The sequence below is a fragment of the Achromobacter anxifer genome (genome assembly GCF_903652925.1).
Lineage (GTDB): Bacteria > Pseudomonadota > Gammaproteobacteria > Burkholderiales > Burkholderiaceae_B > Achromobacter > Achromobacter anxifer.
Map to the genome: position 1 here is coordinate 1 of NZ_CAHLAR010000014.1, position 57,671 is coordinate 57,671.

The window sequence follows — 57,671 nt, forward strand, 5'->3', positions numbered from 1 at the left end:
CCAGGACGTCGATAAGGGCGACACGCTGACCTACACCGCCTCCGGCCTGCCGCCGGGCCTGACCCTCGATCCGGCCACCGGCCTGATCACCGGCAAGCTCGACTCCTCGGCCTCGCAGGGCGGCAACCATGGCGTCTACGACATCGTCGTCACCGCCACCGACGCCAGCGGCGCCAGCGTCACCCAGTCCTTCACCTGGGACGTGAAGAACCCCGCTCCGGTCGCCAAGGATGACACCGGCACGACCGACGAGGACACGTCGCTCAACGTCGACGCCGCCCATGGCGTGCTCGCCAACGACGCCGATCCCGACGGCGACACCATCCGTGTCTCCGAGGTCAACGGCAACGCGGCCAGCGTGGGCCAGCAGATCGCCGGCACGCACGGCGGCACCTTCACGCTCAATGCCGACGGCTCCTACTCCTTCAACCCGGGTTCGGACTTCAAGTCCCTGGGCAACAAGGACTCCACCACCACGTCGATCACCTACACCGTGACCGACGCCGATGGCGCCAGCACCACCGCGACCTTGACGGTCACCGTCACCGGCACCAATGACCTGCCTATCGTGACCAACGATGCGAAGTCGGTCACCGAGGACGCGGGCGTCGCCGACGGCAAGCTCAGCGTGAACGGCGCAGTCACGATCCATGACGCCGACAGTGGCGAGTCCGTCTTCAACACCGGCAGCCTCAAGTTCACCGGCAGCACCCACACCGGCGGCCAGCTGGGCGCGATCTCGATCAACCCGGACGGCACCTACACCTACAAGGTCGACAACGCTGCAGTGCAGTTCCTGAAGGCCGGCCAGACCATCGTCGAGACCTACACGGTCGCTTCCGCCGATGGCACCGCCACCAGCACCATTACCATCACCATCAATGGCACCAACGACGTGCCGACGGTGACTAATGATGCCAAGTCGGTCACCGAAGACGCGGGCGTCGCCGACGGCAAGCTCAGCGTGAACGGCGCGGTCACGATCCACGACGCCGACAGTGGCGAATCGGTCTTCAACACCGGCAGCCTCAAGTTCACCGGCAGCACCCACACCGGCGGCCAGCTGGGCGCGATCTCGATCAACCCGGACGGCACCTACACCTATAAGGTCGACAACGCCGCCGTGCAGTTCCTGAAGGCAGGCCAGACCATTGTCGAGACCTACACGGTCGCCTCCGCCGACGGCACCGCCACCAGCACCATTACCATCACCATCAATGGCACCAACGACGTGCCGACGGTGACCAATGATGCCAAGTCGGTCACCGAGGACGCGGGCGTCACCAACGGTAAGCTCAGCGTGAACGGCGCGGTCACGATCCACGACGCCGACAGTGGCGAGTCGACGTTCAACACCGGCAGCCTCAAGTTCACTGGCAGCACCCACACTGGCGGCCAGCTGGGCGCGATCTCGATCAACCCGGACGGCACCTACACCTACAAGGTCGACAATGCCGCCGTGCAATTCCTGAAGGCCGGCCAGACCATCGTCGAGACCTACACGGTCGCTTCCGCCGATGGCACCGCCACCAGCACCATCACCATCACCATCAACGGCACCAATGACGCGCCGGTGATCCAGGCCCAGACCAATCAGGGCCTGGAAGACCACACGGTGTCCGGCAACGTACTCGTGGGCGCAAGCGACGCCGACAACGACGCGTTGAGTGTCGCCGAGTTCACAATCAACGGCACGAAGTACGCCGCCGGCGCGACCGCCAACATCGTGGGCGTGGGCTTGCTGATCATCAAGACCGACGGCAGCTATGTCTTCACGCCGAACGCCAATTGGAACGGGGTGGTCCCGCAGGTCACTTACACCGTCACGGACGGCACGGCCAAGGTCTCCTCCACGCTGAATATCGACATCCTGCCCGTCAACGACGCGCCGATCTCCCAGGATGGTTCCGGCCACGTCACGGAAGGCAAGAGCTACACGTTCGGCACGAAGGACTTCGCGTTCTCCGATCCGGTGGAAGGCCATTCGATGAAGTCGGTGATCATCGACTCGCTGCCGTCCGGCGGCACGCTGACCATCAACGGCCAGCAAGTCACGGCGGGCCAGGAAATCAGTGCGGCCGACCTGACGAGCGGCAAGCTGATATACACGCCGAATGCCTCGAACGTGGGCGAAAACGCCGGCGCGTCCTTCCAGTTCCACGTCAAGGACACCGGCGGCACCGCCAACGGCGGCCAGGACTCGTCCAGCCAGCAGACGTTCACGCTGCACGTTGACCAGTTCGCGACCGGCAACAACGGCGACGAAACGGTCAAGGGTGGTTCTGGCGACGACGTGCTGCTGGGCGACCAGGGCGGCATGCTGAAGAACGTGACGCCGGGCGCCAGCTACAACATCGCGCTGGTGCTGGACCTCTCCGGCTCGATGGCCAACAAGTGGGGCTCGGGCTCCAGCCGCGAATCTCGTCTGGATACCGCCAAGAAGGCCCTCAAGGCCTTGCTGGAGAATCAACTGGCGATCCACGACGGCACCATCAACGTGTCGCTCATCACCTTCGAAGGCGACTACGGCAGTCGGCTGCAAAAGGAGATCTCGGGCCTGACGTCCGCCAACGTCGACCAGATGGTCAACATCCTCATGGGTCTGCAGACTGGTGGAGGCACACCCTACGGTGAGGCGTTCCGCGAGGCCACGAACTGGCTCAATGGTCAGCCGACGACCGACGCCAACGGCAACGCATTCAAGAACCTGACCTTCTTCCTGACGGACGGCGAACCCACTACTGAGTGGAATTACAACCGCGACACCGAATTTGGCCGCCTGGCCGACGTGAGCGACGTCCACGGCATCGGCATCGGTTCGGGCGTATCCACCAGCACGCTCAACAAGTACGACAACACCGGCGGCCGCTTCACCAGCGGTGGCCAGACCTACGTGGACTTCAGCGGCAACACGGGTGCGAACAACGTCGCCGACTGGAAGACGGATGGAACCGGTTCCGTGGCGAAGAGCGGCGGTGCAATGCGCATCACCGACTCGACGCCGGACGGCCAGGCGTACACCGTGACCATGAATGCCGCCAACAAGATCGTGGTCACCAATACCGCCGGCGCCTCGTTCGGCTTCGACGCCAGCGTAGGCAACAAGGGTACGGGCGACACTTTCAAGTGGGTTCTGCTGAAGTGGAACGGCACCGAATGGAAGGAAGTCGAATCGGGCAGCGAGGCCAACACCAAGACCGCGGGCATCTACGGACCTGGCGAGTACCTGTACCAGTTCATCGTCAACGACAAGAGCTCGGGCAGCGGCGCGTTCCGCGTGGATATCGACAATATCCGCACGTACACCACCGGCCGCACCGATAACTCGCAGGTCGTGTTGAGCCCGTCTGATCTGGAATCGGCGTTGATCAGCGGCAGCACGACCAACGAGCTGGCGCCGGTTGGCAACGACAAGATCTTCGGCGGCGACGGCAACGACATCCTGTTCGGGGATTCGATCAACACCGACTATCTGCCTTGGGGCGTCAACGGCAACCCCGTCAAGCCCACGGACTATCTGGACGGTTCTGGCCTGGACGGACTGAAGCAGTTCCTGCTGCTGAAGAACGGCGTACAGCCCACGGATGCCGATCTGCACAAGTTCATCTCGGACAACCACGCGATCTTCGACGTGCAGGGCGACACCCGCGGGGGCAATGACGAGCTGCACGGCGGCAACGGCAACGACATCATCTATGGCCAGGGCGGCAACGACACCCTGTACGGCGATGATGGCAATGATACGCTCTACGGCGGCGCCGGCAACGACACCCTGTATGGCGGCAACGGCAACGACACGCTGTACGGTGGGGACGGCAACGATGTCCTGATCGGCGGCAAGGGCAACGACACCCTTGTCGGCGGCGCGGGCAGCGATACGTTCAAGTGGGAACTCAACGACCAGGGCGCCATTGGCACTCCGGCCGTCGACACGATCAAGGACTTCTCGATCCTGAAGCCGGTCGATGGCGGCGACATCCTGGACCTGAAGGAACTGCTGGTGGGCGAGAAGGACAGCACGCTGACGCAGTACCTGAACTTCCGCAAGGAAGGCAACGACACGGTCATCGACGTCAACACCAAGGGCCAGATCGGCCAAGGTGCGGATCAGCAGATCGTGCTCCAGAACGTCGACCTGACGCATGACGCCAACGGCCAGACCCTGAGCAACCAGGCCATCATCAACGACCTGCTGCAAAAGGGTAAGCTGAACGTCGACCACTAAGCAGCAAGCCACGGGAAGGCCGGCGACGGCCTTCCCGGCTGCACGAAGCCTCATCTTGCAGTAACCCGACAGCTGCTTCTTAACCCTATCAATATCGACAGTATCGGGCCGAAGCAGCGCCATCTAGTATCTGGCCATCTTGGACAACCCTCTGAAAGGGGGCCAACATGGCCAGTACTTCTTCCGCAATCGTCAACGAAATCTCCGGTCGCGCATGGCTGCGCAACAGCGACGGATCCCTGACGGAACTCCATCAAGGCAGCAAGGTCCCCGCCGGCAGCGACATCGTCACTGCGTCGGGCGCCACGGTTTCCCTCCAAGTCGGGAATGGCGTGCCGATCGTCATTGGCGAAGGCCGCGAGGTCGCGCTCACCAGCGACGTCACCGGCCCCCTGGCCGATCCGTCCGAGGCCGCGATGGCCCTGCCCTCAGGAACCGACTCTGATCGCTTGCTAGCCGCCTTGAGCGACGGCCGCGACCCCTTCGACGAACTGGATCCTACCGCGGCCGTCACGGCCGGCGGCGGCGATGCCGGCGGCAGCAGCTTTGTCCGGCTGGCCCGCATTCTTGAAGCCACCAATCCGCTGGAACAGTCCTACTCTCCGCTCAACCGCGGGGACGATATCCTGCCCCGCGTGCACAGTGCCGCTGCGGCCGGCTTAGACGACGAGACCTCCACGCCGCCCGTCGTCGGCGGCAACGGCGTCCCCAGTTCGACCGCCATTTCCGGCACGTCAGGGATCGATGCCCAGACCGGCGTGCGCTATGACGTCTCCACCCATTTCTCCGATCCGGACGCCAGCGACAAGCTGACCTACACCGCCACCGGCCTGCCGCCTGGCCTCAGCATCGACCCGGACACCGGCGTCATCAGCGGCAACATCAACCATGCCGCCTCACAGGGCGGCAACAACGGCGTCTACACCGTCACCGTCAGCGCGACCGACCCGCCCGGCGCGACGACTTCCCAAACCTTCACCTGGGACGTCGCCAATCCCGCGCCTGCCGCAGTCGACGACGCCGGCGCCACGGATGAAAAGACCTCCCTCAATGTCGATGCGCGCAATGGCGTGCTGGCCAACGACTCCGACCCGGATGGCGACACGCTGACGGTCACGCAGGTCAACGGCAACCCGGCCTATGTAGGCACGGCAATCGCCGGCAGCAATGGGGGCTTGTTCACGCTGAACGCCGATGGCTCCTACACTTTTGAGCCGGGCTCGGCCTTCCAGCATCTGGCCGCCGGTGACAAGGCCCACAGTTCAGTTACTTACACCGTTTCCGACGGCGAAGGCGGCACCAGCACAGCGACGCTCACGATCGAAATTACCGGCACCAACCAGGCGCCGGTAATCCTGCCCCACATCAACCAGGTCCTGGAAGACCACTCGGCATCCGGCAACGTGCTCGGCGGCGCGACCGATGCCGACAACGATGTGCTGAGCGTTGCCACCTACACCGTCGACGGCGCGAAGTATGTCGCGGGCAACACGGCATACATAGCGGGCGTGGGCTCGATCCTCATCAATGCCAACGGCAGCTATACATTCACGCCGGATGCGGATTGGAACGGCGCGGTGCCGCAGATCAGCTATACCGTGACGGATGGCTCTGTCACGACGTCATCCACCTTGGACATTGGCGTCCTGTCCGTCAACGATGCGCCGCTGTCGAGAGACGGCTCCGCTACTGCAGTGGCTGGCGAGCGCTACGTGTTTAGCCTGGACGACTTCCCCTTCTCCGATCCGGCGGAAGGCCATTCGATGAAGTCGGTAATCATAGATTCGCTCCCCCTATTTGGCACGCTGCTCCTGAACGGCGAGGCGATCACGCCAGGACGCGAAATCAGCCTGGCAGACCTGGCCAACGGCAAACTGACGTTTCAACCCGACGCTGACAACTTCCGCTACATCGATGGTTCGACCTTCGAGTTCCGTGTCAAGGATACCGGCGGCACCGCCAACGGCGGCCAGGACACCTCACATCAGCAGACGTTCAAGCTGAGCACTGGCGAGCTTGTCGTTGGCAGCAACGACCACGGCGACCGCGATAGTACTCTCCACCTTTTGAGGGGCCTCGACGGCAATGACGTGATGCTGGGCGACCAAGGCGGCGTACTGGGGATTCCTCCTCTCCCACCAAACACCGCCGGCGGATGGGTCTATCCAGATCATTCCGAGCGGGAAATCCAGGCTAAAAGCGGCTTAGGCCATGTGCTGGCTCCGCTGGACAGGGACGAGATCTTGGGCAACGGCGGTTCAGACATTCTGTTCGGCGACGCCATCAATACGGACTTCTTGCCCTGGGGCGTCGATGGCAACCCAGCCAGGCCTGAGGGCCTGCTCGACGGGTCTGGCCTATGGGCGCTCAAGGAATTCCTGCTTCTGAAGAATGGCGTGCCACCTACGGATGCCGATCTGCACCGGTTCATCTCGGACAACCACGACATGCTCGACGTGCAGGGCGATACACGTGGCGGGGCGGACTACCTGTATGGAGGTGAAGGCGATGACATCCTTTACGGCCAAGGTGGCAACGACTGGCTCCTAGGCGGCCCAGGCCAAGACATTCTATCGGGCGGCACTGGCGACGACATCCTGAGAGGCAACGGAGGAAACGATGTCCTGATTGGCGGCATGGGCGATGACATCATGAGCGGTGATGGCTATGACCTCTATGACCGGGGCAGTCCGTATAGCGAAGGCAGCGACACGTTCAAGTGGACATTCAACGATCAGGGCACGATCACCGCCCCGGCAGTGGATACGGTCAAGGACTTCTCGATCCTGAAACCTGTCGAAGGCGGCGACATCCTGGATCTGCAGGGATTGCTGGTCGGCGAGAACGACGGCAACCTCACCAAGTATCTGGACTTCCGCAAGGAAGGCAATAACACGGTCATCGACGTGAATACCCAGGGCAAGCTAAGCATCCAGGGTGCGGATCAGAAGATCGTGCTGGAAAACGTCGATCTCACCCACGATGCCAACGGCCAGTTCATGAGCAACCAGGCCATCATCAATGACCTGCTGCAAAAGGGAAAGCTGGTCGTAGACCACGGCTAGGCTGTACCCCGCGGAGGCCGCAGCGGCCCTCCCCGCCTTGCACGGCGCATTTTTTCCAAAGGGCACCTCTAAGATGCCCGGAAAAATGTGAAAATCCGTTTCATGCCATCGACTCGCCGTTTCCGCCGCACGCTGAATCTGTGCCGATTGGTTTTGCTATGCCTGGCTTGCGGCTGGGGCGGAAGCTCCGCCCTGGAAGTGAACGCCGACCGGCTGCAAAGCCTGTCGGCCAGCCGCTATGGCGCCAAGGGCGCCAAGGCGGTGTCCAGTTGGCTGGAGCTGATCCGCAACCCGCCCCCCGCGCAGGAACGTGACAAGCTGACGCTGGCCAACGATTTCTGGAACCGCTCCCTGCTGTCCGGCGAGGACATCAATATATGGAAGCAGGCCGACTATTGGGCCACGCCGCTGGAGTCGCTGGGCAAAGGCGCCGGCGACTGCGAAGACTATGTCATCGGCAAGTACTTCACCTTGTTGGCATTCGGCGTCCCCGCTAATAAACTGCGCTTCATTTATGTGCGCGCCCGCATCGGCGGCGCGGCCAGCAGCAGCCAGGTCGCCCACATGGTGCTGGGCTATTACGAAACCCCGAATGCAGTGCCGCTGGTGCTGGACAGCCTGATCTCAACGATCTTGCCCGCCACGCAGCGCCGTGACCTGACCCCCGTCTTCAGTTTCAACGCCGACGGCGTCTACGTCGATGGCAAACCCGCCGCGCCGGTTGACCGCCTCAGCCGCTGGCGTGATCTTCTTCAACGCATGGAACGGGAAGGCGTACGCCCCTGATGTCCGGAAATAAGACTATGTCCATACTTCGACAGTTGCTGCTCAGCGTTACCCTTGCCATCGGCGTCATCCTGCTGGGCACGCTGGCGCTCAGCGTGAACTCCGCTAGGGAATACCTGTCCGGACAATTGCAGGTGCAAAGCACGGACGCCGCCGTGTCGTTGGCGCTGTCGCTTTCGCAGCCCGCGAACAACGACCCGGTCGTGCAGGAGCTGCTCGTGTCGGCGCTGTACGACGGCGGACACTTCTCGCTGGTACGGCTGTCCGATCCTGAAGGCAAGGTTCTGATCGAGCGCAAATCCACGGCCACCGCAACCTCGGTTCCCGCCTGGTTCCAGGCGCTGGCGCCGCTGACCGCGCAATCCGCCAGCCACGCCGTCAGCGACGGCTGGCGCCAGATCGGCGAAGTGACGCTGGTGGCAAACGACGCCTATGCCTGGGAAGCCCTGTGGCGCAGCAGCCTCAAGATGATTGCGCTGGTGGTGGGCGCAGGCATTCTGTGGGCGGTGTTCGCCTTCATGCTGGTGGGCTGGATCAAGAACCGCCTGCTGCGCGAAATCAGCGACCACGTGCGCGGCATCGGCCAGGAATCTCCGACCGAACAGGTCGAGGCCCGCGTGCCCGAACTGTCCGGAGTGGTGCAGGCCTTGAACCAGACGCGCGAACGTATCCACGCCAGCGTCGAGGAACAGAACGCCAAGATCGAATCGCTGGAACTGGAACTGAACCAGGATCCGGTCACTGGCCTGCCGAACCGCAAGTACTTCGTCAACGAGTTCCGCCGCGCGCTGGAAGCGCCCGCCGTCACTACGGGCCGCGGCATCGACGGCGGCCATATCCTGGTGTTCCGCCAGCGCGACCTTGCGGACCTGAACCGCCACATGCCGCGCGAATTCATCGATCAATGGTTGCGCACGGCATGCGAACGCATCCGTGGCACCCTCAAGAGCATGCACGTTGCCTCGCCCCTGCTGGCCCGCATGAACGGCTCGGATTTCGCGCTGCTGCTGCCAGGCTGCGCGGCGCCCCAGGCCATGATGGTCGCGGAACAGGTACGCGCGGACCTGCACGCTTCGCGCATTCCCGTCGGTGAGGGGCATCTCTGCCGCTGGGCGCAGGCCATGACCGACTATGGCCACGGCAGCCAGGCCGGTCCGGTGCTGGCGCGCCTGGACTTCGGGCTGATGCGCGCGGAAAGCGCGGGCAACGACCAGGTCGTGATCGCGGGCGCGACCGATATGCAGTCTCCGTCGGAATCGGGCGAGCGCGCCTGGAAGGACGCGATCCAGTCCGCTCTGGAAGATCACCGCTTCGAACTGGCCATGGAACCCTTGCAGGCCATCGATGGCAGCACTGTCCGCGTCGAGGCCATGCTGATGCTGCGCACCGCCGCCGACCAGGTGCCGATCCCCGCCACCCTGTTCATCCCGCCGGCCGTGCGCCTGGACCTGGTGGCCGACTGCGATCTGGAAGCGGTGAGCCTGGGGCTGGATTGGCTGGCGGCGAACCCTGGCGAACTCGCCGTCCGGGTGGCACTGCCCTCGTTGCGCGGCCAGAAATTCTTCCGCCAGCTGGCCTTGCTGCTGACGGAACACCGGCCGCTGGCGCGCCGTCTGTACCTGGAAATCGACGCGCACGGTCTGGTGGAGTGCCACGAGCAGATCGCCACGCTGGCCCGCGTGGCGTCGGAGTTCGGCGCGCATATCGGCGTGCGCAGGCTGGCGCAGCAGTTTGGCGCGGTGGCGCAATTGCACACCCTGCCTCTGTCGTATGTGAAGTTGGGCGGCGGCTTCGTCGGCGGCATGTCCCAAAGCCCCGGCAGCCAGCAGCTGACGGCGTCGGTGCTGGAAACTGCTCGCGGCTTGAATATCGCGGTCTATGCCGAGGATGTGCCGGACGCCGAAACGCAGCGCATCCTGGCCAAGCTGGGCATAGGCATCATGCGCGGTCCTGGCGTCAGGACGGCCGCGGCCTGAACCAGCCCGCGGCTGCCCGCAGGGTCGCCTTAGCGGGCGGCCCTGCCCTTGGACTGTTCGTACAGAGGCATCACCTGTTGCGCCGCAGCCTGCAGATCGCTGATGCGCGACTCCGCAGAGGGATGGGTCGACAGGATTTCGGGCGGCGCGTTGCCCTGCTCGGCAGCCCCCATCTTCTGCCACAGCGTCACGGCAGCGCGCGGATCGTAACCCGCCCGGGCCGCCAGCTCCACGCCCATGCGGTCGGCCTCGCTCTCGTGCGTGCGGCTATTGGGCAGCGTGAACATCACGCTCGTGAGTTGCCCGCCCAGGTCCGATGCCGCGGACGACCCGGTGGCAATCGCCAGCACCGACAACCCGAGATTGGTGGCCATCTGCTGCGAGACGCGCTCGCGCGCATGCTCGCGCAAGGCATGGGAGATCTCGTGGCCCAGCACCGCCGCCAGCTCGTCGTCCGTGGGCTTGATCTTGGCGATCAGGCCGGTATAGACGGCGATCTTGCCGCCCGGCATGCACCAGGCGTTGACCTCGTTGCTGGACAGCACATGGACTTCCCATTTCCAGCTGGCCGCATCAGGCCGGAATACCCCCGCCTGCGCGATCAACCGCTGCGAAATGGCGCGGACCCGCGCCAGCTGCTGGGCGTCGCGGTCCAGCAGGCCCTTGGCCTGCGCCTGCTTGAGGATATCGGAGTACTGCTGGGTCGCTTCCTGTTCCAGCGCCTGCGAAGGCACCATGCTGGACATGTACTGGGTCCGGTTGACGCCGATGGCGCCGGACTGGGTGGTGTTCATGCCCGTGCAGCCCGCCATGGCAGCCAGCGCGAGTGCCGCGCCAGCGTTGCGCAGCTGATGACGTTTCCGGTTCATGTCGGCCTCCCTGGCGATTCGAAGAACGACAGCGTATCAGACTACCGGGTCGCCACATTGGCCGCGATGGCGCAAGGCGTGATCGATCAGCACCAGCGCCAGCATCGCTTCGGCGATGGGCGTGGCCCGGATGCCGACGCAAGGATCGTGGCGGCCCAGCGTCTGCACCATGACCGGATCGTTGGCGCGGTTCACGGAACGGCGCTCGACCCGGATGCTGGAGGTAGGCTTGATGGCGAGCGACACCGTGACCGGCTGGCCCGTGGAGATGCCGCCCAATACCCCGCCCGCGTGATTGGTCAGAAAGCCGTCCGGCGTGAGTTCGTCGCCATGTTCCGAACCGCGTTGCGTGATGCTGTCGAAGCCCGCGCCGATGGACACGCCCTTGACGGCATTCAGCCCCATCATCACGTGCGCGATGTCGGCGTCCAGGCGGTCGTAGATCGGCTCGCCCCAGCCCGCAGGCAGGTTTTCAGCCACGACCTCGATGCGGGCGCCGATGGAATCTCCATCGCGACGCAATTGGTCCATATAGGCTTCCAATTCCGGCACGATCTCGGCGTTGGGCGCATAGAAGGGGTTGTTGGGGACCTCTTCCCAGGAAACGAAGGGAATGGCGATGGGGCCCAGCTGGCTCATGTAGCCGCGGACCTTCACCCCGTACTGTTCCGCCAGCCACTTCTTGGCGATGGCGCCAGCGGCGACTGTCGGCGCGGTCAGGCGCGCCGAGGAACGGCCGCCCCCGCGCGGATCGCGCACGCCGAACTTGCGCCAGTAGGCGTAGTCGGCATGACCCGGCCGGAAGGTATCGGCAATGTTGGAGTAGTCCTTGCTGCGCGCATCGGTGTTGCGGATCAGCAGGCCGATAGGCGTACCCGTCGTCACTCCCTCGTATACGCCCGACAGGATTTCCACCTGGTCGGCTTCCTGGCGCTGCGTGACGTGGCGCGACGTGCCAGGGCGGCGGCGATCCAGTTCGAGCTGGATGTCGGAGGCGTCCAGCGACAGCCCCGGAGGACAGCCGTCCACGACGCAACCGATGGCCGGCCCGTGGGATTCGCCGAAATTGGTGACGGTAAAGAGGGTACCTAGGGTATTGCCGGGCATAGGGAGTCAACAGGTCGGGTTTGCAAGCAACCCCGATTATGACACCGCCGAGGCCAAAGCCTGGATTTCGGATGCCGGCGCGGGGCGGCCCAGCAGGAAGCCCTGCATCACGCGGCAGCCCAGGGACTTCAGGATCTCGCGCTGGCCCTCGGTTTCGACGCCTTCCGCCACCACCGGCAGATGCATCGCCTGGCACAACCCGAACAGCGCCGAAACGACCTCGCGGCTGCCGGCATCGGACTCCAGCGCGGAAATGAAGCTGCGGTCGATCTTGACCCAGTCGATGGGCAGGCTGCGCAAGTGGTTGAGGCTGGAATAGCCGCAGCCGAAATCGTCCAGCGCCACGCCTATGCCCTTGGCCCGCAACGTGTTCAGGATCTTCACGTGCCGCTCGTAATGCAGGATGAAGAGGGATTCCGTGATTTCCAGCACCAGCTTGCGCGGCGCCAGACTTGCGGCGGCCAGCGCGTCCGAAACCAGTTCGACCAGACCGTCCTCGTTCATCTGCTTGACCGACAGATTCACGTGCACGCGCCAGGCCGCCGGCCACTGCGCCGCCTGGGTACACGCCCGTTCCAGTATCCATGCTCCGAGCGGCACGATCAGGCCACTGCGTTCGGCCAATTCGATGGTCACCGCGGGCGACACGCTGCCGAGCACCGGATGATGCCAACGCAACAGGGCCTCGCAGCCCTGCACCACGCCCGTGCCGCTGTCGCAGACCGGCTGGTAATACAGCTCGAATTGCTCCATGGCCGGTGTGGTCAGCGCCAGCCGCAAGTCGTTCTCCAGCCCTTGCTGGTCGCGCTGGCGCGCCAGCATGCGGAAGTCGAACAGGTTCCAACCCGGACCGCCACGTTCCTTCAGCGGCAGCAGCGCCACTTGCACGCAACGCTGCAGTTCCTCGACGCTGCGTCCGTGCTCGGGATACAGGGCCGCGCCGACGCGGAACATCGCAATCAGGGGACGGCCTCCCAGCTCGTAGGGCACGCTCAGCGCATCCAACAGCTTGGCCGATACCTGGGCGGCGCCTTCCTCATCCACATCGGGGACACAGAGCGTGAACGCATCCGCCCCCGTGCGCGCCACCATGCCGCCCATGGAGCGGCAGATCAGACCGAGGCGATCGGCCACCTGCACCAGCAAGGCCTGGTCCTCGCCGGCGCGCAGCATGGCGCTGATCTCGGCGTATTGCTCGAAACTCACCAGGAAAAAGGCGCCGCGGCGCGAGCGCCCTTCGGCATCGTTCAGCCAGGCGCGGGCGCGCCGGTGCAATTCCTGCTGGCTCAGGACACCGGTCAATTCATCGCGCGTCAGGCGTTGACGCAACAGGCGTTCCCTGCGCACGAAGATCAAACACATCGCCACAAGTGCGCCCGCGAGCGTCAGGCACAGTGCGAGCAGGTAACTCTCACGCACGGAGCCCCCTATCCATAAGCCCCTGGCGTTGCGGTTCGAATTGGAACCCAAGGGCTGTAACATTTTTTAAAATATGCATTATTTTCGCAAAAAACGCCACACTTCAGAGGCAACGCACCTCTTTTTCCCTGTATTCCTACGGTTTTCTGGTTGCTCACGGCTGGGCGGGCTTGGCCATGGCAACCCTCCGTCAACCCCTATGCGACACGTTTGTCCTACTACTACGACAGCCACACCCGAAAAATTAATACACCGTGTCTCGATAGTTGTCATTGAAAAACGGGCGCCAGTGAAATAATTGCACAGCTTGCCCTGTTCCGGCACGGATTTAGTAATATTCGGTACCTTCTGTGACATGTAGAATTGCTGTACCACTGATGTATTAGTGCTCAGTGTCACGTTTCGTATCCAGGCTTTTTTGCGTCGGGCGCGGCTGCGTTCCAACGCCGGTCTAACCGGGCAGCTGGCAGTCCTCAATTCAGGCCGCCACAATGGTCAGGAAGGGAACCTCCAAATACATGTCCACATTCCGCCGGTTGCTGTTCTTCACCGCCCTCCTCGTCGGGCTCGTTCTGCTTGGCGTGCAGACGGTGGGAATGTTGGCCGCGCACCGCTACCTGACCGCGCAATTGGCGCAGCAAAGCGCCGACGGCGCCGGCGCGCTCGCCTGGACCCTGTCACATGCCGCCGGCGGCGCAGATGGGCGGGAAGCGCTGGCGGACGGGATGTTCGCGCAAGGCGGCTACGCCCTGGTGCGCATCACGGACGACACGGGCGGCCCCGGCATCGAGCGGCACCTGCCCCGGAGCGACGCGCAGACCCGGGAACATGATTGGCGCGACACCTGGCTGAACATGGAGGCGCCCGCCATCTCGCGGCCGTATGCGGCCCCGGACGGCAGCTCGCGCGGCACGGTCACCGTGCAGGCGGATTCGCGGGCGGCGCGCGACACGCTCTGGCAAGGCGGCGTGCGGGTCCTGGGCCTGGTGCTGGCCGCGGGCCTTCTGTGGGTGCTGTTTTCGCTGAATCTGGCGCGGCGGATAGAAGCGCGAACCTCGCGCGACATCTGTGAACGCGTGCGCGCCCTGGCGCCGGGCAACGGCGCGGCTCTGCCCGGCGCTTGCGAATTGGCCGGCGTGGACCAGGCTCTGGTGGACGCGCAACGCCTGGTCGCCGCAACGGTGCAGGAGCAGAATGCCCGGATCGAATCGCTGCAAAGCGAAATCTACCGCGATCCCATCACCCGCCTGCACAACCGCAAATACTTCATCGATCAGTTCATGCAGGCCCTCGCGGACAAGAGCCCCGAGGCGGGCGGCCACCTCCTGATGTTCCGGCAGCGCGATCTGGCGCAGATCAACCGGCATCTTTCCCGCGCCTTCACCGACCAGTGGCTGCGCTCCTCGTCTGACCGGCTCGGCAAGCTGGTCGCCGAATTCGGCGGGCCGGACGCGATGCTAGCCCGCATCAGCGGCTCGGACTTTGCCCTGCTGCTGCCCAGGACCTCGGCGCCGCAAGCCAGCCTGCTGGCCGAGCGCGTGCGGCGCGAACTGCGCTCGCTGCGCGTGCCCATGGACAAGCACGAGTCCTGCCGTTGGGCTCTGGCGCTCGCCGCTTTCGTGCCGGGCGACAACATAAGCGACACGCTGGCGCGGCTGGACCATGCCCTGATGTGCGCCGAAAGCGCCGACGACGACCAGATCGCGCCCGCCAGCCGCGCGCCCGACAGCACCCACATCGGCGAATACAGCTGGCACGACGCCCTGGTCACGGCCCTGGAGCAGCACAGGTTCTCGCTGTCGGTGCAGCCTTTGCACGACCTGTCCGGCGCCCTGCTGCACCAGGAAGCCAGCCTGACGCTGCACGACACCGCCGGCCGCGACCCCGTGCCGGCTTCGATCTTCATGCCGCCTGCCGTGCGCCTCGGCCTGTCCGCCGAATGCGACATACAAGCCATCCGCCTGGGGCTGGACTGGCTGTTCGCGCGTCCGGGCGCACTGGCGGTGCCGATCTCGCTAGCCTCGATCGCGCAACCATCATTCCAGTCCCGGCTGCAGCGCATGCTGGCCGACCGGCCGGCCCTGACGGCGCGTCTGGTCATCGAAGTCGACGCGGCAGGCCTCGCAGTTCAGGGAACGGACATGCACCAGCTTTGCGACATCGTCGTGGCCGCGGGCGCCCGGGTCGGCGTGAGCCGGCTGTCATACCAATTCGGCGCCATCGAGCACCTGCACGAGTATCCCCTGTCCTATCTGAAGCTGTGCGGCGGGTTCATTGCGGGCCTGCTCCACAGCCCCGGCAGCCAGCACCTTGCCGCCACGGTCGTCGCCACCGCTGCTGCGCTGAACATAGCGGTCTACGCTGAAGACGTGCCCGACATCGCGACGCAAAACGTCCTGGCGGGCATGGGCGTCCACGCCATGCGCGGACCTGTCGTAAACTCCGCCCAGGCGCAAGACCTCGCTCCTGATCATCCCTGGGTTTCCAGTTGACGGAAGGCATGCTGCTTCGCATCTGTTGGCTTTTTCGCATCCATTGGCTTTTTCGCCTGCGCCGCGCCGGCGGTTTCCGCGTGGAGCGCCTATCCTTGCTGGCGCGGTCGGGAACCCTGCTGTGCGGCCTGCTTGGCTCCGACGCGGCCCTGGCCTATGGCCTGGACACCTCATATGAAGACCTGCACATGGGTCTGATGGCGGGCGTCGCCACCGCCTGCGGCGTGGCCTGTGCCGTCGCCTGGGCGGCTACCCGCAACGTCATGTACGGCGCGGGGCTGGCCTTCATGCTGCTTGAAGGCGTATTCCGCTCCATGCCGTCGCTACTGCCGCCCGCCGCGCTGCAGGCCGGCTCCTACGCTGCCTTGCTGGCGCTGACCGCGCCTCTCTTGTCGCAATGGTCGGCCGCCAGGCTGGCGGCAGTCTGCCGCTGGGCCAGCATAGCGCTGACGGTTGCGGCCGTGCTGGCGCTGATATTCGCCTACGAGCCGGACAACGATTTTGCTGCGGCCATGATCGCGGGAGCCTGCGCCATCGCCAGCCTGCCGCTGGCGCTCGGGTTGCTGGTCCGCGCAGCAAGCGAAGCGCGGGCGCGCGCCGCTGCGCTGGCCCTGGCCGGCGCCTACGGCGTCTCGGCCTGGTTGCTGGGGCATGACGCCTGGCTACCCGAAGGCGCCGCCAGCGGCGGCACCGCGGCCGAACTGGCCCGGCTGCTGCTGGTATCGACCTCCCTGCTCTTGACGACAATCGGCCAGCAAGGCCGCCCGCAAGCCGCATCCGAACGCGAAGGCCATGAACACAGCGACGCGGAGCATGTCGCGCAGGGCGAGCTGAGGCTGGCCGAACTGGCCGGCGCGCTCGACACGCAACGCCAGATGAATGCGCTGATCTCGCACGAACTGCGCGCTCCGCTGGCCACCGTCAGCGCGGCGGCCCAGTCCCTGGACATGATTCTTGCCGACAGCGGCGAAGCCGTGGGCAACCGCCTGGCGCGGATTCATCGTTCGGTCACCCGCATGACCGAACTCATGGATCAGCTGTTGAATCAGGACAGGCTGGGCGAACAAGCCTGGACGCCGCGCGGCGAACAGACGGACATGGCGGAACTGGCGCGCGACGTCGTCGCCGCGATGCAGCCCGACACCGCGCACGCGCTGGTGCTCCAGGCCGCAGCCTCATTGCCGGTCTACTGCGACCGCCCCCTGACCAGCGTGGTGGTACGCAACCTGATCCATAACGCCATCAAGTATTCGCCCGCCAACGAACCAGTCCGCATCGAAACCGGCCATACCCGCGCGGGTGTCACGCCCATGGCCTGGCTGGCCGTCATCGACCGCGGCCCCGGCATAGGCGACGAGGAACAAGCCAAGATCTTCGAACCGCATTTCCGGCGCTCCGCGCATCGGGAAACGCAAGGCATGGGCATCGGCCTGTACCTGGCCCGGCGCATCTGCCAGAACCAGGGCGGTTCCCTGACCATGGAGAGCAAGGTCGGCGTGGGCACGCGCTTCGTCGTCACCTTGCCGTCCAATCCTCCGGCGGCTTGAACGCCGCCTGGCGTATCAGGCCGCGAACACGTAACCCTGGCCGCGCACGGACAGCACGGGCAACTTCAAACCCGCGCTCTGCGCCTTGGCGCGCAAGCGGCTGACCAGCACGTCGATACGACGCAACTCGAAGCCGCCCGGGCTGTCCGGCAGGAACAGTTCCGCCAGGACTTGACGGCTGACCGCGCTGCCGGCGGCATCCATCAGGGCAATCAGAAAGGTCCGTTCCTGGGCGCTGAGATGCAACGACGCGCCGTCGGGAGCGACCAGGATCCAGCCGCCGTCCTGCAGGGACCAAGAAGTGTCGGAGGAAGCGCGCGTTTCCGCATCCGCGGGACGCGGCGCCTTGGCCAGGCGCATGCGGCGGGCCAGACTGCGGATGACCGAGCTGAGTTCCAGCAGGTCCACGGGCTTGGTCATATAGACGTCGGCGCCGCCTTCCAGGCCGCGCACCCGGTCTTCGAGCGCGCTGCGGCCGGTCAGCATGACGATGCCCACCGGACTTAGCGCGCGCAAGCGAGTCGCCACGGAGAAACCGTCCTCTCCGGGCAAGTGGGCATCAAGAATGACGATATCGCAGGGCTGCTCCTGCAACCGGCGATAAAACGCCGCCGCATTATCACAGGCAAACGCCACTCGGAAACCATAGCCACCCAAGCCTAACGCCAACTCCTCCCGGAAGTCGGCGTCATCCTCAAGCAGACCGATACACAGCAAACCATCTGCGCCAGCCATATTTAGAGTGCTTTATTTTGAAGATTATCGACAAATGCCCCGAGGACGCGGGGTCCCGGGTGTTCCGCTGGCGACAATCTTACGTCTTTTACAATGGAAACGAATGATTGCAATGAAAAAAACTGCGATATTCCTTATCCAAATGGTTATTTTCTTGTAAATCGCGTGTAAACCGCTTTCTTCGATCCCTGGTTTACGCCCGCCGGCGGCCGATATTAAGACGAGCAGCTGACTTCCAGGCTGCCCGCCCAATCCGGCGGCAGTCCCGCATAGCGCTCATGTCCCGGCAGGACCTCGTAGGGATTGCGCAGCAGCTTCATCAGCGTGTCGATCTCGGTGGCGTCGCCCGATTTGGCCGCCCGGATCGCCTCTTCCGCCAGATGATTGCGCAGCACGTAAATCGGATTGACGCGGTTCATCCCTTCAGTCACCTCCCGCGCCGGCCTGTCATCCTGCGCATGCCGCGCCACCAGACGGTCCAACCAGGCGCCCGCAGCCGGACGGTCGATGAACAAGTCTTCGAACATGCCGCGGCGGCCCTCCAGGGCATCGGCCAGGCGCCGCCAGGTCAACGTGAAGTCGGCCTGGTTGGCGTCCATCAGCTTGAGCAGGTCGTCCAGCAGCGCCTCGTCGTCCGGACGCCATGCGGCCAGGCCCAGCTTGGCCGCCATCCGATCGTGGAAGGCCCGCGTGAAGACGGCTTCGAATTCATCCAGTACGGCCCGCAAGCCATCCACGTCCTGCACCAGCGCATGCAAGCTGCCGCCCAATCGGTACAGGTTCCACAGGGCCACGGACGGCTGCCGGTTCCAGGAATAACGCCCTTCCGAATCCGAATGGTTGCAGATGTGGCCCAGGCGGAAACCGTCCATGAAGCCATAGGGACCGTAATCCAGCGTCAGGCCCAGGATGGACATGTTGTCGGTATTCATCACGCCGTGGCAAAAGCCGACCGCCTGCCAGTCGGCCATCAGCAGCGCCGTGCGCCGCGTGACCGCGCGCAGCAGATTTATATAGGGAGCCACGTCGTCGCGGGCCTGTCCCGTTTCCGCGTCCCGGCATTCCGGGTAATAGCGGTCGATGACGTAGTCCGCCAGCGTCTTCAGCAGATCGGGTTGGCGGCGCGACGACCAATGCTCGAACGAACCGAAGCGCACGAAACTGGGCGACATGCGGGTCACGATGGCGGCCGTTTCCACGGTTTCGCGCATGACCGGGTCATCCGATACCACCAAAGCCAGCGCGCGCGTCGTGGGCACACCCAGGCCATGCATGGCCTCGCTGGCCAGATACTCGCGCACCGACGAGCGCAGCACCGCGCGGCCATCGCCCATGCGTGAATATGGCGTCATGCCGGAACCCTTGAGTTGCAGCTCCCAGTTTCCTTGCGGCCCCTCGACCTCGCCCAGCAGATGGGCGCGGCCGTCACCCAATTGGCCGGCCCAGACGCCGAATTGGTGGCCGCTGTAGACCGCCGCCAGGGTATCGCCGCCAGGCAGGGGCTGGGCGCCCGAAAATACGCTCAGGAACTCGGCCGTGGACAGGACGGCAGGGTCCAGGCCGATGAGTTCCGCCGCCTCGGCATTGGCGTGCAGCAGGCGCGGATTATTCAGCGCCTGAGGCGCGAGCCGGGTATAGAACGGCGCGGGCAAGGCGGCGAAGGAATTGACGACGCGCAGGTCGGACAGCTTGTGGGCGCTCATGCGCGTTGCCTCCTGGCCGCCCGCTTGGCGGGCCGCACATAGAAAATGGCGCTAAGGAAGAAGATGGCCGACAGCAGGACCTCGCCCCAGGCCATTGCCACCGACAGCGGCGCCGGATCGGACATGGCACGCACCACGCCCTCCATCAGGTAGAGCAGCGACAGCATGGAGGCCCACTGATAGGTATAGAGATTGCCTCGCACGATGCCGCGCAGCGGAAATGCCAGTGGCAGCGCCTTCAGCAGCATCCAGGACCCGCCCGGCCGCACCGGCGCCACCACGGTTTCCCAGGTGACGCAAAGCACGATCAGGGCGAACAGCGAAACCGAGGCCAGCAGGCGCAAACGGGGGTTGAGTTCAGGGTTCATGCTGCTATTATCGCCTGATGAATCGCCCCGCCGAGCCCGCCGCCGCTACGCCGGCGGCCCCTGAGTCCTCGACTTCGCGCTCTTCATGGGTCGCGAGGGCCGGACGCGTCGCACGCTTCACCGCCGAACGCGCCGGCGAAGAGAAACTGCTGCAGGTGGCGTCCAGCCTCACTTTCACGACCGTTCTGGCCATCGTGCCCATGCTGGCCGTGGTGCTGTCGCTGTTCACCGCCTTTCCGGTGTTCCAGGAATTCCGCGTCGCGCTTGAAGACTTCCTGACCAACAGCCTGATGCCGCCGTCCGTCTCGGACAACATCATGGAGTACCTGAACCAGTTCGCGCGCCAGGCTTCGCGCCTGACCGCCATCGGCGGCGCATTCCTGCTGGTCACCTCGCTCCTGCTGATCATGACGATCGACAAGGCCTTCAACGACATCTGGCACGTCACGCGCCAGCGCCCTCTGCGGCAGCGCGCGCTGGTCTATTGGGCCATCATTACCCTGGGGCCGGTGGTGGCGGGCGCCAGCCTGTGGGCGACGTCGTTCGTGGCCCGCGAATCGCTCGGGCTGGTGCGGGACGTGCCGGAAATCGTCAGCGTCGCGATTTCGTTCATCCCGCTGGTGCTGACCGCCCTGGGCTTCGCCGCGCTGTTCGTCATGGTCCCGAACCGCGAGGTCCTCTGGCGCGACGCGCTGGTCGGCGGCTGCGTGACGGCGATCGTGCTGGAAATCATGAAATCGGGATTCGCCTACTACCTGACCCGGTTCCCGACCTACACCATCATCTACGGCGCCTTCGCCACGCTGCCGATCTTCCTGCTCTGGATCTACCTGTCGTGGCTGGCCGTATTGCTGGGAGCCACCCTGGCGTCCAGCGCGCCGCTGATCCGCCTGGGCCGCTGGGAAATCAACCGCTACCCCGGCGCGCCCTTCGTGGACGCCGTGGACGCCCTGCGCGCCTTGCGCAAGGCGCAGGCCGCCAATCTGCCGGGCTTGCCCGCCAATATCCTGGCCGCGCATTTGCGCCTGCACCAGGACGAACTGAACCAGGTGCTGGAAACCCTGGCCGAAATGGGGCTGGCGACGCGCAGCCCTGAAGGCCTGTGGGTATTGACCTGCGACGCCCGCAACACGTCGATGGGGCCCGTGGTGGACCATTTTCTGCTGGACCGCGGCCAGCCCAGGGTTCGCAATGACCCGGAAATACTGCGGGTCGCCTCGGCCGTGATTTCCCAGCAAAATGCGCCCACGCTGGAAGAACTCTGCGGAGAAGCGCAAAATACCGAAAATGGAATCGCTCCGGTGCTGCAACTGGAAGCGAAAAAGAATTAGCAAATAGCATCAGGGCGTAATCCGCCCAGGAGGAACCGATGTTGAAGGTCAGCGAGATTTTGCGCGTCAAGGGCGATACGCTCTATACGGCGTCGCCCGACATGCCTGTGTCCCAGGCCGTGCAAACAATGAGCGAGCAGGACATAGGCTCGCTGGTGATCATGGAATTCGGGACGCTGACCGGCATGCTCACGTTCCGCGAGATCATCCGCCATATGCATGCGCACGGCGGCGCCGGTGAAACCACCATCCGCTCCATCATGGACGACGCCCCGGTCAGCGTGTCGCCCAACACCAGCGCCGACGAAGTGCAACGCCTGATGCTCGAAAAGCATGCGCGCTACATTCCGGTCATGGACGGCCCCACCCTGATGGGCGTCATTTCGTTCTACGACATGGCCCAGGCCATCGTGGCGGCCCAGCAGTTCGAGAACAACATGCTGAAGGCCTACATCCGCGACTGGCCGACGGAAAGCGCCGAACCGGCCAAGTCCTGAAACACGAAGGCCGGCATCGCCGGCCTTCCGTCACACCCCCGCCGGCGCCGCTTCGATCGCGGCGCCGCGCACATCGGGCGCATGCCGCTGGCTGCGCCAGGCATCGTAGATCAGCTCAGGGTTGTTCGCGGCCAGCAAGGTCGGGTCGGACAACATGCGGCGCCAGCGGCGCGCGCCGGACTGGCCGTTCACCAACCCCAGCATGGGCCGGGTCATCACCCGCAAGGGCACGCCCCGGGCGACCTGCCGCGTGGCGTATTCCATCATGGCGTCCACGACCTGCGCGTCGCTGGGCAGCCGCACCGACGGCCAAAGCTGCATAGACACCTCGGACAGCACCCGCGGCGTATGCCATGCGGCGCGTCCCAGCATGACGCCATCGAAGTCTCCCGCGGCGAGCACGGATTGTTCGGCATCGGCCAGACCTCCATTGAGCACGAAGGTGCAATCCGGGAAATCGCGCTTGAGTTGCCGGACCACGTCGTAGCGCAGGGGTGGAATCTCGCGATTGTCCTTGGGCGTGAGGCCCTTGAGCACCGCGTTGCGGGCGTGGGCGATGAACACGCGACAGCCCGTGTCGTAGACCTTGCCCACGAAATCCCGCACAAAATCATAGGACTCGTCGTAGTCCAGCCCCAGCCGATGCTTGACGGTGACCGGAATATCCACGGCGTCCTGCATGGCCTTCACGCAATCGGCCACCAGGGCGGGCTCAGCCATCAGGCAGGCGCCGAAAGCGCCCTTCTGCACCCGCTCCGACGGACATCCGCAATTCAGGTTGATTTCATCGTAGCCCCATTTCCGGCCCAGCCGGGCAGAGTGCGCCAGCGCGTCGGGCTCGCTGCCGCCCAATTGCAGGGCCACGGGATGCTCGGCCTCGTCAAAGTCCAGGTGGCGCTCGACATTGCCGTGCAGCAAGGCGCCAGTGGTGATCATTTCCGTGTACAGGCGCGCACGCGGCGCCAGCAGCCGGTGGAAATAGCGGCAATGACGGTCAGTCACATCAATCATCGGGGCGACGCATAGCCGCCAGTCGGGGGAGTCCAAGAATCACTCTACAAAACAAGGGGATGCGGTATTTTACGGTGCTTGGCGGCATTATGCCCGGCAGGCGGAACCGTCCGTATTCTCGGACCGCGGGCGAACCCGTCCGCCATGTGGTCTAAAATTGCGCCGCCACAGCCGCTACAGGCATGTCCGAGCGTCCGTTAACCCTTCACTCCCGCATATCAATGGCCGTATTCACCCCTGTATCCGACGACGACGCTCGCGCCCTCCTGGCGCATTTCGATCTCGGCGAGTTCGTCTCGCTCCGGGGAATTACGGCGGGTATCGAAAACACCAACTACTTTCTCTACACGACCCGTGGCGAGTATGTGTTGACGTTGTTCGAGGTGCTGACGCAGGCCCAGCTGCCGTTCTACATCGAACTGATGTACCACCTGGCCGAGCGCGGCATTCCCGTGCCTCGCCCCCAGACTTTGCGCGACGGCACCCGCCTGACGACCCTGCACGGCAAGCCCTGCGCCATCGTTTCGCGCCTGCCCGGCGGCTACGAACCGGCGCCCGGCGCGGCGCATTGCGCCTTGGCCGGCGCCACGCTGGCCCGAGCCCATCTGGCGGCGCGCGATTTCCCGCTGCACCAGCCCAATCTGCGCGGGCTATCGTGGTGGCTGGAAACGGCTCCCAAGGTCATGCCCTTCCTGGAGCCGGCTCAGGCCCAGCTGCTTTCGTCCGAACTGGCCTCGCAACAGGCCGCCGCGGCCACCCCAGCGTGGCAAGCGCTGCAGACGGGCCCGGCCCACTGCGACCTGTTCCGCGACAACGTCCTGTTTGCCGGCACCTTCGAGGATCCGCTCATGGGCGGCATCATCGACTTCTACTTCGCGGGTTGCGACACCTGGCTGTTCGACGTGGCGGTCAGCGTCAACGACTGGTGCATCGAGCGCGACACCGGCGAATTCATACCCGAACTGGTCGAGTCCTGGCTGTCGGCCTACGCGGCCGTGCGCCCCTTCACCGACGCGGAACGCGAGGTCTGGCCGCTGATGCTGCGCGCCGCCGCGCTGCGCTTCTGGATCTCGCGCCTGTACGACTTTTTCCTGCCTCGGCCGGCGCAAACCCTCAAGCCGCACGATCCCCGGCACTTCGAAAGAGTGTTGCAAGCGCGCCACCGCCCCGGTCTGCCCATATTGCCGTAACGGTTGTGCCCCCCATAATGGGCATAGCGCGTCCCTTTTTGAGAGATCCCTCCCCCTTTTAGAGCCATGCAAGCAGCATTCCTACCCGCGACATCCGGCTGGCAATGGGTCCGAGACGGCTTCCGTCTGTTCCGCAAGCAACCTCTGGCCATGTTCACCTGGGCCATGGCCATCAGCCTCCTGGTCATCTTCGCCACCGCGACGCCGCCGATCGGACCTATTCTGGTCGTGGCGCTGATGCCCATCATCACTCTGATGACACTATCGGCATGCAAGCATGTCGAAGCGGACCGCGTCATGCTGCCCTCGATGTGGGCCAAGCCGCTCAAGCAGCCCGGCGTCTTCAGGAAGCTGTTCCTGATGGGCCTGCTGTACGCGGCGCTCTGCATCGTGACGGGCCTGGTCATCTTCCTGCCATTCACCGATGCAATGGCCGAGGGCATGCGCATTGCCTCGGTGGAAAAGACCATGGAGCCCATCCTGTCCGCGATGGCCGTTCCGCTAACGCTGTTCGCCATCGTGTACGTCGTGATCGCGGCGCTGTTCTGGCATGCGCCCGTGCTCGTCGCCTGGCACGGCCTGCGCCTGGTCCAGGCGCTGTTTTTCTCGGGCATCGCCTGCTGGCGCAACAAGCTGCCCTTCCTGGTCTATGGCGCCACCTGGGTGCTGGTGTTTCTGTTCATCGATCTCTGCGCCGGCCTGCTGGTCGCCATCGGCCTGTCGCCGCAACTGGCCGGCACGCTGCAGATTCCGTTCAATATCGCCGCCGGCGGCGTGTTGTACTGCAGCTTCTATCCAGCCTATACCTCCGTGTTCGGCATCGAGAACACCGGCGCGCATCTCGACAACGGCAACGGCACGCACGCATAACGCCACGCGGCAGGGCGCAAGCGCCCTGCGCACCGCCACCACCCTACCCTGCCGCGACACGAACGCCACGTCGATGGCGTGACGCATGCCGAAGGTGTGCACCGCACAGCAGGACATCAGCAGGATGCCGGACCGCGGTCCCGGCGGCCTACGCCCCAGCAAGCCACGCATCCGGCCCTGCCAGCTCGCCACCTTGAGCAGCCGGACCCGGTTGCGCGGCAATGGCTGGCGGCTGCTCACTGCACGCTCTGCAACAGTTGCACGGTTATCGGAAACGCCAGCACGATGAACGTGCAGGGAAAAATGCAGCCGATCAGCGGCAACAACATCTTCACCGGAGCCTGCATCGCCAATTGTTCCGCGCGCGTATGGCGATCACTGCGGCTCTGCGCCGCCTGCGCGCGCAGCACCGGTCCCAAGCTTATTCCCAGCGCCTCGGCCTGCGCCAGGGCCGCCGCCCAGTTGCGGGCCAGCGGGCTATTGCTGCGTTCCGCCAGGGCCTTGATTGCCGCGGTTCTGGATACGCCCGCCCGCATCTCCGCCAACGCGTCGGCCAGCGCGTCGCGCAAGGCTCCGGCCGGCCCGCTCTGCGCCGCCATCTGCAACGCCCCCTGCACGCTGAGCCCCGCTTCCACGCACAGCGTCATCATGTCGAACACGAATGGCAGGTCACGTTCGATATCGCGGCGCCGCTTGAGGCCCAAGCCCCGCAGCCAGAGCCCCGGCGCGGCGCCTCCAGCCAGGGCAGACGCAGCCGCCCAAGGCATCCACCCCCAGAGCTGTGCCTGCGCCAGCACGATGGCCGCGGCCGCCGTCAATCCGGCCGCGGCAACCGCGGCGCTCCAGCACAGCGCCGCGACATGCGCATAGCCGATGCCTGCGGGCAATGCCGCCCGTTCGATCGCGCGAGTCAGCCGGACTCGCCAGCGCCAGGAACACAAGGGCCCCGCCAAGGGCGCGACCGCCGCAACCCAGTGCCAGGCCACCCGCCACCACCACGGCAATGCAGAGGACGCCCCCTCTCCGTCCAGCAACAAGGGCTTCAGGAGCACCCACGCCAACCAGCCCGCTACCAATGCAGCCGTCAACAGACCCAGGTACAACCACATCGCTCTCCTCCCCCTTCAGATCTCGATCCTGATGATGCGCCGGATCAGCAGCATGCCTGCCGTTTCCAGCACCGCCACAATAGCCAGCACGCCCCACCCCACCGGGGTATGCCACAGCAGGCCCATGATTTCCGGCTCCAGGCGATCCAGCACGGCGAGCAGTAACAGGGGCAAAGCCCCGACGATCCAGGCTTGCAGGCGTCCCTGGGAGGTCAGCGCCAGCAGCTTGGCCTGCAATTGCAGGCGCGCACGCAGGGTCTGGGCGATGCTCTCCAGCGCCTCCGCCAGGTTGCCGCCAGTCTGCGACGCGATGCGGATGGCCGCCACGACGAGAGCAGTCGAATCAGCCGGCATCCGGCCGCGCAGGTTTTCGAGCGCGGCATCCCATGGCACTCCCATGCGCTGTTCACGCAGCATCAAGCCAAACTCCTGAGCCAGCGGCGCGTCGCTCTGCTCGACGACATTGCGCAGGCCCGTCGCCAGCGCCGCGCCAGCACGCAAAGCGGAGGCGAGCATCAACAACGCCATCGGCAATTGCTGTTCAAACCGGCGCGCGCGCCTGCGCCGCAAGGCGTTCACAAGCGCACGGGGCATGCGCAAGGCGAACGCTGCGGCCATCGCCGCCACGACGCCACTCCTTGTGACCGTGAAAGCCAGCAAAGCCGCCAGCGCGGCGCATGCCACCGCGCCCGCCCACAACTGAGCCGGGTCGATGAACAGGAACACCTCGCTCAAGCGCAGGCCCGCATCATGGGTGTAGACCTCACGGTAACGGCGCAGCGCAGGCGCAAACCAGCTCTGGGCGCGCCAGGCCAGCAACAGCACGCAGATCATGGCGCCTCCCGCCGCAAGCCAGATCATGGTGCTCCTTGCGGAAAGGCCCCGCGGTCCGTTCCGGGATCCGCCGCATCGGAGAACCAGGCGGGATCGCAGGCCAAACCGTCCTGCGACCATTCCCGAGCGAATCCCGGCATGGCGCCACAACCAGCAAAGCCTCGGTTGCGGTCGTACCGGAACAAGTCCTGCAGTTGGATGCGCCCGCTTTCCATGCCGGCGATTTCCGCGATCGACGTCACAACGCGCCGTCCGTCCGCCAATCTGGCCTGCTGCACCACGATATCCACGCTGGCCGCGATGTGTTCACGCACGGCTGCCAGTGGCAGGTCCAGCCCCGCCATCAGGACCATGGCTTCCAGGCGCCCCAGCGCATCCCGAGGCGAATTGGCATGCAGGGTGGTCAGGGATCCTTCGTGACCGGTGTTCATGGCGGTCAGCATGTCAAAGGCCTCCGCTCCGCGGCACTCGCCCACGACGATCCGGTCAGGACGCATGCGCAGCGCGTTGCGCACGAGTTCGCGTATATCGATGCGTCCCCGGCCCTCCTGGTTGGCGGGCCGAGCCTCCAGCGCCACCAGGTGATCGTGGTTCAGACGCAGTTCCGCCGCGTCTTCGATGGTGACCACGCGCTCGCCATCGGGAATCTCGTTGGACAGGATATTGAGCAAGGTGGTCTTGCCTGCTCCCGTCCCCCCGGACACCACCAGATTCCTGCGCGCCCTCACGCAGAACGCAAGAAACTGCGCCATGGCGCCGCTCAAGGAACCCGCCACAATCAGGTCGGACATTCCGGGGCGCTGCTGCGGGAACTTGCGTATCGTCAGGCTCGCGCCTCTTATCGCCACTGGCGGGATGACGGCATGCACCCGGGATCCGTCCGCAAGACGGGCATCCACCATCGGAGAGCTTTCGTCGATGCGACGCCCCAAGGGCGTAACGATGCGCTCGATGGTCCAGCGCACCGATTGTTCGCTGGTGAACGCAGCCTGGTGCCGCGACAGGCGTCCCGCGCGCTCGACATAGATTTCGTCATGGCGGTTGACCATGATTTCCGTGATGTCGGCGGCAGCCAGCAAGGGTTCCAGCGGCCCCAGGCCTACCGCTTCGTCCAGCACCTCACGGCAAAGCGCCACGCGGTCTGTCTCCGGCGGCAATTCCGCGTCCGTGGCGACGATCTGCGTCAGAAGCCGCTCGGCCTCGGCCCGCAGCATGCCGTCGCTCATGCCCGCCACATCGCGGCGACGCAGGTCCAATGCATCCAGCAGAGCCCCGTGCAGGCGCCGGCGCTCCTGCAGCCGATGCTGCGGCAGCCGTTGCTGCGGCAGCCCGACAGGCGGCGCTGCGGCAGCCGCGGGCAGCGCCGGCTCCGGGTGAACACTCATCTCCTGCTCGGCAAGCGCCGGCGCGAGCCCGAACGATCCGCCAGCATATTGACCATCGGCCGTCAGCGACACCCGCAGGCGGCACGGCCCGATCAGGATCTCGTCGTCAGGTAGTACCGGCGCATGGCGCGCGATACGCACGCCGTTCACCAGAGTCCCCGCAAGCGTGCCCAGGTCTTCGAGGGCAATCCCGGCCTCGTCCCGCGACAGGCGGGCATGCTGACGCCCCACCCTCCAATTCACGATGCGCAACCCGCAATGCGCCGCACGCCCTATCACCAAGGGCGTGGCCGCCGACAGCCTGCGGACGGCCGCATCCTCGAATGTCATTTCTATATCGATCATGACCTCACTCCGATACAGGCGCGAGAACGCCGTCATGCTGCGCTCCCCACTGCGAACCGGCCCCCGAATAAGGATCCCAACCCTCCGCAGCCGGCGCTGCGGTTCCCAGGCGGGGCGGCGCCGGAAAGGCCGCATCCAGCACACCGCGCCCCCGGCGGACGCGATCAGCCATGGCGGGCTCGGTCTGCGCGATGATCTTGGGCGTCACGAAAATGGCGAGCTCGGTCTCGTGCGTCTGATAGCGCCTGGACGAGAACAAGGCTCCCAGCACAGGTATGTCCTGCAGCCAGGGCAAACCGTCGGCCGCATCGTTCCGCTCGCGCGACAGGAAGCCGCCGATGACCAGCGTGTTGCCGGACCTCACGTTGAACTCGGTGGACGCGCGGCGTGTCCGTAGCGCCGGACCGCCGGGCACGCTCAGCGCCGTATCAACCGAACTTGCCTCGACCTCGATCAAGGATCGGATGACCCCGTTGCGGTCGATGCGGGGCGTAATCTTGAGCTGCACGCCATAGGGTTTGAACAAGGTGGTGGAATTGCCGCGCGAGTCGGTCGACGCGTACGGCACCTCTCCTCCAGCCAGAAAGGTCGCGCTGGCGCCGCTGCGCGCAAGCAATTGAGGTTGGGCCAGCATGACGGCTTCGCCGCTTTGAGCCAGCATCGCAATGCGGGACGACAGCAATGCGTTGACGCCAAAATAGCCGGCCGCGGGCGACGCCGGCCCCATTGTTTCGATGACCTCATCGCCGGGACGCTTCATGCGCCCGCGCGATCCAGCATCCCACGCCAGGCCCGCGTTGACGCCGCCTTGGGACATCCCGTCCCAGCGCACGCCCAGGTCCCTTAATCGGGACGAGGGAATTTCCACGACCTGCACGTCCAGTTGCACCATGCGGTCCCAGCCCACCTGCCCGGTAAAGTCCAGCACGGCGGGATAGCGCTCCGCCAAGGCCGCGATGCGCACACGGTCGTCGTCGGAAAGATCGTCGCCCTCGATGAGGATGCGGCCGCCTACTTCGGAACTGCGCGCACCCGGTATGCGGGCGAGCAAGGCCTCGACCTCCGCCCGCAAGCGCGGCGCCCCTGCCGGCACGACCCGGATTTCGTAGGCTTTGGCACGACCGCCGTTCGCCCAGACGTGCATGGACGAGACGCCTTCGGCGCGCGCGAACACGACGACTTCCCGCCCTTCGGCCTCGATGGCGCCTATGACCTGGCCATTGCCTATCGCCACGCGTTTGACCCCGGGATGCGACAGGATCCGCGTTTCGCCAACTTGAAGTTCGATCACATCGTCTGCCGGCCACGCTGCCGGGCTGACCAGGCAGAACGCCAAGGCGAGCATGCTGAGGACGCCATGTCTCACGGTCGATCCTTTTTGGAGCCAGCCTGCATCGACATATCCAGCGCGCCCTCGGCTCCCCTGGACTCCAGCCGGTCTCCGTACAGAATGCTCACGCCCGGCACAGTCCGGGGCTCCAGGTCCAGCCCAATCAGCGAGGCCAGGTCGCTTTGAGGCGTACCGCTGACCACCGCGGCATCGTCACGATGCCGCAACAGGGCGGTCAGGACACCCGCCTGCCGCGCCGCCACGAAACGCATTGCTTCGTCCGGCGTGGCAGCCAGGGTGATGTTGCCCCCCTTGCCTTCAGCATCGGCCTCGCCTCCCACCATCAGCACCCGCATGCCTTGCAGCAGCGGCACCGTGAGTTCGCGCTGGCGATGCGCGAAACTCACGTAGATGTCGATCGCATCGCCAGCGCGCAATACGTCCGCCAGGCCTCCCAGGTCCGCCGCCGCGACCGTCAACGCGCGCTGCCCGCTGCGCAGCCGGGACGCCAGGGCCGGAGCCGGCGGATTGAACGTCACGTTGCCCCGGAGCAGGGGCTCGCCGTTGGCCACGTCGGCCAGCAAGGTCGCGCCTAGAAGGCTGGCCAGGTCCAGAGGATCGATGCTGGCCCGCGAGACCCATTGCTCGGGAATCTCGCGCACCGCCAGGTGTACCTCTTCGAGCTGGGTGCCTGCGGGCAGGTCATAGGCCGCGACCAGGCGGCTCACGACAGGCGTACGCGCTTCGGCTTCCAGCGCCTGGACGCGCTGCTGCACATGTTCCCGCACCGCCCATGCCGACACCAGGCCGGCGGCCAGCGCCATCGCGTATACGCCTGCCTTGCGCAGACGCTGCGCGGCAATGAGGATGCGGCTCATCATGGCGTGCGCCCGCTGACCAGCAGCCCACTGCCACCATCCAGTGGCACCAGCGACAGGCGCATGCGCGCGTCCCGCCGGCCCCACCACTGCCCCCCCTCCTCAGATGCTGGCAGGCGGCGCCAGCCATGCCGGAGCAGACTCGCCTCCAGCATGGGAGCGACTTGCCCTGGCGGCAAGGCGTATTGCCAGATGCGTTCCGACACGCGCACACCATCCTCCTGCACTGCCACGTCCAGTCTGATACGGCCACCGGGCGGAAGCCAGTCGGGCCATGAGTTGCCAGGCGCGCCATGGAGATTGACGGTGGAGATGCTGCCCACCGTGCGGCGAGCGCCAAGACCTTCCATTTGGACAACCCATCGCTCCCGGCCTACCTGACCCGACAGGATGGCCTGGCCGGACAGCACATTGAGGTCGACCAGGCCGGGCTGCTGGCCTGACAGGCTTCGGATCAATTCAGGCGTGCTGAGCGGCGTGTCGAATACCAGCACTCGCGCCGGGATGCCATGCAGCCATATGCGTTCCGCCAGCAGCCCGCGCCGCGATCCTGCGGGAAACCGCAGAGATTCCAAGGACGCGACGCCGGACTTGTCGCTCTTGGCTTGGCCGACTTCGCCGCGATTGGCAGCGTCCCCCTGGGCAACGCTATTGCGCCATCCGACGACAGCGACGGCCAGCGCCCCGGCCAGCAACAGACGCAGTGTCCGCGCGACCGCCAGGGTCCGCCAGCCCGCGCCCCTCTGCACGACAAGGACGCCGGGAAAGAACTGGGATGCGAGCTCGCTCATTTTCCCGCCCTCAGGCGGCCGGCCAGCCGATCCGCAGGCACCACGTCAGCCCAAGCGGACAACCAGTCCAGCGACAGTCCGGGCCTTCCCCACGCACCATCCATGCGGTCGATGACCGGTTTCATGCGCCGCGCCTGGGACAAGGACGCGCCTTCCGCATTGCGCCAGGATGTGGGCGCCCTGCCGATGCGGCGCTGAATATCAGCATCCCCGTGCGCATATCCGGCGCCGCTGGCCACATGAGTACGGCGGGCGATCCGCAACCATGCCGACGCATCCCTGTCGCGCCGCTCTGTGCTTGCTGTCACTGACAGCAGGCTCAGCCCCGCGCCGAACCATTCGTCCTGCAAGACGGAAATCCGTGGCGCGGCAACGCCAGGCAAGGACTCCGCACCGCTCCACAACTTCATGTTCGTTGCCGTGCGCAGGTCTTGCAGGGGACGTCCCAGAGCGCTGGCCATCACGGCCTTGCGGCTGGCTTGCTCCATTTCTTGCGCCGTGAATTGCAAACCGCCGATCCACGGCACGGCGCACAGCAGCAGAACCAGTAGCGGCAGCATCAATAGCGCTTCCACCACAGCCTGCCCCTTCTGGTGCAAAGCGTTCCCGCTCATGGCCTGCCCCTTGCCTGCGCGGCCTCAGTCGCAGTGACGGCGGACAAGCGCGCCTGCCAGTAAGGACGAAAAAGCGTGGCCAGTTCATCGCGGCCATCGGCGCGGGATTCGGGCCGCGCGAAATAGGTCTCTGCCGCGGAGGTCACGGTGACTTGGCCCTCCTGGCCCAGGGCGGCATAGCCAAAGCGGCCCAAGGGCGCCCGGACTTCGCTGCCGGCATCGGTGGTTTTCAGGGCTGAGCCCGCCAACTGGACAGCCACGGCAAAGCGCAAGGGATCCCCACTGCGCGACGACACGATGTCGCGATAGGCGGGCAGCCCCTGGCCGGGCCAGCGCTGCACCGCTGCCATCGCGTAGGAATTGGCCATTGGATTGCTGATGTCGTTGAGCAGATCCCAGTTCGTGGATAGCTCCACCCAACGCCAGAAATCCTGGTCGGAGAAGTCGAGTGGAGGCTCCTCCACATATTCCAGCCCTTCGGGTGCCTTGATCTTCTGGCCCTGCGCCGTGCCCCAGCCCATGGCGTATTCGCGAAAGTAGCAACCCTTCCAGCGGTTGAAGCGCAGCGCGTGATAGGACTGGGTATCCAGCGCCCCCCAACGTCCATCAGGACCGAGCCAGGTGGAACCGCGCCGCCGCAGCTCGTGGCGATGCAAGGGACACACCGCCTTGACCATCCACGGATTGCGGCGTGTAACGTTGCGGCGCTGCAGGAAGCCATAGCGCTCCGCAACCTGCTCCACGGCGGGGCGCAGACCTGCTTGGCGCGTAGAGATCCGGCGCTCCACGAAACCGGGCCAGCCATCCGCTAGCAGACGCAAGCTCGGAGTTTCATAGGCATGGCCGCCAGGCGTGCCAACGCCCGGCGCGTCGCCGGTGTAGTTCGCGGACAGCACCTTGCGCATGATGCGGTCACGCGCGGCGGCAAGCCCGCCGACGGCGGACGCTGCCGCGGCCTCCAGCACCTGATGAACCACCCTGTCATGTTCGGCGAATGCCGCCGCGAGCCGCTGTTCGGCATCGGGAACGGCTTGCGCGCCTTGATAGGCTAGACCCACGTCTGGGCCGAACAGCATGGCGATCAGGCTGGCGGGCGGATTGCCGCGATTGCGTTGCGCCTGCATGGTGCGGGCGTACTGTGCCGCTGCGCCCAGTGTGACCAGGTGCGCCATGGCCACCTGATGCGCGATCTGCGCCCTGTTGAGGTAGGCAATCGCATTGAGCGTGCGCGCCTGCTCAAGCGCCCCGCTGTACGCCGCCGCGTCCGCCACATGGGTCAGCCGCTGCCGCGCCCCCACGGTCTGCCCCAAGTTGTACAGGACGACGACGGAAACGATACCCGCGGCCGCCAACAACAGCCCCAGGACCAGCGCCTGCCCCCGTTGAGGAACCAGCGATGCGCGCGAACGCGTTTTCACTTCGCGTCCGCGGCATTGCCGGTGAAGGACTTGAGCGAGCGGGCCTTGGTCTGCGCCGCCGCCTTCTGCGCCGCCTGCTGCGCCGAACGGCTTTGCGCACTGCCGTCCTCGCCGGCGAGCTCGCGCGCCATGGCGGCGGTCTGGGATCGCACCACTTGGCCGAAATACTGATACACCGCTATGGCCGCCACCGCGACCAGGGCCACGATCACGACGTACTCTGTCATGCCTTGTCCCGACTGACGCTTCCGAAACCCCGACATATCCGCTCTCCGGCACAGTGAAAAGAAGCTTCAGTGTCGGCGTCCGGCTCCGGCGTCACAATGCGCGGATACCGAGGCGGATGAAGTTGTCACAGCTTGGTTGACGGCCCGCGACCTGCAATGGCAAGAAGAAAACTCCCCACGCGCGCAGGCCGCAAGAATCTTGTAACCCTCTAATATTTTTGGGGTTTTCCCTATTGTTCAGCCTGATGCCAGGCAGTAGATTGGAATTGCCGGGCTGTCTGACACCCATCGCGTGCGAAGCCGGGCAGGAGCGCCCCAGACTCACCTCGAGCTGGGGCGCTCTTCCATTTCAGCGTCCACCGTGCACAAGGACGTGGCTCCGGCAAGGCCGGCCAAGCGCGTCCCTGCAGCACCAGCCGCCTACAGCAACAGCGGCGAGATCTTGCTGCCGTCCACCGAGACGCCGGCCATGAGGCCGCCGTTATTCAGCACGAAGCCGACGATGGGCTGCTGCGCCGTGTAAGTGTCGATGCTGCCATTGACGCCCACATTGGCGACCGCGACCGTCGCATCCGCCCCAACGGTCCAGCCGCTGCTGGCCCGGAACTTGGCCAACGCGCCATCCGTCATGAACAGCACTACCATGGCCTTGGACTGGGCGCCCGCCTGGAATCCGATCGATCCTCCCGTGATGCTGTAGTAGCCAGTATCCGATCCAGCCACGCGCAACACGCCTGTTCCATGCTGAGCGCCTACGATGAAGCTGGCGCTCAACACGCCAGGAAACACGAGGACGCCCCGTGCGCGCTCCACCAACTGCTTGGCTTGGGACGAGGATTGATACAGTTTGGACAAGGTCGCGTCCGCGGCCGTGTCGAGCTCCTGCCGTTTCTCCGCAGCCGTGGCCGAGGATTGAGCGGTGGTCGTGGTGCAGCCAGCAAACAGCAGACTGGCCGCGCCCAACGTTGCGGCGATCACACCGGCCCGACTTGCTTTGGAAAGACTATCAAGCATGTAGCGCTCCTTCTTGTTGTCAATATCTGCTCCGGAGTTGTCCGGTAGACGCCGTCATGCTACCTGGGATTCGCAGGTTCTTCCCCTTCCGCGACGAGCCGGTCGGCCCATGGTGAACCCGTGGCATTGCGCCAGACTGGAATTGCTCCATTAACTCCGCGCCGACATAAAGGAGCAGCCAACCCCTTGGCCAATGGATCGCGCTTTATTTAATGAAAACCGGAATAGTAAACATTATCGAAATCAACGTGGCATAAACAGGCCATGACGCACGCCGGTCATTTCCTGCACACCACGAGAGCGATGCAGCACATTCCAATAAGAGTGCCGCCCAGGGCACAGCCTGCGCGCTTCGCCCGCTCTCCGTCTGAGAGAATCAGCCAGAACGAAAATCCCAGCGTTAGCGAAATGAGCACGCCCATGAGCATGGCTCGCCATTTGCAAGCCGCTCGTCCGAGGAGTAACCCCTGGGCAAACCTGAATTTGCTCATGAATTCGCACCCTACATTTGGGGAGGGAGGCCGGATTTTCTTTCATCGTACCAGCAAAGCCTCCGCAGTCAATTGATTATCCGAGCCCCCGATTATTCGGATTTTCCCGGATGGTTTAAATCACAACCATGCAGTTGAACCGGACCGCAGCACAAGAGCATCCTCACATACCAGGAAATCAAAGACAATCGCAAAAATCCGAAAAACAAGGCGGGCCTCGGATTAATCCGAAGCCCGCCTTTATTTATTCCTGCTTTGGGCCCGACGCCCACGAAAACCCAAGGTTGCCCAGACTCATCCCGATGACTCGCGCAAAACTTCACACTACTTCATATTTCTCGCAGAAAGAATTGATAGAGTGAGCGCGCCATCAGACAACTGGCTCGCAAACAGGATTTCCACATGAACGCCAACAACTACAACATCACCAAGCGAAGATTCAAAACCAGGCAATTCTTGCTGACGCTCTTCTGCACCATGACGGTCGCCGCGGCAACCTCCGCCACCGCGAACTCCCTAGATCCTCAGGGGGGCGTCAGCCTGCACTACGGCGTGGGCGAGCATTACAAACGCTACACCCTGAACTACGAAACCGCGCCGATCTGGACCACGGAGTTCGGTGGCAGCTGGGGAAGACTGGATCTGACTCCGGAACTGGGAGCATCCTATTGGACGGCGGACGGCTCCCGCTCACCCGGCAACGCCTGGCAATTCAGCGCCATTCCAATGTTCCGCTGGTGGACCAGCGAGCGCTTCTACATCGAGGCGGGTGTTGGAGCCACCGTGTTCACGCGCACACGGTTCGCGGACAAGAACATCGGCTCCGCGTTCCAATTTGGCGATCATATCGGCGTGGGCTTTCTACTGACGCCGAACAACCGCATAGGACTGCGGTATTCGCACTTCTCCAACGCGGGCATCAAGCGGCCAAATCCGGGGTTGGACACGGTGCAAGTGACCTATACCTATCAGTTCTGATTTGTGTCGGGCGTGTTCGGTCGGAAATATGGACTGAACCGCCCGCCCCTAGCGGACCGCCCGGGCCTCTTGAGTTGGGAAAACGTCAACACCACAACAAAGGCGACGACTAGTCCAGCTTATGCCGCAAAACCATCGCATATCCGTTCTCGACAGCGGCTTTCGCCGAAACGTCGGATAAAACAACCACAAACGTTCCTCCCGCCTTCGCCGTCAGCGTGCTGAACACGTGCGGCTTTTGATCGACGAACACTCCGATAGCGGAAAACGAGAAATCCTTGCCCGTATCGTTCCTGACCTTGATCGCGAAGCTCAGGTCCAAGGCTCCCACAGGAGACTTCTTTTGAGCCGCGGCAAGCTTGGCCTTGACTGACTTGGGAACACTGACGGAGAGCAGCCCCTCATCGTTCGACACCAAGTTGACGTGAGACTCCGATGCGAGCTTGTTATCCCTGTCCTTATCGAGAAAGATCGGAAGAGAAAACCGGGCGAACGAGTTGAACCCCTTGCGGTAGCACTCTGCATACTTGGCATCGGAAAAAATGCCTGGAACGGCCTGCTGAACGTCGACCAACACGTCCGACGGTCTGCCGTTGTTTTGCAACCTGCGAGCAGTCAGCGGCCATGGCCAATACCGCGATTTTTCTTGTTCTCAACATGCCTCCTCCATCGTTGGAGTATCTCGCAAACACTCCACAAAAGAAAACGCGGGTTGCGTGTACTACACGCAACCCGCGTCATTTCTTGGTAGGCCCCCCGAGAGTCGAACTCGGCACCAACGGATTATGAGTCCGCTGCTCTAACCAGGCATGAGCTAGAGGCCCGAAAAACTATTACTGCCCTTCCAGGAAGCTCTTGAGCTTGTCGGCCCGGCTGGGGTGACGCAGCTTGCGCAGCGCCTTGGCTTCTATTTGCCGAATGCGCTCACGCGTGACGTCGAACTGCTTGCCCACTTCTTCCAGGGTCTGGTCGGTGCTCATTTCGATCCCGAAACGCATGCGCAGAACCTTGGCTTCACGCGGGGTGAGAGAGTCTAGCACTTCCTTGACCACATCGCGCATGGAACCGTGCAAAGCGGCATCGGAAGGCGCCAGCGTGGACGTATCCTCGATGAAATCGCCCAGATGCGAATCGTCGTCGTCGCCGATCGGCGTTTCCATGGAGATCGGTTCCTTGGCGATCTTCAGGATCTTGCGGATCTTGTCCTCGGGCATGTCCATCTTCTGCGCCAGGGTCGCGGGATCCGGCTCGGCGCCGGTTTCCTGCAGGATCTGGCGGCTGATCCGGTTCATCTTGTTGATCGTTTCGATCATGTGGACCGGAATACGGATGGTGCGCGCCTGGTCGGCGATGGAACGCGTAATGGCCTGACGGATCCACCACGTCGCGTACGTCGAGAACTTGTAGCCGCGACGGTACTCGAACTTGTCCACGGCCTTCATCAGGCCGATGTTGCCTTCCTGGATCAGGTCCAGGAACTGCAGGCCGCGGTTCGTGTACTTCTTGGCGATCGAGATCACCAGGCGCAGGTTGGCCTCGGTCATTTCGCGCTTGGCCTTGCGGGCCTTGGCTTCGCCGGTGGCCATGCGCTTGTTGACGTCCTTCAGGTCCTTCAGCGGCAGCACGACGCGCGTTTGCAGGTCGATGAGCTTCTGCTGCAGTTCCTGCACGGCGGGGATCTGGCGCTCCAGCGTTTCGGCGTACGGATGGCCGGCAGCCACTTCGTCGACGACCCACTGCATGTTGGTTTCGTTACCCGGGAACACCTTGATGAAGTGCGTGCGCGGCATGCCGGCACGGTCCACACACGTATGCAGGACGGCGCGTTCGAGCTGGCGCACTTCCTCGACCTGCTGGCGTAGCGTGTCCGCCAGCTTCTCGACCATCTTGGCCGTGAAGCGGATGCCCATCAGTTCGTTCTGGATGGATTCCTGGGCGCGCACGTAGACGTCCGACTTGTAGCCGTCCTTCTCGTACGATTGGCGCATCTTTTCGAATTGCTTGCCGACTTCGTCGAACTTGGCCAGGGCCTTCACGCGCAGGTCTTCCAGCTGCTTGCTGGACATGCCGCCGGCGGGGCCGTCGTCGCCTTCGTCTTCCTCGGCCGAGACACCGGCGCCGGCGTATTCCTCGCCGTCTTCCGGATCGACCAGACCGTCAACCACTTCGTCGATCTGCGCCTGGCCGTCCCGCACGCGCAGGATATGGGCCAGGATCTCGTTGATCGTGGTCGGGCAGGCCGAGATGGCCATGACCATGTGCTTCAGGCCGTCTTCGATGCGCTTGGCGATTTCGATTTCGCCTTCGCGCGTCAGCAGCTCGACCGAACCCATTTCGCGCATGTACATGCGCACGGGGTCGGTGGTGCGGCCGAAATCGGAGTCCACGGTGGTCAGCGCGGCTTCGGCTTCGTCTTCGACGTCGTCGTCGTTGGACGCAACCGGCGCGTTTTCGCTCATCAGCAGCGTTTCGGCATCGGGCGCCTGGTCATAGACCGCGATGCCCATGTCGCTGAACGTGCTGATGATGCCGTCGATCGCTTCCGCGTCGACCAGGTCGTCGGGCAGATGATCGTTGATTTCGCCATACGTCAGGTAGCCACGATCCTTGCCGAGCTTGATCAGCTGCTTCAGGCGGTTGCGGCGGGCTTCGTATTCTTCGGGCGTGACGGGACCGCGGGCGATCAGATCCTTGGGATCGGCCTTGCCGCGCTTGCCGCCGCGCTTCGGCGGCTTCAGATCGGGCAGGACTTCGCCGTCGCCGTCCATCGTATCGTCGAAGCCGTCGGAATCATTGTTGGCGTTCTTGGCGGGACGGCCAGGGCGACGGCCGCTGGGCGCCGGGCGAGCGCTGCCCACCAGGTCGGCCAGCTTGTCTTCGGCCTTCTTGGCGCGAGCCTTCGTCACCTTCTCGGGCTTGTCGGCCGCAGCGGCCTTGGTCGTCTTCTTGGCGGCCGTCTTGGCTGCGGGCTTGGCGACCTTCACCGCCGTCTTGGCGGGCGCCTTTTCCGCTGCCATGCTTACGACGCGCTTGGTCGTGGTGGCCTTGGTTTCGGCCGCATCAATTGCAGAGGAGGATTTGCCGGTGGATTTGGTCATAGTCGCTTCCGTGGTCGTCGCAACCCGTTCGGGCATGTTGCACCGCATGAAGCCGCTTTGGACGGCGGTCCAACGCGGCGGTTATACGGGTAAATCTGGTAAATCAGCGAAGATCATGCGGCTGCGTTGTTCGCAGCGCCAACTCTTGCGAGTCCGCTCGGCTCCGTTGCGGTGCAATACCGTACTGGCGCCTTGCGTGCATGACCTCATCCTGCGGGGGCTCCCGGGCGTTGGGGGGGCTGCCTGCCTATAAATAGGCTTTGCTTGCTTATCGGGCCTTTGCCCCAAGCAGCTGAGTAGACACAGCACCCAAACCACTAACGCCACGCGGAGATAACCGCCGCCGAACTGCTTGATTTACCGCTCAGCTATATTAATTAACTATGTAACAAATTTGACACGCGCATCCGCTTTTATTTCTGCCGCTATACAGGCTTCTTGGGCAGGTCCCGCGTCAAACCCTATACATCCATTAGATTCCGGCAACCGGAATTGATTCCGCCCGCCAGATGCAATTCTTGTCGCCCGCGCACTGTCGCGCCAGGATTATCGCCACATTCAGCACAAATTAAGCAATAATCAACTGAAAACACCACAGTTCGCAGGCTAGGGGAATCCCTGGTCGATCCATCAGTCATGGATCGACGCATGAGTTCGGCCGACATGAGCAGACTCTCACAACCGTCGCCCGCATTGCAGTCCCGCTTTGCCGTCCCTCTTGCCGTCCCTCTTCTTGCCCACCTGCCAGCGACCGAAATACCCGCCAGCGGACAACCTTCAATTTTAGCGCATTTAGCGCACGCCGGCACTCTTCAGTATCGCCATGCGGCTGGAAAGCTCCAGATAGCGCTTGCGCGCCTCTTCCGTGGCCAATCCCGCCGCGGCCAACTTGGCGATTTCCAATTTGGCCGAGTCGAACTCGATGCGCCTGAGGGCATCGTCCCATTCGGTTTGCGGATCCGGCAGGTCTTCCTGGGACAGGATGTCGGCCCGCAGACCCTTCAGCACAGTCGCCAGGTCCGAGTCCGGTTCCGCCGCTTCCAGCAAGGCACCCACATGGCGGGCGCCACTGGACTGCGCCAGCATGATCAAGTCTCTTACAAGACCTAGATGGGGGCCGTGGTCGATGACTTCAAGCTGCTGGTCTCCCATGGAGTCGACCAGCTCGGGATGCGCCAGGAGCAGGCCCAGCAGACGCTTCGCCAGCGAAGGCATGGTGCGGCGCCCTTCAAAGCCGCCGACATCGTTGTCCCGCTTGCCTTTCCAGTTGCCCTTGCCACCCTTCCAGTCGCCTTTGCCTTTCCAGTCGCTCTTGCCCTTCCATTCCTGCTTGCCGCCGCCGCGCTGCTGACCGCCTCCGCCGCCAAACTCCGCGCTCTGCGCAGGGAAATGGCCATAGTCCTCGTAATCGGACTCCTCGGCGGGAATGTCGTGAAAATCATGCCCGGCGTAGTCGTAACCCATGTCCGGATGACTCGGATCCGAGTCTCGCGCCGGGGCACCCGCCGATCCCGCATCGCCCGTCGGCGCACCCGGCTTGGGCGCGGGCGCAAACGGCTTGGCCGGCTGCTGAGCCAGCACCTGAGCCATTTCTTCGGGCGTCAGCTGCACCAGCTTGGCCATCTCCCGTTCGATCTGCACGCGCAGCGCGCATTCGGGAATGGCGGCCAGCAAGGGCTTGGCCTCGTGCAGGCAACTGGCCCGCCCTTCGGCCTCGTTCATGTTGTGGCGTGACGCGAGCTCCTCCAGCAGGAAGCGCGACAGCGCCATCGCTTCTCCGAGGCACGCGCGAAAGGCTTCCGCGCCCAGCTCACGAACGTAGGAATCGGGATCGTGTTCGGCGGGTAGAAACAGGAAGCGGATCGCAATGTCGTCGCGCAGCACCGGCAGGCAAGCCTGCAGCGCGCGCCAGGCGGCGCGGCGCCCCGCTCCGTCACCGTCAAAACTGAAGATCACCTTGTCGCTGGCGCGCAGCAACTTCTTCACGTGATCCGGCGTGGTGGCGGTACCCAGCGTCGCTACCGCGTTGGCAATGCCTTGCTGCGCCAGGCCGACCACGTCCATGTAGCCTTCGACCACAATGACCTGCCCTTCCTGGCGTATGGCCTGGCGCGCCTCCCACTGCCCGTAGAGTTCATGCCCCTTGGAGAACAGCGGGGTTTCGGGCGAGTTCAGGTACTTGGGTTCGCCCTTGCCTATGATGCGGCCGCCAAATCCGATCAGGCTGCCCCGCGCATTGCGGATCGGGAACATGACGCGCTCGCGGAAACGGTCGTAGCGGCGGCCATCCTCGGATTCGATGACAAGCCCCGACTCCACCAGGACAGGGTCCTCGTAGTTCGGGAAGACTTGCGACAGGCCATGGCGGTCGGTGCCCGACCAGCCCAACCCGAAATGCGCGGCGATTTCGCCCGTCAGGCCGCGCTGCTTCAAATAGCGGATTGCGGCGGGAGATGCCCGCAACTGCTTGAGGTAATGCGCCTGGGCGGCGTCCAGCACCTGCGTGTGGCGGGACTCCTCGGCCTTGCGGCGCGCGGATTCCTGCTGTTGGCGTGGACTGCGGTTTTCTTCGGGGACCGTCATTCCCGCCGAAGCCGCGAGCGTACGCACGGCCTCGGGGAAACTGGCGCCCGTGTGTTCCATCAGGAAGGTGATAGCGCTGCCATGCGCTCCGCAACCGAAGCAGTGATAGAACTGCTTGGTGGGGCTGACAGTAAACGACGGGCTTTTTTCGTTATGAAAAGGGCACAGGCCAAGCAAGTTGGCCCCACCCTTTCGCAACTGCACATACCGCCCGACTATGTCGACGACGTCGACTCGGGCGAGTAGTTCCTGGATGAATGATTCTGGAATCAATAGATTCGGGAATCAAAGATCAATACAGGCGCGGGGGCAGTTGTTGGCTACGGATGCGCTTGTAGTGGCGCTTCACAGCGGCGGCGTGCTTGCGCTTGCGCTCAGCCGTGGGCTTCTCATAGAACTCGCGCGAACGCAGCTCGGTGAGCAAACCGGTCTTTTCGATGGTGCGCTTGAAGCGGCGCAGAGCGGCTTCAAACGGTTCGTTTTCCTTCAGTCGAACGATAGGCATAAAGTGATTGGCCTGCTTGTAGGGTAACAAAAGTTGATGACAAACCTGGCTTGCTTTCCAGCAACGCTGCGCGGATCCAGGTACGCGTAAACGGCCTCGTCGATACCAAAATCATACCAACATAGGCAGGTACCGCGAACTGGGAACCTTGAAAGCGCAACCCAGGAGCTGGGCGATCCCGGCTTCAGGCTGCCATTGCAGCGCTGAACCAGCACCCTATCCCGGATTTCCGCTGGCTGTTTCCGTTACCCAAAGACTACCCAGAGAGTAACAAGCCAAGTTCGGTTTAGCGATAACCAGCGATTCTAGCATGGTCATGGCCATTTTGACTACTGGAGGGACAGTCCGGCGCCATCGGCGGCCGGAAAGCCCTCTCCCGCAGAATGGCCATGCTCAGCTCTTGGAACCCTTGCGGATCCAGGCCTCGAGCTGATGCGGACGCAGACTGTCGTAGTCTTCGAAAGGCTGATGGATCCAGGGGTTGGTCGGCAGCTTGTCGACGTAGTAGTCCGGCGTCGCCTGGGAATGCCCCTTCCACCAGAGCACGGCGCTGCGCAGCTCGGTAATGTCGGCGAACTGGCTCTTCAGATGGTCGTAGACCTTGCTGAAGGTCTTGCCGGTATCGACCATGTCGTCCACCAGCAACACCCGGCCCGACAGCGTGCCGCGCGTGATGGTGATGAACTGGGCGATATCCATATCGCCTTGCTTGGTGCCTGCCGCTTCGCGATAGCTGCTCGTGGCCAGGATGCCCAGCGGGACATCAAAAATACGGGACATAACATCGCCGACGCGCATGCCGCCGCGCGCCAGGCAAAGAATCTTGTCGAACTTCCAACCCGACTGATGCACCTGCAGGGTCAGGCGTTCGATCAGGCGGTTGTAGTCGTCCCACGTCACCCACAGATGGCTGTCGTCATTGGTCGGCGTGCTCATAGGCAAGCATCTCCTGCTTAATAAATACGAAAAGGCCGCCGCCGGTATGAGACCGGCGGCGGCCTTGCGAATAATAACCCGATGTCAGCCCTTCAGGGGATGACGCAGGACAATGGTTTCATTGCGGTCAGGGCCGGTCGACACCAGGTCGATGGGCACGCCGCAAACTTCGGCCACGCGCTCCAGGTAGCGACGGGCCGCGGCGGGCAGCTTGTCGTACTCGGTGATGCCGACAGTCGATTCGCTCCAGCCCGGCAGTTCTTCCAGCACCGGTTGCGCCTGCGCCACAGCGTGCGCGCCATAAGGCAGCACGTCGCGGAACTCGCCGTTGACGCGGTAGCCGACGCCCAGCTGGATGGTTTCCAGACCGTCCAGCACGTCCAGCTTGGTGATGCACAGGCCGGTAATGCCGTTCAGGCGGACCGAGCGCTTGAGCGCCGCGCCATCGAACCAGCCGCAGCGACGCGGACGGCCCGTGACGGAACCGAATTCCTTGCCGATCGTGGCCAGACGGGTACCGATCTCGTCAACCAGTTCCGTCGGGAACGGGCCCGAGCCGACGCGGGTCGTGTAGGCCTTGGTGATGCCCAGGACGTAGTCCAGCTGCTGCGGACCGACGCCTGCGCCGGCCGAGGCCGCGCCTGCAACGCAGTTGCTGCTGGTGACGAACGGGTAGGTGCCGTGATCGACGTCCAGCAGAGCGCCCTGCGCGCCTTCGAACAGCAGGCGCTTGCCTTCCTGCTGCATGGCGTACAGATTGCTCGACACGTCCTTGACCATCGGAGCGATGGCCGGAGCCAGCGCCATGGCCTGGTCGCGCACTTCATTGGCGGAAACCGCCTCTGCGCCCAGGTACTTGGTCAGCACGAAGTTGTGGTAATCCAGCACTTCGGCGAGCTTTTCGTCGAACAGCGCGGGATTGAACAGGTCCTGCACGCGCAATGCGCGGCGGGCGACCTTGTCTTCGTAGGCAGGGCCGATGCCGCGACCGGTCGTGCCGATCTTGCCGTCGCCCTTGCGCGCTTCGCGCGCCTTGTCGATGGCGACGTGGTACGGCAGGATCAGCGGGCAGATTTCGGAAATCTGCAGGCGCGAGCGCACGTCCAGACCAGCGACCTCAAGCTCTTCGATTTCCTTGAGCAGGGCCTCGGGGGACAGCACGACGCCGTTGCCGATGAAGCAGGTGACGCCGGGGTGCATGATGCCCGACGGGATCAGGCGCAGAATCGTCTTCTTGCCGTTGATCCACAGCGTATGGCCGGCATTGTGACCGCCTTGGAAGCGGACCACGCCCTGGACGGATTCCGCCAGCCAGTCGACGATCTTGCCCTTGCCCTCGTCACCCCATTGGGTGCCGATTACGACTACGTTCTTGCTCATGTTACGAATCAATATCGAGTTTCTCGGGAAATCCGGAAATCTCCCCGCGGCCCTCTCGTTGCCGAGAGGGAGTTAGTCACAGCGTTCTGACCGTCCAGGCGCCATCCTGCAGCGCCAGCTCGCGATCGCAAACGAATTCGTCCTGATCCTGCTCGTGACCGGGCAATACCTGAACGACAATTTCCCCCGACCGGCGCAGGCGGCGCACCGCCTCGGTCAGGGCGGGGGCTTGCCCCCAGGGCGCGCGAACCGCACGCGCCCGTTCCGCCGGCGGCAAACCCGCCGCCAGCTTGCGTAAATCAAGACTGAAGCCGGTGGCGGGACGGGCCCGGCCGAACGCACGGCTCACATCGTCATAGCGGCCACCGCTGACCAGCGCATCGCGCCAGCCCTCGGCGTACAGCGCGAACTTCACGCCGGAATGGTAGCCATAGCCCCCCACGTCGGCCAGGTCCACGCCGAACGCCACATTGGGCATGGCATCGACCACCAGTTGCAGCGCATCCAACGCCGTCACCACGCCCGGCAGCAAGGGCAGTTCGCGGCGTGCTTCCTTCAGCACTTCCGGTCCGCCGTACAGCTTGGGCAGCAATTGCAGGGCTTTCAGGGTCTCGTCGCGCAGCCCAGGGGCCCGCGCCGCGAGTTCACCCAAGCCGGGCACGTCTTTCTCGCGCATCAGGAGAATAACGTCCTGCGACAAGACCGCAGCCGCCGGATCGGATTCCAGGAGGGCGCGCAGCACGCCCGGGTGGCACAGATCCAGCCTAGGATTGCGCACGCCGGCGATCGCCACTGTTTCCAGCACCAACTGGATGATTTCCAGATCGGCTTCGAACCCGGCATGGCCGTAGATCTCGGCGCCGATCTGCAGCAGCTCGCGGCTGGACAGCAGGTCCGCCGGACGGGCATGCAGCACGTTTCCGCAATAGCACAGGCGGGTAACGCCCGCGCGGTTCAGCAAGTGCGCGTCGATGCGCGTGACCTGAGGAGTCATGTCCGCGCGCACGCCCAGCGTGCGGCCCGACAACTGGTCGACCAGCTTGCACGTGCGCAGATCCAGATCGCTGCCGGTGCCGGACAGCAATGAATCGATGTACTCGACCAGGGGCGGCGCGACCAGCTCGAAACCGTAAGTGCGGTACAGATCGAGAAGTTCGCGGCGCAATTCCTCGATGCGCCGGGCCTCTGCCGGAAGTACGTCGGCAAGGCTCTCGGGCAGCAACCAGTTACCCATGAATGTTTACCTGATTAACGCCAAGTGATGCGTGGGCGTCGCCCAAACGAAAAAGCGGCTGAGGGGGCGTAAGCCCGCTCAGCCGCTGCGGAATGTTTTCTAGCTTACGCGGTATTGTACATGGTTCAGCAGCCAGCGCCAGCCGGGATTGCCCGCCCGCGCAACTGTCCCTGATTGCAGGCGACCACACCCGCCCTGCCCGCCCGCAAGCAAAAAGCCCCTTGGCATGCCAAGGGGCTTTCCGTTCCGCATTACCGCTGCCGCATCACTTGGCCGGCACGGTGACCGGCGCGAGAGCGTCGCCGGTGGGGTCCTTCATGAACTGGAAGAAGCTGGAGCTGGGATCGACGACCAGCACGTCGCCCGGCTTCGAGAACGAAGCGCGGTAGGCTTCCAGGCTCTTGTAGTACGTGTAGAACTGCGGGTTCTTGCCGTAGGCCTGCGAATAGATCGCAGCCGCCGCGGCATCGCCCTCACCCATGATGCCTTGGGCCTTGGCATACGCCTGGGCCACGATCACTTCGCGCTGGCGATCCGCTTCGGCGCGGATCTTCTCGCCTTCGGCGGCGCCGATGGAGCGCAGCTCGTTGGCGACGCGGGTACGTTCCGCTTCCATCCGGCGATATACCGATTCCGAAATCTCCGGCGCGAACTCGATGCGGCGCAGACGCACGTCGACGATCTGCACGCCCAGGGGCTCGGCGCGCTTGGCGACGTTGGTCAGGATTTCGGCCATGATCTTGTCGCGTTCGGTCGAGACCACGTCGCGCACCGTGCGCACGTTGACCGAGGCGTTCAGCGCGTCGCGGATCAGCGCCTGCAGGCGCTCCTGCGCCACGCGCTCGTTGCCGCCGGTGGACACGTAGTACTGGCGCGGATCCAGAATGCGCCACTTGACGTAAGAATCGATCAGCAGGTTCTTCTTTTCGGAAGTCTGGATGCGTTCGGCTTCGTTGGTTTCGATGGTCAGAATGCGCTTGTCGAGCGTCACGACATTCTGGAACGGAGGCGGCGCCTTGAAGTAGAGGCCGGGTTCGTTGATGGTCTTGCGCACTTCACCCAGCGAGAACACCAGGGCATAGTCGCGCTCACGCACGACGAAGACGCAGGAAGAAAGGGCGGCCAGCACGATGAGCAGGCCGACCAGGATAGGCATGAGACGTTGCATGATCAGGACTCCTCCGGGTTAGCGCGACGTACGGTCGCGGGGCAGCGTGTTGCTATTGCTGCTGCCGGAAGACTGGGGCACCGGCACGGCGTTGCCGCGCGCCGGCGACTGGGCAGGCGGGTTGGCCAGCGCGGGCGAACCCGAACCGGTGGCACCCGACTTGCTGGCGTCCTGAGCGGCCAGATGCATGATCTTGTCCAAGGGCAGGTACAACATATTGTTGTTGCTCTTGGTGTCGACCATGACCTTGCTGGCGCGCGTGAAGATCTCCTGCATGCTTTCCAGGTACATGCGCTGGCGCATGACCTGCGGCGCCTTCTCGTATTCACCCAGAATGCTGGTGAAGCGCGAGGTATTACCCTGGGCGTCGCCAACGACCTTGGCCTTGTAGCCTTCGGCCTGCTCCGTCATGCGGGAAGCCTGGCCGCTGGCCAGCGGCACGACCTGGTTGGCGTAGGCCTGGCCCTCGTTGATCTGGCGTTCGCGGTCCTGGCCTGCCTTGACTGCGTCGTCGAACGCAGCCTGCACCTGCTCGGGCGGCTGCACGTTCTGGATGGCGACGGTGCTGACCTGCACGCCGCTCTGGTAGCGGTCCAGGATCTGCTGCATCAGCGTTTGCACTTGCGTGGCGACCGTGGTCCGCCCTTCGTAAAGCACGAAGTCCATCGACTGCTTGCCGACCACTTCGCGCATGGCCGTTTCAGAGGCCTGGCGGACGGATTCATCCGGATCGCGCGTCTTGAAGAGGTAATCGGGTGCGCCGTCGGCGCGCAGGCGGTACTGGACGACGAACTGCATATCGACGATGTTCTCGTCCGTCGTGAGCATCAACGCTTCAGGCAGCACCTTGTTGCGGGCGCCGCCACGGAAACCGACCTCGAACGTGCGCAGCTGCGACACGTTGACCATTTCGTGGCTCTGGATGGGATACGGCAGGCGCCATTGGAAACCGGCTTGCGACGTCGACTTATATTTGCCGAACTGTGTCACGACCGCGACCTGGCCTTCCTGCACGATATAGAAACCGCTGGCCAGCCAGATGCCAGCCGCGACCAGGGCAATGACGCCCAGACCGATGCGCGCGCCGCGCGGCGACGGCGGCGTCATGCCGCCGCGGTTGCCCGGGCGGTTGTTTCCCCCGCCGCCCTTGCGCCCGAACAGCGATCCGATGCGATTATTGAAATCGCGCCAGACCTCGTCCAGGTCTGGCGGACCGTCTCCATTGCCTTGAGGCCGCTTCGGCGGCGGCTCGGAGCCGTTGTTGTTCCCACGACCCCAGCCGGGGTCATTCAGATTGAAGAGTTTGATAATTCGCGGCATTGTTTCCCACAATCTGTCCGGTTTCCGCAATTGCCCCGCGCAACGCATCCAAACCGGCGCGCTCGGTGGCGCTTACAAATACTCGCGCAATCGTACCATGTGCGTCGCGCTCCACCCGCGGTTCCAATCCAGCCAGGTCTATCTTGTTGTAGACCAGAATGGTGGGAATCCCCGCGGCGCCGATCTCGGCCAGCACCTTGTTGACCTCGAAAATCTGCTCGTCGCGTTGCGGGCTGGCGGCATCGACCACATGCAGCAGCAGATCGGCATGCACGGTCTCTTCCAGGGTGGCGCGGAAGGCCGCGATCAGGCCGTGGGGCAGATCGCGGATAAAGCCGACCGTGTCGGACACCACCACCGAACCCGCCCCTTCGATCCAGATGCGGCGCGTGGTCGTGTCCAGGGTGGCGAACAGTTGGTCGGCGGCGTAGCTGTCGGCGCGCGTCAAGGCATTGAACAAGGTGGACTTGCCGGCGTTGGTATAGCCGACCAGCGATACCGACAACGCGCCGCCGCGGGCCCGCGCCCGGCGCTGGGTCACGCGCTGGCGCTCGACCTTGTCCAGCCGTTCACGCAGCACCTTGACCTTGGCGCCGATCATGCGGCGGTCCATTTCGAGCTGGGATTCGCCCGGACCGCGCATGCCGATACCGCCACGCTGACGTTCCAGGTGGCTCCACATGCGGGTCAGGCGCGTGGCCAGATGCTGCAACTGGGCCAATTCCACCTGCAGTTTGCCCTCGTGGCTCTTGGCGCGCAGCGCGAAAATATCGAGGATGAGCGCGACGCGGTCGACCACGCGCAGATTGAAGGCGCGTTCCAGGTTGCGCTGCTGGGCGGGGGACAGCGGCTGGTCGAACAGGACGATGTCGGCCAGCAAGGCCTGGGCCATCGCCACGCCCTCATCGGCCTTGCCCGAACCGATGAAGAATTTTGCGTCGGGCCGGTCGCGACGCGCGGTCAGGGTGCCGACGATTTCCGCGCCAGCGCCCTTGGCCAGCATCGCGAATTCCTCGGCATGGGCCGCGAAGTCGGGATCTCCCAGATCCACGCTGATGATCAGAGCGCGCATACATGCACCATATTGGAGCCAAAGCGAAAATGCCCGCCGACGTGGACCGTCTGGCGGGCAATAAAAGGTAAAGCTGGAGCGAGATTACTCAGCAGGAACTTCCACTTGAAAATTGACGGCGCGAGCGGGAACGACGGTGGAAATGGCGTGCTTGTAGACCATTTGCGTGACCGTATTGCGCAGCAGCACCACGTACTGGTCGAAGGATTCGATTTGCCCTTGAAGCTTGATGCCGTTCACCAGGTAGATCGACACGGGCACATGGTCCTTGCGCAGCGTGTTCAGGAACGGATCTTGCAGAGTTTGCCCTTTATTGCTCATTGGCCAGGCTCCATTTGTTTGTTATTGAGTGGTGGCGTACTTCTGTACTGGTGGGGTACGCCGAAACTTGTACTCTACAGGGTTTTCCCGGCCCGTGCTACTTGGCCGGGAAGCAAAAGTGACACCAGAGTTTTCCAACTGGAAAGCCCCTGCCGCTCACCCCCGCAGGACCTCAGTGAGCGCCTTCAGAAGCAGCTCGCACTGCTCGTCGGTGCCCACGGTAATGCGCAGGAACTGATCGATGCGCTCATGGCGGAAATGGCGCACGATGATGCTGCGCTCGCGCAAGGCGGCGGCCAGACTAGCCGCATCCTTGGAGGGGTGACGCGCGAACACGAAATTCGCGGCCGAAGGCAGCACCTCGAAGCCCAGGGATTGCAGGCCCGCCGTCATCCGCGACCGGGTGTCGATCACGGCCTGGCGAGTTTGTTCAAAGTACTCCACGTCCTCCAGCGCCGCCACCGCGCCGGCCGATGCCAGGCGATCGATGGGGTAGGAGTTGAAACTGTTCTTTACACGCTCCAGCCCGTCGATGAGCTGGGCGTTGCCCACGGCAAAACCGACTCGCAGGCCCGCCAACGAGCGCGACTTGGACAGCGTCTGCACCACCAGCAGGTTGTCGTAGCGGTCCACCAAAGGAATGACGGACTCTCCGCCAAAATCCACGTAGGCCTCATCCACCACGACGACCGCGTCCGGATTACCAGCCACGATGCGTTCAACCTCCGCCACGCTCAGCGCGCGTCCGGTGGGCGCATTCGGATTCGGGAAAATGATGGCGCCCGCCTGCCCGTTGCGGGCCGGCAGGTAGTCTTCGACATCGATGCGGAAATCGGCCGTGAGCGGCACCGTCTCGTACTCGATGCCGTACAGGCCGCAATAGACCGGATAGAAGCTGTAGGTGATGTCCGGGAAGCGCAGCGGACGCTCGTGCTTGAGCAGCGCCAGGAAGACATGCGCCAGCACCTCGTCGGAGCCGTTGCCCACGAAAACCTGCCCCGGCTGCACACCTACCGTGCTGGCAATGGCTTGCCGCAGACGGTCCGAGGAAGGATCCGGATAGAGCTTCAGCGTGTCATCGCAGGCAGCGCGGATCGCGTCGAGCACCCTGGGCGACGGGCCGTAGGGATGCTCGTTGGTGTTCAACTTGACCAGATTCTGAAGCTTGGGCTGCTCGCCCGGAACATACGGACTGAGCGTCCCAACCACGGGACTCCAGAAGCGGCTCATGGATCAGCTTTCCTGCGCGTAAGGGTTGTGCGAAGACTTGAATTCGATGCGCAGCGGCGTGCCGGCCAGATCGAACGCGTTGCGGAAACGGGTTTCCAGGTAGCGGCGATAGGAATCCGGCACGGCGTCCAGCGCGTTGCCGTGGATGACGACGAGCGGCGGATTCTGACCGCCCTGGTGCGCATAACGCATCTTGGGACGGAAAATGCCCTTGCGGGGAGGCGGCTGCTGCTCGACGGCAGCCTGCAGTTCACGCGTCAGCTTGGGCGTGGACAGCTTGGCGAATGCCGCGGCGTGCGCCGCATTGATGGACTTGAGCAAAGGCTTGACGCCCTGCCCGCGCAAAGCCGAAATGGTATGCATGCGCGCGAACGACAGGAAGCGCAGCTTGCGCTGGAATTCGCGCTCGATGCGTTCCTTGGCTTCGCCGTCCAGGCCGTCCCACTTGTTGATGGCCACGACCACGGCGCGCCCGGTTTCCAGCACGAAGCCGGCGATGTGGGCGTCCTGCTCGGAAATCTCGGTTTGCGCATCCAGCATCAGCAGCACGACGTTGCTGGCCTCGATAGCCTGCAGCGTCTTGATGACGGAGAATTTCTCGACCGCTTCGAACACCTTGCCGCGCTTGCGCAGGCCCGCAGTGTCGATCAGCGTGTAGCGGCGGCCGTCGCGCTCGAAGTCGATCTCGATGGCGTCGCGGGTCGTGCCGGGCATGTCGAACGCAATCACGCGCTCTTCACCCATCAGGGTGTTGATCAGCGTGGACTTGCCCACGTTGGGGCGACCGACGATGGCCAGCTTGATGCGATGATCGTGCTCGGCCTCTTCAGGCGCTTCCTCTTCGGCGGGCGGTTCGGCCAGATCCTGCAGGGCCAGTTCGATCAGATCGACGATGCCGTCGCCGTGCGCCGCGGAAATCGGATAGGGCTGGCCCAGCCCGAGCTCATGGAACTCGGAGATGGCGCCGCTGGCGCCCATGCCTTCCGCCTTGTTCACAGCCAGCAGCACACGCTGCTGGCCGGACTTGCGCAGCAACTGGGCGATTTCGTGGTCATGGGCGTTGAGGCCGGCGCGGGCATCCACCAGGAACACCACGACATCCGCCTCGGCGATGGCCTGCCGGGTCTGGCGGGCCATCTCCAGCAGGATGCCGTCCTTGGCCACGGGCTCGAAACCACCCGTATCGATGACGATAAAGGGGATCTCGCCTACCCTGCCCTCGCCGTAATGGCGATCGCGGGTCAGGCCGGAATAATCGGCCACCAGCGCGGCGCGCGATCGCGTCAGGCGGTTGAATAGGGTCGACTTCCCCACATTGGGGCGACCGACCAGGGCGACGACAGGCTTGAAAGACACGGTGTAAGGCTTTGTTCTATAGGTTTTAGTTGGAGCCGATCAGGACGAGGTTGCCATTGCCCGTCTGGACCAGCACTCCCTGGGAAGTGGTCTGCGGCGGCGAAATCACGGGGCCGCCGCCCACCGACAGGCGCGCCATCAGGCTGCCGTCGCTGCGCGACAGGAAATGCACATAGCCGTCCAGGTCGCCCACTGCCAGCGCACCGCCCAGCATAGCCGGTGCGGTCACTTGGCGGTTCTTCAGCGCGGCCTGCTTCCAGACGTTGCCGCCATTGTCCAGCGCGAAGGCATTGACCACGCTGTTCTGATCCGCCGAATAGGCGAAACGCTCATCCAGCGTCAGGCCGCTGACGCTGGAGAAATCCTTGGCCCACAACGGACGGCCGCCGGCCGTGACGTCGAAGCAGACGATACGGCCTTGGTAGGCCACGCCGCAAAGCAGGTTGCCCGCGATGCGCGGCGCGCCGACCACGTCGGTCAGGCGTTCCAGGTCGCTGGCGCCGCGCGGCGTCGCCACGGTGCCTTCCCATTGCACGTTACCACTGTTGGACGCGATCGCCATCAGCTTGCCGCCCGGCAGGCCGGTAATGACCAGGCCTTCGGCCAGGACCATCTGCGATACGCTGCGCAGGGCCAGCGAGGGGCCGGGACGCTGCACGTTCCAGACGCGTTCGCCACTGTTGGCGTCGAAAGCCTGGATGCGGTAGTCGCCGCTGCGGACCACGACGATGCCGTAACCCACAACCGGCGGAATGCTGACCTCGCTGGTGGCGCGAACTTTCCACTTCACCTTGCCGGTGTCGTCGAAAGCGATGACGTCGCCATTCGGCGAGGCCACGGCAGTGGTGGTGCCATCGCTGCCGACACCGGCGGACAGCTTGCCGTCGGTCTTGGCTTTCCAGATGGCGCGGCCGCTGTGCAGATCGAACTTGCCGACCGAGCCATCCGGCGTGGCGGCGTAGACGGCGTCGCCCAGCACCGTGGGCGCGAAGCCCAGGCCCGAACCGCTGCCAACCGACGCGGTCCAGACCTGACGCACGGACATGCCGGCCCTGTATTCGGTCAGGGGCGCGGGGTCGTAGCGGCCGTCATCATGGGAAAACATGCCGCATCCGCCCAGGGCGAGCAAGCCCGCCAGGCAAACGGCGCCACGCCACGTACGGCCAGGTGCAAATTTACGCATTACAGTCACGCTCCGCTCAAGGCATCCAGTTTCAGTTGCACGACCTGGGTCAGGGGATTCGCGGTGCCCAGGCCATCGATGGCGCTTTGCCATGCCGCGCGCGCTTCATCGCGCTTGCCTTGCGCAGCGAGAATATCGCCGCGGCGGTCTGCGTACAAGGCGGCAAAAGCGGCCGGAGGATTGTTCAGCTGCCCCAAGGCGGCATCGTATTGCTTCTGGTCCAGCATCATGCCGGCCAGGCGCAGGCGCGCCACGGCCTGCATGGAGGGGTTCTTGCCCTGGGCGGCCAGCCATTCGAGCTGTTCACGCGCGCCGGCGTCGTCCTTCTGGGCCTGCAGCGCCTGGGCGGCCACCAGCGCGCCGCGCGCGGCGTAGCCCGTGGCAGGATATTGCTCGCGCAGCGTGGCCGCGGCGGTCTTGATGCGCACCGAGGAATCGGCGCCGCCCAGGCGAGCCGCGTCTTCCAGCGCTTCGAAGTACCCCATGGCCTGATTGGCGCGGTGCGATTGATAGGCCTTCCAGCCCCACCAGCCGCCCCAGGCCAACGCAACCACTGCCACCAGCGTGACCACCAGGGTGCCGTAGCGGGCCCACCACGCCTTGATCGCGTCGAGTTTTTCCTGTTCTTCCAGATCGTATGCCATGCATTAACCCTTGATATTCAGTACGTCGGCCAATCCCGCCAACGGGACTTGCTGTTGCGCGGCTTCGCCCTGCGCGTCGGCGCGCAGGAATTTGACGCTGGCGGTCTGCGCAGCCACTTCGTCGGCGCCAAGAATAACCGCAACCCGGGCGCCGCTGGCGTCGGCGCGCTTGAATTGCGACTTGAAGCTGGCGGAACCCGCATGCACGATGACCGACAGGCCCGCATCGCGCAGGTCTTCGCCGACCCGGGCTGCCAGGCGCTGCGCCTCTTCGCCCTGGTGCACGACGTAGACGTCGCATTCGGCCGGCTGCTCGACCTGCACGCTCTGTTCCCAGAGGTCCAGCAGGCGCTCCATGCCGATCGCAAAGCCCACGGCGGGCGCGGGCTTGCCGCCCAGCAGTTCGATCAGCCCGTCGTAGCGGCCGCCGCCGCACACGGTGCCCTGGGAACCGAGGCGGTCGGTGACCCACTCGAACACGGTGAGGTTGTAGTAGTCCAGCCCGCGCACAAGGCGCGGATTCAAGCGGTATTCGATGCCGGCGTCGGCCAGGAGTTGGCACACGCCGTCAAAGTGCGCGCGCGATTCCTCGCCCAGGAAGTCGAACAGGCGCGGCGCGCTGTCGGCCATTTCCTGCATGGCGGGATTCTTGGTGTCCAGCACGCGCAGCGGATTGCTGTACATGCGGCGCTGGCCGTCTTCGTCCAGGATGTCGCGGTGCTTTTCCAGGTGCTCGATCAGGGCGGCGCGGTGGGCGGCGCGCTCGGCCGGCTGGCCCAGCGAGTTCAGTTCCAGGCGCACGTCGGTCAGGCCCAGCAGCTTCCACAGGCGCGCCAGCATGACGATGAGTTCGGCATCCACGTCGGGACCGGCGAAGCCCAGGGCCTCGACGTCGATCTGGTGGAACTGGCGGTAGCGGCCGCGCTGCGGACGCTCGTGGCGGAACACCGGGCCGATGGAATAGACGCGCTGCGGGCGATCGTAGAGCAGGTTGTGCTCGATCGACGCGCGCACGATGCCGGCCGTCATTTCAGGCCGCATGGTCAGCGATTCGCCGTTGAGCGCGTCGGTGAACGTGTACATCTCTTTTTCGACGATGTCCGTCACTTCGCCGATGCCGCGCGCGAACAGGCGCGTATGCTCAAGCACGGGCGTACGCACATTGCGATAGCCGTAGCCGCGCAGCCAGCCGCGCACGATTTCCTCGAATTGCTCCCAGCGGGCGCTTGCCCCCGGCAACAGATCATTCATGCCGCGGATGGCGGCGACTTTCTGGAAAGCTTGAGTCATCTTGATCATGCCGCATCGCGCGCGGACAAGCGCGCTAGCGGCCACACCCTTACTTTAATGAGAGGCGGGCGCGCCATAGCGGCGCGCGACGTAGTCTTCGACGATGGCCTGGAACTCTTCGGCGATATGGTCGCCCTTGAGCGTGACCGTGCGCTCGCCGTCGACGAACACCGGCGCGGCCGGCACTTCGCCGGTGCCCGGCAGGCTGATGCCGATGTCGGCGTGGCGGCTTTCGCCCGGCCCGTTGACCACACAGCCCATGACCGCGACGTTCATGCTTTCGACGCCGGGATACTGGGCGCGCCACACAGGCATCTGGCGGCGCAGATAGGTCTGGATGCTGTCAGCCAGCTCCTGGAAGAACGTGCTGCTGGTGCGGCCGCAGCCGGGGCACGCGACGACCATGGGCGTGAAGGCGCGCAGGCCCATGGTTTGCAGGATTTCCTGCGCCACCACGGCCTCGCGGCTGCGATCGCCGCCGGGTTCGGGCGTGAGCGAAATGCGGATGGTGTCGCCGATGCCCTGCTGCAGCAGCACCGCCAGCGCGGCGGTGGACGCCACGATGCCCTTGCTGCCCATGCCGGCCTCGGTCAGGCCCAGATGCAGCGGATAGTCGCAACGCGCGGACAGGTCGCGATAGACCGCGATCAGGTCCTGCACGTGGCTGACCTTGCAGGACAGGATGATGGCATCGCGCCGCAGACCGAGTTCCTCGGCGCGCTGCGCATTGCTGATGGCCGACACGACCAGGGCATCGCGCATCACGGCCTGCGCTTCCCAGGGCTGGGCGCGCAGATTGTTCTCGTCCATCTTGCGCGCCATCAGCTCGTGATCCAGGCTGCCCCAGTTCACGCCGATGCGCACTGGCTTGTCGTAGCGGCAAGCCACTTCGATCATTTGCGCGAAGTTGTCGTCGCGGCGCTTGCCCCCGCCCATGTTGCCGGGATTGATGCGGTACTTGGACAGCGCTTGCGCGCACTCGGGAAACTGCGTCAGCAGCTTATGGCCGTTGTAGTGGAAATCGCCCACCAGCGGCACGTTCACGCCCATGCGGTCGAGCTGTTCGCGGATGGCCACGACTTCGCGCGCGGCTTCGGGCGTATTCACCGTGATCCGCACAAGCTCGGAGCCGGCCTGCGCCAGCTCCTTGACCTGAATCGCGGTGGCGATCGCGTCCGCCGTGTCGGTGTTGGTCATGGACTGGACCACGACCGGGGCGTCGCCGCCTATGTTCACGACACGATCGCCCCACTTCACCGCCACCGAACGCGTGGCGCGGCGCTCAGCCGCCCCCACGGAGGGAGGCGGGGCATCCTGGCAAGGCAGAGAGGATTCTTGCATCGGTGGAACCGGGTTACTTGGTCGATTTCGGCAGCCAGTCGGACGGCAGCCAGTGCTGCGGCAACCAGCCTTGCCAGAAGGCATACGCCACGCCGGCAGCCAGCACCAGCACGATGGCGATGAGCCAGCCCCAGGAGGTCGAGGACGAACGTTCGTCGTCGGCGCTGGACTGGGGAATGGAATGGGCGGAATGCAGGGCGCCCGGACTGAGTTTCACCGGGCCGGTGACTCGCGCCTTGGGGTCGAGCGAATCGACGATGGCCTGCGAATCCGCGCCCAGCAGGCGTGCGTAGTTGCGGACCAGGCCGCGCAGCGAGACGCCCGTGGGCAGGTTGGCCCATTGCTCGTTTTCTAGGGCTTCGATCTGCTTCGTGGAAAACTTGATGCGGCTGGACACTTCGTCGA

At 64.4% G+C, this 57,671-nt stretch carries 46 protein-coding genes, 1 tRNA gene and 1 pseudogene (1 of these 48 running past the window's edge); 11 read left to right on the top strand and 37 right to left on the bottom strand.

The genetic code is table 11. The features are described from left to right. The 4 genes from HWY37_RS30260 to HWY37_RS30275 all read left to right on the top strand — a co-directional run. A partial coding sequence (locus HWY37_RS30260; RefSeq protein WP_176090516.1) for a VCBS domain-containing protein occupies positions 1-4,225 on the top strand: 4,225 nt, incomplete at its 5' end. Between the two features lie 167 nt (positions 4,226-4,392). Then, complete coding sequence (locus HWY37_RS30265) at positions 4,393-7,290, top strand: retention module-containing protein (protein WP_176090517.1); 2,898 nt, start codon at positions 4,393-4,395, stop codon at positions 7,288-7,290. A gap of 102 nt (positions 7,291-7,392) precedes the next feature. Next, positions 7,393-8,076: a transglutaminase-like cysteine peptidase gene (locus tag HWY37_RS30270; RefSeq protein WP_175207387.1), complete on the top strand. Its 684-nt coding sequence runs from the start codon at positions 7,393-7,395 to the stop codon at positions 8,074-8,076. Between the two features lie 17 nt (positions 8,077-8,093). Then, entirely contained in the window at positions 8,094-10,052 is a 1,959-nt protein-coding gene (locus HWY37_RS30275; protein ID WP_175207388.1) for a bifunctional diguanylate cyclase/phosphodiesterase, read from the top strand. A 29-nt stretch (positions 10,053-10,081) separates the two neighbouring features. Here HWY37_RS30275 and HWY37_RS30280 read toward each other — a convergent pair whose 3' ends face one another. From HWY37_RS30280 to HWY37_RS30290, 3 genes are read right to left on the bottom strand one after another with little or no spacing between them, the layout of a single operon-like run. Beyond that, the gene (locus HWY37_RS30280; protein WP_176090518.1) at positions 10,082-10,921 is read right to left on the bottom strand and encodes a M48 family metallopeptidase; all 840 of its coding nucleotides are present in this window, start codon (positions 10,919-10,921) and stop codon (positions 10,082-10,084) included. A gap of 36 nt (positions 10,922-10,957) precedes the next feature. Continuing rightward, the gene (gene aroC, locus HWY37_RS30285) at positions 10,958-12,028 is read right to left on the bottom strand and encodes a chorismate synthase (protein ID WP_175207390.1); all 1,071 of its coding nucleotides are present in this window, start codon (positions 12,026-12,028) and stop codon (positions 10,958-10,960) included. 36 nt (positions 12,029-12,064) lie between these two features. Further along, entirely contained in the window at positions 12,065-13,390 is a 1,326-nt protein-coding gene (locus HWY37_RS30290; protein ID WP_175207455.1) for a putative bifunctional diguanylate cyclase/phosphodiesterase, read from the bottom strand. A gap of 575 nt (positions 13,391-13,965) precedes the next feature. On the opposite strand from HWY37_RS30290, the gene HWY37_RS30295 reads away from it, so the two are divergent. Both HWY37_RS30295 and HWY37_RS30300 read left to right on the top strand, forming a co-directional pair. Then, a complete protein-coding gene (locus HWY37_RS30295; protein WP_176090519.1) occupies positions 13,966-15,939 on the top strand; it encodes a bifunctional diguanylate cyclase/phosphodiesterase in 1,974 nt (657 codons plus the stop codon). An 80-nt stretch (positions 15,940-16,019) separates the two neighbouring features. Then, a complete protein-coding gene (locus HWY37_RS30300; RefSeq protein ID WP_338076283.1) occupies positions 16,020-17,486 on the top strand; it encodes a sensor histidine kinase in 1,467 nt (488 codons plus the stop codon). A 15-nt stretch (positions 17,487-17,501) separates the two neighbouring features. On the opposite strand, the gene HWY37_RS30305 is transcribed toward HWY37_RS30300, so the two are convergent. From HWY37_RS30305 to HWY37_RS30315, 3 genes are all read right to left on the bottom strand, one after another. After that, positions 17,502-18,221 carry a response regulator transcription factor gene (locus tag HWY37_RS30305; protein WP_175207393.1) on the bottom strand — a complete coding sequence of 240 codons (720 nt, stop codon included), beginning with the start codon at positions 18,219-18,221 and terminating at the stop codon, positions 17,502-17,504. Between the two features lie 215 nt (positions 18,222-18,436). Beyond that, complete coding sequence (locus HWY37_RS30310) at positions 18,437-19,924, bottom strand: protein adenylyltransferase SelO (RefSeq protein WP_176090521.1); 1,488 nt, start codon at positions 19,922-19,924, stop codon at positions 18,437-18,439. Next, entirely contained in the window at positions 19,921-20,292 is a 372-nt protein-coding gene (locus HWY37_RS30315) for a DUF2069 domain-containing protein (RefSeq protein ID WP_176090522.1), read from the bottom strand. Before HWY37_RS30315 ends, HWY37_RS30310 begins: the two co-directional genes overlap by 4 nt. Before the next feature lie 17 nt (positions 20,293-20,309). Between HWY37_RS30315 and HWY37_RS30320 the strand changes: the two genes are divergently transcribed. Both HWY37_RS30320 and HWY37_RS30325 read left to right on the top strand, forming a co-directional pair. Beyond that, positions 20,310-21,623, top strand: coding sequence for a YihY family inner membrane protein (locus HWY37_RS30320; RefSeq protein WP_175207396.1), 1,314 nt, complete (start codon positions 20,310-20,312; stop codon positions 21,621-21,623). Between the two features lie 38 nt (positions 21,624-21,661). Continuing rightward, a complete protein-coding gene (locus HWY37_RS30325) occupies positions 21,662-22,120 on the top strand; it encodes a CBS domain-containing protein (RefSeq protein ID WP_042792875.1) in 459 nt (152 codons plus the stop codon). 30 nt (positions 22,121-22,150) lie between these two features. Here HWY37_RS30325 and dusA read toward each other — a convergent pair whose 3' ends face one another. Beyond that, the gene (gene dusA / locus HWY37_RS30330) at positions 22,151-23,131 is read right to left on the bottom strand and encodes a tRNA dihydrouridine(20/20a) synthase DusA (protein WP_246302447.1); all 981 of its coding nucleotides are present in this window, start codon (positions 23,129-23,131) and stop codon (positions 22,151-22,153) included. A 221-nt stretch (positions 23,132-23,352) separates the two neighbouring features. Between dusA and HWY37_RS30335 the strand changes: the two genes are divergently transcribed. Together HWY37_RS30335 and HWY37_RS34735 are read left to right on the top strand one after the other, a co-directional pair. Next, entirely contained in the window at positions 23,353-24,321 is a 969-nt protein-coding gene (locus tag HWY37_RS30335; protein WP_176090524.1) for a homoserine kinase, read from the top strand. A 66-nt stretch (positions 24,322-24,387) separates the two neighbouring features. After that, the gene (locus HWY37_RS34735; protein WP_246302448.1) at positions 24,388-25,191 is read left to right on the top strand and encodes a BPSS1780 family membrane protein; all 804 of its coding nucleotides are present in this window, start codon (positions 24,388-24,390) and stop codon (positions 25,189-25,191) included. A gap of 6 nt (positions 25,192-25,197) precedes the next feature. On the opposite strand, the pseudogene HWY37_RS34925 reads toward HWY37_RS34735, so the two are convergent. The 11 genes and pseudogenes from HWY37_RS34925 to HWY37_RS30390 form a co-directional block, all read right to left on the bottom strand. Beyond that, a pseudogene (locus tag HWY37_RS34925) lies at positions 25,198-25,362 on the bottom strand (DUF192 domain-containing protein); the annotation flags it as partial. A gap of 65 nt (positions 25,363-25,427) precedes the next feature. Beyond that, a complete protein-coding gene (locus HWY37_RS30345) occupies positions 25,428-26,300 on the bottom strand; it encodes a type II secretion system F family protein (protein ID WP_176090525.1) in 873 nt (290 codons plus the stop codon). 15 nt (positions 26,301-26,315) lie between these two features. Next, entirely contained in the window at positions 26,316-27,161 is an 846-nt protein-coding gene (locus HWY37_RS30350; RefSeq protein WP_175207401.1) for a type II secretion system F family protein, read from the bottom strand. Continuing rightward, complete coding sequence (locus HWY37_RS30355; RefSeq protein ID WP_176090548.1) at positions 27,158-28,864, bottom strand: TadA family conjugal transfer-associated ATPase; 1,707 nt, start codon at positions 28,862-28,864, stop codon at positions 27,158-27,160. Before HWY37_RS30355 ends, HWY37_RS30350 begins: the two co-directional genes overlap by 4 nt. 4 nt (positions 28,865-28,868) lie before the next feature. Then, positions 28,869-30,209 (bottom strand): type II and III secretion system protein family protein, encoded by a 1,341-nt coding sequence (locus tag HWY37_RS30360; RefSeq protein ID WP_175207403.1) that lies wholly within the window; start codon positions 30,207-30,209, stop codon positions 28,869-28,871. Between the two features lie 17 nt (positions 30,210-30,226). Next, positions 30,227-31,075: a Flp pilus assembly protein CpaB gene (gene cpaB, locus HWY37_RS30365; protein WP_175207404.1), complete on the bottom strand. Its 849-nt coding sequence runs from the start codon at positions 31,073-31,075 to the stop codon at positions 30,227-30,229. Next, on the bottom strand, positions 31,072-31,863 hold the full coding sequence (locus HWY37_RS30370) for a hypothetical protein (RefSeq protein WP_175207405.1): 792 nt from the start codon (positions 31,861-31,863) through the stop codon (positions 31,072-31,074). Before HWY37_RS30370 ends, cpaB begins: the two co-directional genes overlap by 4 nt. After that, positions 31,860-32,477: a TadE/TadG family type IV pilus assembly protein gene (locus HWY37_RS30375; protein WP_176090526.1), complete on the bottom strand. Its 618-nt coding sequence runs from the start codon at positions 32,475-32,477 to the stop codon at positions 31,860-31,862. Before HWY37_RS30375 ends, HWY37_RS30370 begins: the two co-directional genes overlap by 4 nt. Further along, complete coding sequence (locus HWY37_RS30380) at positions 32,474-33,895, bottom strand: hypothetical protein (RefSeq protein WP_175207407.1); 1,422 nt, start codon at positions 33,893-33,895, stop codon at positions 32,474-32,476. Before HWY37_RS30380 ends, HWY37_RS30375 begins: the two co-directional genes overlap by 4 nt. Next, entirely contained in the window at positions 33,892-34,158 is a 267-nt protein-coding gene (locus HWY37_RS30385) for a hypothetical protein (protein WP_175207408.1), read from the bottom strand. The genes HWY37_RS30380 and HWY37_RS30385 overlap by 4 nt, the downstream gene beginning before the upstream one ends. A gap of 384 nt (positions 34,159-34,542) precedes the next feature. Beyond that, positions 34,543-35,136, bottom strand: a complete 594-nt coding sequence (locus HWY37_RS30390) for a BPSL1445 family SYLF domain-containing lipoprotein (RefSeq protein WP_175207409.1) — start codon at positions 35,134-35,136, stop codon at positions 34,543-34,545. 968 nt (positions 35,137-36,104) lie between these two features. On the opposite strand from HWY37_RS30390, the gene HWY37_RS30395 reads away from it, so the two are divergent. Then, positions 36,105-36,605 (top strand): acyloxyacyl hydrolase, encoded by a 501-nt coding sequence (locus HWY37_RS30395; protein ID WP_175207456.1) that lies wholly within the window; start codon positions 36,105-36,107, stop codon positions 36,603-36,605. A gap of 109 nt (positions 36,606-36,714) precedes the next feature. Here HWY37_RS30395 and HWY37_RS30400 read toward each other — a convergent pair whose 3' ends face one another. The 19 genes from HWY37_RS30400 to HWY37_RS30490 all read right to left on the bottom strand — a co-directional run. Continuing rightward, on the bottom strand, positions 36,715-37,182 hold the full coding sequence (locus HWY37_RS30400) for a DUF7424 family protein (RefSeq protein ID WP_246302449.1): 468 nt from the start codon (positions 37,180-37,182) through the stop codon (positions 36,715-36,717). 168 nt (positions 37,183-37,350) lie between these two features. Next, positions 37,351-37,429: transfer RNA gene (locus tag HWY37_RS30405), tRNA-Ile, on the bottom strand. A 9-nt stretch (positions 37,430-37,438) separates the two neighbouring features. Then, positions 37,439-39,703 (bottom strand): RNA polymerase sigma factor RpoD, encoded by a 2,265-nt coding sequence (gene rpoD / locus HWY37_RS30410; RefSeq protein ID WP_175207410.1) that lies wholly within the window; start codon positions 39,701-39,703, stop codon positions 37,439-37,441. Between the two features lie 792 nt (positions 39,704-40,495). Further along, the gene (gene dnaG, locus HWY37_RS30415) at positions 40,496-42,559 is read right to left on the bottom strand and encodes a DNA primase (RefSeq protein WP_175207411.1); all 2,064 of its coding nucleotides are present in this window, start codon (positions 42,557-42,559) and stop codon (positions 40,496-40,498) included. A gap of 19 nt (positions 42,560-42,578) precedes the next feature. Next, positions 42,579-42,791, bottom strand: a complete 213-nt coding sequence (gene rpsU, locus HWY37_RS30420; protein ID WP_006218592.1) for a 30S ribosomal protein S21 — start codon at positions 42,789-42,791, stop codon at positions 42,579-42,581. Positions 42,792-43,184: 393 nt separating this feature from the next. Further along, on the bottom strand, positions 43,185-43,727 hold the full coding sequence (locus tag HWY37_RS30425) for a phosphoribosyltransferase (RefSeq protein WP_042792860.1): 543 nt from the start codon (positions 43,725-43,727) through the stop codon (positions 43,185-43,187). A gap of 84 nt (positions 43,728-43,811) precedes the next feature. Next, entirely contained in the window at positions 43,812-45,107 is a 1,296-nt protein-coding gene (locus tag HWY37_RS30430; protein ID WP_175207412.1) for an adenylosuccinate synthase, read from the bottom strand. Between the two features lie 76 nt (positions 45,108-45,183). Further along, positions 45,184-46,341, bottom strand: coding sequence for an ATP phosphoribosyltransferase regulatory subunit (locus HWY37_RS30435; protein ID WP_176090527.1), 1,158 nt, complete (start codon positions 46,339-46,341; stop codon positions 45,184-45,186). A gap of 265 nt (positions 46,342-46,606) precedes the next feature. Beyond that, the gene (hflC, locus tag HWY37_RS30440; protein WP_054458645.1) at positions 46,607-47,509 is read right to left on the bottom strand and encodes a protease modulator HflC; all 903 of its coding nucleotides are present in this window, start codon (positions 47,507-47,509) and stop codon (positions 46,607-46,609) included. 18 nt (positions 47,510-47,527) lie between these two features. Next, the gene (hflK, locus tag HWY37_RS30445) at positions 47,528-48,829 is read right to left on the bottom strand and encodes an FtsH protease activity modulator HflK (RefSeq protein ID WP_175207414.1); all 1,302 of its coding nucleotides are present in this window, start codon (positions 48,827-48,829) and stop codon (positions 47,528-47,530) included. Next, positions 48,795-49,901 (bottom strand): GTPase HflX, encoded by a 1,107-nt coding sequence (gene hflX, locus HWY37_RS30450; RefSeq protein WP_175207415.1) that lies wholly within the window; start codon positions 49,899-49,901, stop codon positions 48,795-48,797. Before hflX ends, hflK begins: the two co-directional genes overlap by 35 nt. Positions 49,902-49,985: 84 nt before the next feature. Next, positions 49,986-50,222 carry an RNA chaperone Hfq gene (gene hfq, locus HWY37_RS30455; RefSeq protein WP_006218585.1) on the bottom strand — a complete coding sequence of 79 codons (237 nt, stop codon included), beginning with the start codon at positions 50,220-50,222 and terminating at the stop codon, positions 49,986-49,988. A gap of 156 nt (positions 50,223-50,378) precedes the next feature. Further along, complete coding sequence (hisC, locus tag HWY37_RS30460) at positions 50,379-51,452, bottom strand: histidinol-phosphate transaminase (protein WP_176090528.1); 1,074 nt, start codon at positions 51,450-51,452, stop codon at positions 50,379-50,381. 3 nt (positions 51,453-51,455) lie between these two features. Continuing rightward, entirely contained in the window at positions 51,456-52,808 is a 1,353-nt protein-coding gene (gene der / locus HWY37_RS30465; protein WP_175207417.1) for a ribosome biogenesis GTPase Der, read from the bottom strand. 25 nt (positions 52,809-52,833) lie between these two features. Further along, positions 52,834-53,991 carry an outer membrane protein assembly factor BamB gene (bamB, locus tag HWY37_RS30470; RefSeq protein WP_176090529.1) on the bottom strand — a complete coding sequence of 386 codons (1,158 nt, stop codon included), beginning with the start codon at positions 53,989-53,991 and terminating at the stop codon, positions 52,834-52,836. A gap of 5 nt (positions 53,992-53,996) precedes the next feature. Continuing rightward, positions 53,997-54,635 carry a YfgM family protein gene (locus tag HWY37_RS30475; protein WP_176090530.1) on the bottom strand — a complete coding sequence of 213 codons (639 nt, stop codon included), beginning with the start codon at positions 54,633-54,635 and terminating at the stop codon, positions 53,997-53,999. A gap of 3 nt (positions 54,636-54,638) precedes the next feature. Further along, positions 54,639-55,925 (bottom strand): histidine--tRNA ligase, encoded by a 1,287-nt coding sequence (hisS, locus tag HWY37_RS30480; RefSeq protein WP_175207420.1) that lies wholly within the window; start codon positions 55,923-55,925, stop codon positions 54,639-54,641. A 54-nt stretch (positions 55,926-55,979) separates the two neighbouring features. Further along, positions 55,980-57,266, bottom strand: coding sequence for a flavodoxin-dependent (E)-4-hydroxy-3-methylbut-2-enyl-diphosphate synthase (ispG, locus tag HWY37_RS30485; protein ID WP_175207421.1), 1,287 nt, complete (start codon positions 57,264-57,266; stop codon positions 55,980-55,982). Between the two features lie 13 nt (positions 57,267-57,279). Next, positions 57,280-57,671 carry the 3' portion of a helix-turn-helix domain-containing protein gene (locus HWY37_RS30490; protein ID WP_175207422.1) on the bottom strand. It continues 103 nt past the right edge of the window, so the window shows 392 of its 495 coding nt (coding positions 104-495); its start codon lies beyond the right edge, outside the window; it ends in the stop codon at positions 57,280-57,282.

What these genes read in the sequence shown, in the direction of transcription:
- HWY37_RS30265 (WP_176090517.1), top strand. Translation starts at nt 4,393, where the DNA reads ATGGCCAGTACTTCTTCCGCAATCGTCAACGAAATCTCCGGTCGCGCA.
- HWY37_RS30270 (WP_175207387.1), top strand. Translation starts at nt 7,393, where the DNA reads ATGCCATCGACTCGCCGTTTCCGCCGCACGCTGAATCTGTGCCGATTG.
- HWY37_RS30275 (WP_175207388.1), top strand. Translation starts at nt 8,094, where the DNA reads ATGTCCATACTTCGACAGTTGCTGCTCAGCGTTACCCTTGCCATCGGC.
- HWY37_RS30280 (WP_176090518.1), bottom strand. Translation starts at nt 10,921, where the DNA reads ATGAACCGGAAACGTCATCAGCTGCGCAACGCTGGCGCGGCACTCGCG.
- aroC (WP_175207390.1), bottom strand. Translation starts at nt 12,028, where the DNA reads ATGCCCGGCAATACCCTAGGTACCCTCTTTACCGTCACCAATTTCGGC.
- HWY37_RS30290 (WP_175207455.1), bottom strand. Translation starts at nt 13,390, where the DNA reads ATGTGTTTGATCTTCGTGCGCAGGGAACGCCTGTTGCGTCAACGCCTG.
- HWY37_RS30295 (WP_176090519.1), top strand. Translation starts at nt 13,966, where the DNA reads ATGTCCACATTCCGCCGGTTGCTGTTCTTCACCGCCCTCCTCGTCGGG.
- HWY37_RS30305 (WP_175207393.1), bottom strand. Translation starts at nt 18,221, where the DNA reads ATGGCTGGCGCAGATGGTTTGCTGTGTATCGGTCTGCTTGAGGATGAC.
- HWY37_RS30310 (WP_176090521.1), bottom strand. Translation starts at nt 19,924, where the DNA reads ATGAGCGCCCACAAGCTGTCCGACCTGCGCGTCGTCAATTCCTTCGCC.
- HWY37_RS30315 (WP_176090522.1), bottom strand. Translation starts at nt 20,292, where the DNA reads ATGAACCCTGAACTCAACCCCCGTTTGCGCCTGCTGGCCTCGGTTTCG.
- HWY37_RS30320 (WP_175207396.1), top strand. Translation starts at nt 20,310, where the DNA reads ATGAATCGCCCCGCCGAGCCCGCCGCCGCTACGCCGGCGGCCCCTGAG.
- HWY37_RS30325 (WP_042792875.1), top strand. Translation starts at nt 21,662, where the DNA reads ATGTTGAAGGTCAGCGAGATTTTGCGCGTCAAGGGCGATACGCTCTAT.
- dusA (WP_246302447.1), bottom strand. Translation starts at nt 23,131, where the DNA reads ATGATTGATGTGACTGACCGTCATTGCCGCTATTTCCACCGGCTGCTG.
- HWY37_RS30335 (WP_176090524.1), top strand. Translation starts at nt 23,353, where the DNA reads ATGGCCGTATTCACCCCTGTATCCGACGACGACGCTCGCGCCCTCCTG.
- HWY37_RS34735 (WP_246302448.1), top strand. Translation starts at nt 24,388, where the DNA reads ATGCAAGCAGCATTCCTACCCGCGACATCCGGCTGGCAATGGGTCCGA.
- HWY37_RS30345 (WP_176090525.1), bottom strand. Translation starts at nt 26,300, where the DNA reads ATGTGGTTGTACCTGGGTCTGTTGACGGCTGCATTGGTAGCGGGCTGG.
- HWY37_RS30350 (WP_175207401.1), bottom strand. Translation starts at nt 27,161, where the DNA reads ATGATCTGGCTTGCGGCGGGAGGCGCCATGATCTGCGTGCTGTTGCTG.
- HWY37_RS30355 (WP_176090548.1), bottom strand. Translation starts at nt 28,864, where the DNA reads ATGATCGATATAGAAATGACATTCGAGGATGCGGCCGTCCGCAGGCTG.
- HWY37_RS30360 (WP_175207403.1), bottom strand. Translation starts at nt 30,209, where the DNA reads ATGCTCGCCTTGGCGTTCTGCCTGGTCAGCCCGGCAGCGTGGCCGGCA.
- cpaB (WP_175207404.1), bottom strand. Translation starts at nt 31,075, where the DNA reads ATGATGAGCCGCATCCTCATTGCCGCGCAGCGTCTGCGCAAGGCAGGC.
- HWY37_RS30370 (WP_175207405.1), bottom strand. Translation starts at nt 31,863, where the DNA reads ATGAGCGAGCTCGCATCCCAGTTCTTTCCCGGCGTCCTTGTCGTGCAG.
- HWY37_RS30375 (WP_176090526.1), bottom strand. Translation starts at nt 32,477, where the DNA reads ATGAGCGGGAACGCTTTGCACCAGAAGGGGCAGGCTGTGGTGGAAGCG.
- HWY37_RS30385 (WP_175207408.1), bottom strand. Translation starts at nt 34,158, where the DNA reads ATGTCGGGGTTTCGGAAGCGTCAGTCGGGACAAGGCATGACAGAGTAC.
- HWY37_RS30390 (WP_175207409.1), bottom strand. Translation starts at nt 35,136, where the DNA reads ATGCTTGATAGTCTTTCCAAAGCAAGTCGGGCCGGTGTGATCGCCGCA.
- HWY37_RS30395 (WP_175207456.1), top strand. Translation starts at nt 36,105, where the DNA reads ATGACGGTCGCCGCGGCAACCTCCGCCACCGCGAACTCCCTAGATCCT.
- rpoD (WP_175207410.1), bottom strand. Translation starts at nt 39,703, where the DNA reads ATGACCAAATCCACCGGCAAATCCTCCTCTGCAATTGATGCGGCCGAA.
- rpsU (WP_006218592.1), bottom strand. Translation starts at nt 42,791, where the DNA reads ATGCCTATCGTTCGACTGAAGGAAAACGAACCGTTTGAAGCCGCTCTG.
- HWY37_RS30425 (WP_042792860.1), bottom strand. Translation starts at nt 43,727, where the DNA reads ATGAGCACGCCGACCAATGACGACAGCCATCTGTGGGTGACGTGGGAC.
- HWY37_RS30430 (WP_175207412.1), bottom strand. Translation starts at nt 45,107, where the DNA reads ATGAGCAAGAACGTAGTCGTAATCGGCACCCAATGGGGTGACGAGGGC.
- HWY37_RS30435 (WP_176090527.1), bottom strand. Translation starts at nt 46,341, where the DNA reads ATGGGTAACTGGTTGCTGCCCGAGAGCCTTGCCGACGTACTTCCGGCA.
- hflC (WP_054458645.1), bottom strand. Translation starts at nt 47,509, where the DNA reads ATGCAACGTCTCATGCCTATCCTGGTCGGCCTGCTCATCGTGCTGGCC.
- hflK (WP_175207414.1), bottom strand. Translation starts at nt 48,829, where the DNA reads ATGCCGCGAATTATCAAACTCTTCAATCTGAATGACCCCGGCTGGGGT.
- hflX (WP_175207415.1), bottom strand. Translation starts at nt 49,901, where the DNA reads ATGCGCGCTCTGATCATCAGCGTGGATCTGGGAGATCCCGACTTCGCG.
- hfq (WP_006218585.1), bottom strand. Translation starts at nt 50,222, where the DNA reads ATGAGCAATAAAGGGCAAACTCTGCAAGATCCGTTCCTGAACACGCTG.
- hisC (WP_176090528.1), bottom strand. Translation starts at nt 51,452, where the DNA reads ATGAGCCGCTTCTGGAGTCCCGTGGTTGGGACGCTCAGTCCGTATGTT.
- bamB (WP_176090529.1), bottom strand. Translation starts at nt 53,991, where the DNA reads ATGCGTAAATTTGCACCTGGCCGTACGTGGCGTGGCGCCGTTTGCCTG.
- HWY37_RS30475 (WP_176090530.1), bottom strand. Translation starts at nt 54,635, where the DNA reads ATGGCATACGATCTGGAAGAACAGGAAAAACTCGACGCGATCAAGGCG.
- hisS (WP_175207420.1), bottom strand. Translation starts at nt 55,925, where the DNA reads ATGACTCAAGCTTTCCAGAAAGTCGCCGCCATCCGCGGCATGAATGAT.
- ispG (WP_175207421.1), bottom strand. Translation starts at nt 57,266, where the DNA reads ATGCAAGAATCCTCTCTGCCTTGCCAGGATGCCCCGCCTCCCTCCGTG.